Annotated in this window: 52 protein-coding genes (2 of these 52 only partly in view); 23 read left to right on the top strand and 29 right to left on the bottom strand. The window is 74.8% G+C overall.

The genetic code is table 11. The features are described 5' to 3' along the window. A protein-coding gene (locus tag E1O70_RS01520; protein ID WP_021482897.1) for a PspC domain-containing protein crosses the window boundary here: on the top strand, nucleotides 1–116 show its 3' portion. It extends 103 nt beyond the left edge of the window; the window shows 116 of its 219 coding nt (coding positions 104–219); the start codon falls outside the window, past its left edge; the stop codon is at nucleotides 114–116. A gap of 73 nt (nucleotides 117–189) precedes the next feature. Here the strand turns inward: E1O70_RS01520 and E1O70_RS01515 are convergent, their stop codons facing one another. The 3 genes from E1O70_RS01515 to E1O70_RS01505 all read right to left on the bottom strand — a co-directional run bounded on the left by E1O70_RS01515 (nucleotide 190) and on the right by E1O70_RS01505 (nucleotide 3,139). Further along, entirely contained in the window at nucleotides 190–1,038 is an 849-nt protein-coding gene (locus E1O70_RS01515; RefSeq protein ID WP_061269292.1) for an ABC transporter permease, read from the bottom strand. Beyond that, on the bottom strand, nucleotides 1,035–2,003 hold the full coding sequence (locus E1O70_RS01510) for an ABC transporter ATP-binding protein (protein WP_128957705.1): 969 nt from the start codon (nucleotides 2,001–2,003) through the stop codon (nucleotides 1,035–1,037). Before E1O70_RS01510 ends, E1O70_RS01515 begins: the two co-directional genes overlap by 4 nt. Before the next feature lie 155 nt (nucleotides 2,004–2,158). Further along, nucleotides 2,159–3,139 carry a hypothetical protein gene (locus tag E1O70_RS01505; protein WP_061269367.1) on the bottom strand — a complete coding sequence of 327 codons (981 nt, stop codon included), beginning with the start codon at nucleotides 3,137–3,139 and terminating at the stop codon, nucleotides 2,159–2,161. Between the two features lie 610 nt (nucleotides 3,140–3,749). On the opposite strand from E1O70_RS01505, the gene E1O70_RS01500 reads away from it, so the two are divergent. Then, the gene (locus E1O70_RS01500; RefSeq protein ID WP_061269369.1) at nucleotides 3,750–6,011 is read left to right on the top strand and encodes a YhgE/Pip domain-containing protein; all 2,262 of its coding nucleotides are present in this window, start codon (nucleotides 3,750–3,752) and stop codon (nucleotides 6,009–6,011) included. Nucleotides 6,012–6,145: 134 nt separating this feature from the next. On the opposite strand, the gene E1O70_RS01495 is transcribed toward E1O70_RS01500, so the two are convergent. From E1O70_RS01495 to E1O70_RS01485, 3 genes are all read right to left on the bottom strand, one after another. After that, nucleotides 6,146–6,826 (bottom strand): catalase family protein, encoded by a 681-nt coding sequence (locus tag E1O70_RS01495; protein ID WP_128957704.1) that lies wholly within the window; start codon nucleotides 6,824–6,826, stop codon nucleotides 6,146–6,148. Between the two features lie 70 nt (nucleotides 6,827–6,896). Beyond that, on the bottom strand, nucleotides 6,897–8,615 hold the full coding sequence (locus E1O70_RS01490) for a tetratricopeptide repeat protein (RefSeq protein ID WP_061269371.1): 1,719 nt from the start codon (nucleotides 8,613–8,615) through the stop codon (nucleotides 6,897–6,899). Nucleotides 8,616–8,634: 19 nt separating this feature from the next. Beyond that, nucleotides 8,635–10,092: an ATP-binding protein gene (locus tag E1O70_RS01485; RefSeq protein ID WP_061269372.1), complete on the bottom strand. Its 1,458-nt coding sequence runs from the start codon at nucleotides 10,090–10,092 to the stop codon at nucleotides 8,635–8,637. 160 nt (nucleotides 10,093–10,252) lie between these two features. On the opposite strand from E1O70_RS01485, the gene E1O70_RS20275 reads away from it, so the two are divergent. The 4 genes from E1O70_RS20275 to E1O70_RS01470 all read left to right on the top strand — a co-directional run bounded on the left by E1O70_RS20275 (nucleotide 10,253) and on the right by E1O70_RS01470 (nucleotide 13,283). Beyond that, nucleotides 10,253–10,705, top strand: a complete 453-nt coding sequence (locus tag E1O70_RS20275; RefSeq protein WP_061269373.1) for a hypothetical protein — start codon at nucleotides 10,253–10,255, stop codon at nucleotides 10,703–10,705. After that, nucleotides 10,702–11,058 carry a winged helix-turn-helix domain-containing protein gene (locus tag E1O70_RS20270; protein ID WP_061269378.1) on the top strand — a complete coding sequence of 119 codons (357 nt, stop codon included), beginning with the start codon at nucleotides 10,702–10,704 and terminating at the stop codon, nucleotides 11,056–11,058. The genes E1O70_RS20275 and E1O70_RS20270 overlap by 4 nt, the downstream gene beginning before the upstream one ends. Nucleotides 11,059–11,144: 86 nt before the next feature. Next, on the top strand, nucleotides 11,145–11,783 hold the full coding sequence (locus tag E1O70_RS01475; RefSeq protein ID WP_061269374.1) for a DNA-3-methyladenine glycosylase I: 639 nt from the start codon (nucleotides 11,145–11,147) through the stop codon (nucleotides 11,781–11,783). 57 nt (nucleotides 11,784–11,840) lie between these two features. Next, entirely contained in the window at nucleotides 11,841–13,283 is a 1,443-nt protein-coding gene (locus tag E1O70_RS01470) for an L-serine ammonia-lyase (RefSeq protein WP_061269379.1), read from the top strand. Between the two features lie 126 nt (nucleotides 13,284–13,409). On the opposite strand, the gene E1O70_RS01465 is transcribed toward E1O70_RS01470, so the two are convergent. Beyond that, a complete protein-coding gene (locus tag E1O70_RS01465) occupies nucleotides 13,410–13,952 on the bottom strand; it encodes a DapH/DapD/GlmU-related protein (protein ID WP_021483787.1) in 543 nt (180 codons plus the stop codon). Nucleotides 13,953–13,972: 20 nt separating this feature from the next. Further along, complete coding sequence (locus tag E1O70_RS01460) at nucleotides 13,973–15,277, bottom strand: glycosyltransferase (protein WP_061269375.1); 1,305 nt, start codon at nucleotides 15,275–15,277, stop codon at nucleotides 13,973–13,975. Between the two features lie 152 nt (nucleotides 15,278–15,429). Between E1O70_RS01460 and E1O70_RS01455 the strand changes: the two genes are divergently transcribed. The 3 genes from E1O70_RS01455 to E1O70_RS01445 are packed head-to-tail and all read left to right on the top strand — an operon-like array spanning nucleotide 15,430 to nucleotide 17,572. Beyond that, nucleotides 15,430–16,080, top strand: a complete 651-nt coding sequence (locus tag E1O70_RS01455; RefSeq protein ID WP_061269376.1) for a TetR family transcriptional regulator — start codon at nucleotides 15,430–15,432, stop codon at nucleotides 16,078–16,080. A 39-nt stretch (nucleotides 16,081–16,119) separates the two neighbouring features. Further along, a complete protein-coding gene (locus tag E1O70_RS01450; RefSeq protein WP_034654951.1) occupies nucleotides 16,120–16,719 on the top strand; it encodes a sulfite oxidase-like oxidoreductase in 600 nt (199 codons plus the stop codon). Next, nucleotides 16,712–17,572 carry a ferredoxin reductase gene (locus tag E1O70_RS01445; protein WP_061269377.1) on the top strand — a complete coding sequence of 287 codons (861 nt, stop codon included), beginning with the start codon at nucleotides 16,712–16,714 and terminating at the stop codon, nucleotides 17,570–17,572. Before E1O70_RS01450 ends, E1O70_RS01445 begins: the two co-directional genes overlap by 8 nt. A gap of 14 nt (nucleotides 17,573–17,586) precedes the next feature. Here E1O70_RS01445 and E1O70_RS19780 read toward each other — a convergent pair whose 3' ends face one another. Continuing rightward, complete coding sequence (locus tag E1O70_RS19780; protein ID WP_157464326.1) at nucleotides 17,587–17,760, bottom strand: hypothetical protein; 174 nt, start codon at nucleotides 17,758–17,760, stop codon at nucleotides 17,587–17,589. Nucleotides 17,761–18,411: 651 nt separating this feature from the next. Between E1O70_RS19780 and E1O70_RS01440 the strand changes: the two genes are divergently transcribed. Further along, nucleotides 18,412–21,801, top strand: coding sequence for a discoidin domain-containing protein (locus tag E1O70_RS01440; RefSeq protein WP_082774747.1), 3,390 nt, complete (start codon nucleotides 18,412–18,414; stop codon nucleotides 21,799–21,801). Between the two features lie 24 nt (nucleotides 21,802–21,825). Here the strand turns inward: E1O70_RS01440 and E1O70_RS01435 are convergent, their stop codons facing one another. Both E1O70_RS01435 and E1O70_RS01430 read right to left on the bottom strand, forming a co-directional pair. Beyond that, entirely contained in the window at nucleotides 21,826–22,425 is a 600-nt protein-coding gene (locus E1O70_RS01435) for a pyridoxamine 5'-phosphate oxidase family protein (RefSeq protein ID WP_061268946.1), read from the bottom strand. A 93-nt stretch (nucleotides 22,426–22,518) separates the two neighbouring features. Continuing rightward, nucleotides 22,519–22,977, bottom strand: coding sequence for a hypothetical protein (locus tag E1O70_RS01430; protein WP_061268947.1), 459 nt, complete (start codon nucleotides 22,975–22,977; stop codon nucleotides 22,519–22,521). A gap of 139 nt (nucleotides 22,978–23,116) precedes the next feature. Between E1O70_RS01430 and E1O70_RS01425 the strand changes: the two genes are divergently transcribed. Next, a complete protein-coding gene (locus E1O70_RS01425) occupies nucleotides 23,117–24,187 on the top strand; it encodes an App1 family protein (protein ID WP_061268948.1) in 1,071 nt (356 codons plus the stop codon). A gap of 88 nt (nucleotides 24,188–24,275) precedes the next feature. On the opposite strand, the gene E1O70_RS01420 is transcribed toward E1O70_RS01425, so the two are convergent. Beyond that, the gene (locus E1O70_RS01420) at nucleotides 24,276–25,481 is read right to left on the bottom strand and encodes a YeiH family protein (RefSeq protein ID WP_082774748.1); all 1,206 of its coding nucleotides are present in this window, start codon (nucleotides 25,479–25,481) and stop codon (nucleotides 24,276–24,278) included. After that, nucleotides 25,481–25,645, bottom strand: coding sequence for a hypothetical protein (locus E1O70_RS19775; RefSeq protein ID WP_021483057.1), 165 nt, complete (start codon nucleotides 25,643–25,645; stop codon nucleotides 25,481–25,483). Before E1O70_RS19775 ends, E1O70_RS01420 begins: the two co-directional genes overlap by 1 nt. Before the next feature lie 293 nt (nucleotides 25,646–25,938). Between E1O70_RS19775 and E1O70_RS01415 the strand changes: the two genes are divergently transcribed. Next, nucleotides 25,939–26,796, top strand: coding sequence for a hypothetical protein (locus E1O70_RS01415; RefSeq protein ID WP_061268949.1), 858 nt, complete (start codon nucleotides 25,939–25,941; stop codon nucleotides 26,794–26,796). Nucleotides 26,797–26,809: 13 nt separating this feature from the next. Here E1O70_RS01415 and E1O70_RS01410 read toward each other — a convergent pair whose 3' ends face one another. From E1O70_RS01410 to E1O70_RS01385, 6 genes are all read right to left on the bottom strand, one after another. Next, on the bottom strand, nucleotides 26,810–27,754 hold the full coding sequence (locus E1O70_RS01410) for an aldo/keto reductase (RefSeq protein ID WP_061268950.1): 945 nt from the start codon (nucleotides 27,752–27,754) through the stop codon (nucleotides 26,810–26,812). 33 nt (nucleotides 27,755–27,787) lie between these two features. Continuing rightward, entirely contained in the window at nucleotides 27,788–28,204 is a 417-nt protein-coding gene (locus E1O70_RS01405; protein ID WP_009864575.1) for a MerR family transcriptional regulator, read from the bottom strand. Nucleotides 28,205–28,283: 79 nt separating this feature from the next. Then, the gene (locus E1O70_RS01400; protein WP_174526031.1) at nucleotides 28,284–29,453 is read right to left on the bottom strand and encodes a hypothetical protein; all 1,170 of its coding nucleotides are present in this window, start codon (nucleotides 29,451–29,453) and stop codon (nucleotides 28,284–28,286) included. Nucleotides 29,454–29,576: 123 nt separating this feature from the next. Then, on the bottom strand, nucleotides 29,577–30,023 hold the full coding sequence (locus E1O70_RS01395) for a DoxX family protein (RefSeq protein WP_061268951.1): 447 nt from the start codon (nucleotides 30,021–30,023) through the stop codon (nucleotides 29,577–29,579). A gap of 36 nt (nucleotides 30,024–30,059) precedes the next feature. Further along, nucleotides 30,060–30,707, bottom strand: a complete 648-nt coding sequence (locus E1O70_RS01390; RefSeq protein ID WP_240696558.1) for a response regulator — start codon at nucleotides 30,705–30,707, stop codon at nucleotides 30,060–30,062. Between the two features lie 26 nt (nucleotides 30,708–30,733). Then, nucleotides 30,734–32,029: a sensor histidine kinase gene (locus E1O70_RS01385; RefSeq protein ID WP_061268953.1), complete on the bottom strand. Its 1,296-nt coding sequence runs from the start codon at nucleotides 32,027–32,029 to the stop codon at nucleotides 30,734–30,736. 106 nt (nucleotides 32,030–32,135) lie between these two features. On the opposite strand from E1O70_RS01385, the gene E1O70_RS01380 reads away from it, so the two are divergent. Continuing rightward, nucleotides 32,136–32,885, top strand: coding sequence for a ZIP family metal transporter (locus tag E1O70_RS01380; RefSeq protein WP_034654794.1), 750 nt, complete (start codon nucleotides 32,136–32,138; stop codon nucleotides 32,883–32,885). 6 nt (nucleotides 32,886–32,891) lie between these two features. Here E1O70_RS01380 and E1O70_RS01375 read toward each other — a convergent pair whose 3' ends face one another. The 3 genes from E1O70_RS01375 to E1O70_RS01365 form a co-directional block, all read right to left on the bottom strand. Then, nucleotides 32,892–33,536, bottom strand: a complete 645-nt coding sequence (locus E1O70_RS01375; RefSeq protein WP_061268954.1) for a lysophospholipid acyltransferase family protein — start codon at nucleotides 33,534–33,536, stop codon at nucleotides 32,892–32,894. Nucleotides 33,537–33,590: 54 nt separating this feature from the next. After that, nucleotides 33,591–35,084: an amino acid permease gene (locus E1O70_RS01370; RefSeq protein WP_082774749.1), complete on the bottom strand. Its 1,494-nt coding sequence runs from the start codon at nucleotides 35,082–35,084 to the stop codon at nucleotides 33,591–33,593. A gap of 143 nt (nucleotides 35,085–35,227) precedes the next feature. Next, nucleotides 35,228–36,862 (bottom strand): nucleobase:cation symporter-2 family protein, encoded by a 1,635-nt coding sequence (locus E1O70_RS01365; protein WP_082774750.1) that lies wholly within the window; start codon nucleotides 36,860–36,862, stop codon nucleotides 35,228–35,230. A gap of 221 nt (nucleotides 36,863–37,083) precedes the next feature. Here E1O70_RS01365 and E1O70_RS01360 point away from each other — a divergent pair, with 221 nt between their 5' ends. Next, nucleotides 37,084–37,578, top strand: a complete 495-nt coding sequence (locus E1O70_RS01360; RefSeq protein WP_061268955.1) for a GNAT family N-acetyltransferase — start codon at nucleotides 37,084–37,086, stop codon at nucleotides 37,576–37,578. 51 nt (nucleotides 37,579–37,629) lie between these two features. On the opposite strand, the gene E1O70_RS01355 is transcribed toward E1O70_RS01360, so the two are convergent. Next, nucleotides 37,630–39,006, bottom strand: coding sequence for an 8-oxoguanine deaminase (locus E1O70_RS01355; RefSeq protein WP_061268956.1), 1,377 nt, complete (start codon nucleotides 39,004–39,006; stop codon nucleotides 37,630–37,632). 141 nt (nucleotides 39,007–39,147) lie between these two features. On the opposite strand from E1O70_RS01355, the gene E1O70_RS01350 reads away from it, so the two are divergent. Next, entirely contained in the window at nucleotides 39,148–40,470 is a 1,323-nt protein-coding gene (locus E1O70_RS01350; protein WP_061268957.1) for a cation:proton antiporter, read from the top strand. 60 nt (nucleotides 40,471–40,530) lie between these two features. Here E1O70_RS01350 and E1O70_RS01345 read toward each other — a convergent pair whose 3' ends face one another. After that, nucleotides 40,531–41,838, bottom strand: a complete 1,308-nt coding sequence (locus E1O70_RS01345; RefSeq protein WP_061268958.1) for a glycoside hydrolase family 16 protein — start codon at nucleotides 41,836–41,838, stop codon at nucleotides 40,531–40,533. A 225-nt stretch (nucleotides 41,839–42,063) separates the two neighbouring features. Then, nucleotides 42,064–42,633: a TetR/AcrR family transcriptional regulator gene (locus E1O70_RS01340; RefSeq protein ID WP_061268959.1), complete on the bottom strand. Its 570-nt coding sequence runs from the start codon at nucleotides 42,631–42,633 to the stop codon at nucleotides 42,064–42,066. Nucleotides 42,634–42,743: 110 nt separating this feature from the next. Between E1O70_RS01340 and E1O70_RS01335 the strand changes: the two genes are divergently transcribed. Next, nucleotides 42,744–43,586, top strand: a complete 843-nt coding sequence (locus E1O70_RS01335; RefSeq protein WP_061268960.1) for an alpha/beta fold hydrolase — start codon at nucleotides 42,744–42,746, stop codon at nucleotides 43,584–43,586. Nucleotides 43,587–43,661: 75 nt separating this feature from the next. On the opposite strand, the gene E1O70_RS01330 is transcribed toward E1O70_RS01335, so the two are convergent. From E1O70_RS01330 to E1O70_RS01320, 3 genes are all read right to left on the bottom strand, one after another. Then, nucleotides 43,662–44,933, bottom strand: coding sequence for an NYN domain-containing protein (locus tag E1O70_RS01330; protein ID WP_061268961.1), 1,272 nt, complete (start codon nucleotides 44,931–44,933; stop codon nucleotides 43,662–43,664). Nucleotides 44,934–45,041: 108 nt separating this feature from the next. After that, entirely contained in the window at nucleotides 45,042–46,328 is a 1,287-nt protein-coding gene (locus E1O70_RS01325) for an MFS transporter (protein ID WP_043654445.1), read from the bottom strand. Beyond that, nucleotides 46,325–48,553, bottom strand: a complete 2,229-nt coding sequence (locus tag E1O70_RS01320) for a glycoside hydrolase family 3 protein (protein ID WP_051028128.1) — start codon at nucleotides 48,551–48,553, stop codon at nucleotides 46,325–46,327. The genes E1O70_RS01325 and E1O70_RS01320 overlap by 4 nt, the downstream gene beginning before the upstream one ends. A gap of 198 nt (nucleotides 48,554–48,751) precedes the next feature. On the opposite strand from E1O70_RS01320, the gene E1O70_RS01315 reads away from it, so the two are divergent. The 4 genes from E1O70_RS01315 to E1O70_RS01300 are packed head-to-tail and all read left to right on the top strand — an operon-like array spanning nucleotide 48,752 to nucleotide 51,921. Further along, the gene (locus tag E1O70_RS01315; protein WP_021482984.1) at nucleotides 48,752–49,375 is read left to right on the top strand and encodes a TetR/AcrR family transcriptional regulator; all 624 of its coding nucleotides are present in this window, start codon (nucleotides 48,752–48,754) and stop codon (nucleotides 49,373–49,375) included. 45 nt (nucleotides 49,376–49,420) lie between these two features. Then, the gene (locus tag E1O70_RS01310) at nucleotides 49,421–50,731 is read left to right on the top strand and encodes an MFS transporter (RefSeq protein WP_082774751.1); all 1,311 of its coding nucleotides are present in this window, start codon (nucleotides 49,421–49,423) and stop codon (nucleotides 50,729–50,731) included. Beyond that, the gene (locus tag E1O70_RS01305) at nucleotides 50,728–51,315 is read left to right on the top strand and encodes a sugar O-acetyltransferase (protein WP_061268962.1); all 588 of its coding nucleotides are present in this window, start codon (nucleotides 50,728–50,730) and stop codon (nucleotides 51,313–51,315) included. Before E1O70_RS01310 ends, E1O70_RS01305 begins: the two co-directional genes overlap by 4 nt. 3 nt (nucleotides 51,316–51,318) lie before the next feature. Next, nucleotides 51,319–51,921 carry a TetR/AcrR family transcriptional regulator gene (locus tag E1O70_RS01300; RefSeq protein ID WP_061268963.1) on the top strand — a complete coding sequence of 201 codons (603 nt, stop codon included), beginning with the start codon at nucleotides 51,319–51,321 and terminating at the stop codon, nucleotides 51,919–51,921. Here the strand turns inward: E1O70_RS01300 and E1O70_RS01295 are convergent. Next, a complete protein-coding gene (locus tag E1O70_RS01295) occupies nucleotides 51,881–52,462 on the bottom strand; it encodes a GNAT family N-acetyltransferase (protein WP_061268964.1) in 582 nt (193 codons plus the stop codon). The two genes, E1O70_RS01300 and E1O70_RS01295, sit on opposite strands and share 41 nt — an antisense overlap. Before the next feature lie 169 nt (nucleotides 52,463–52,631). Here E1O70_RS01295 and E1O70_RS01290 point away from each other — a divergent pair, with 169 nt between their 5' ends. The 3 genes in view from E1O70_RS01290 to E1O70_RS01280 are tightly spaced (at most 18 nt apart) and all read left to right on the top strand, a layout consistent with a single transcriptional unit that may run on beyond the window. Next, nucleotides 52,632–54,929, top strand: a complete 2,298-nt coding sequence (locus tag E1O70_RS01290) for a carbon starvation CstA family protein (protein ID WP_043654433.1) — start codon at nucleotides 52,632–52,634, stop codon at nucleotides 54,927–54,929. After that, nucleotides 54,926–55,192 (top strand): YbdD/YjiX family protein, encoded by a 267-nt coding sequence (locus E1O70_RS20265; protein WP_308821110.1) that lies wholly within the window; start codon nucleotides 54,926–54,928, stop codon nucleotides 55,190–55,192. The genes E1O70_RS01290 and E1O70_RS20265 overlap by 4 nt, the downstream gene beginning before the upstream one ends. Before the next feature lie 18 nt (nucleotides 55,193–55,210). Continuing rightward, nucleotides 55,211–55,563, top strand: the 5' portion of a protein-coding gene (locus E1O70_RS01280; RefSeq protein WP_061269078.1) for a hypothetical protein. 109 nt of this gene lie beyond the right edge of the window; the window shows 353 of its 462 coding nt (coding positions 1–353); the start codon lies at nucleotides 55,211–55,213; its stop codon lies off the right edge, out of view.

Genomic DNA, 55,563 nt, shown 5'->3' with positions numbered 1-55,563 from the left:
TCGGCTGGGACCCGACCGTCGTCCGCATCGTCGCCGCGGTCTCGATCCTGCTCCCCGGCCCCCAGGTCATCGCGTACCTGGTCCTGTGGGCCCTCATGCCGAACGACCGCGACTGACCCCGCCGACGCCGGTCAGACCTGACACCGCCCGACGCCGGTCAGGCCTGACACCGGTCAGCCGCGACGCCGGTCAGACGTCGCGACGCCGCAGGAGCAGGGCCGCCACGGCGAGCGGCACCACGGTCCAGACCCCCAGGGCGAGGGCCGCGGCACCGGGCGTCAGGACCTCGACCCGGCCGGCGTCCGCCGCGGTGACGGCCATCATGGCGGTGCCGAGGTTCATGGGAAGGAACCGGACGACGTCCTGGACCCCGTCGTGAGGCACGAACTCCGTGATCATCGGCACCACGAAGAGCAGCGTCGCGAGCGTGAAGATCGTGCCCGCCGGGTGCCGCAGGATCGCGCCGACCGCGACGGCCAGGACCGCGACGCACGTCAGGTAGCCCACGCACGCGAGGAGCACCCGCTGCACCACCCGGTCGCCGAGGTCGGGGACGAGGTCGTTGCCCGCCAGCAGAGGCGCGGTCACCAGGTAGGAGGCGGCGAGCCCGACGACGGCCACGACGAGCGACGCCCCCGCCACGACGACGACCTTGGCCCCGAACGCCGGGAGGCGCGCGGGGACCGCGCTGAAGGTCGACCGGATCATGCCCGTGGAGTACTCGGTGGTCATGCTCAGCGCACCCAGCACCGCGAGCGCGAGCTGCGCGAAGATGTACCCGAGCACGAGCGCCTGCACCGTCGAGACGCTGCCGAGCTCGCCCGCCTGCTCGGGCCGGTCAGCCGCGAAGTTCAGGGACGCGGCCATGACGACGCCGAACAGCATCATGACGACCACGGTCGAGCCCATCGTCCACCAGGTGGAGCGCACGGTGCGGAACTTGACCCACTCCGACCGCAGCACGTGGCCGAACGAGAGGCGGGCCGTCGTGCGGAGGGTCGTCGCGGGAGCCGGGGCGGAGAACGTGGCCGTGGTCATCGTCGGGCTCCTTCGAGAGCGGTGGGACGAACCGTGTCATCGGGGTCGGCCGCGGCGGCCGCGGGCTCGGTGCGGTACTCGACCGCGTCGGCGGTGAGCCGCATGTACGCCTCCTCGAGGGTGGACGTCACAGGCGTGAGCTCGTGCAGCACGATGCCCGACGCCGCGGCGAGCTCACCGATCCCCGCCGACTCGGCACCCTCCACCTCGAGCAGGCCGGGCTCGTCCGAGGTGACGGTCGCGCCGTCCTGCGCCAACAGCTCGGCCAGCCGCGTGGCGTGCGGGGTGCGGACCCGGACGCCGCGCCGGGTGCCGCCGTCGACGATGTCCTCGACGGCGGCGTCGGCCAGGATGCGGCCCTTGCCGATGACGACGATGTGGTCGGCGGTGAGGGCGACCTCGCTCATGAGGTGGCTCGACAGGAAGACGGTGCGGCCCTCGGAGGCGAGGTAGCGCGCGAGGTTGCGCACCCACAGCACGCCCTCGGGGTCCAGGCCGTTGACGGGCTCGTCCAGGATGAGGGTCTTGGGGTCGCCCAGCAGCGCGGACGCGATGCCCAGGCGCTGGCCCATGCCGAGGGAGAAGCCGCCCACGCGCTTCTTGGCGACCGGCTGCAGGCCGGTCATCTCGATGACCTCGTCCACGCGCTTGGTCGGGATGGCGTGGGTGGCGGCCATCGCGCGCAGGTGGTTGTAGGCCGAGCGGCCGGTGTGCACGGCCTTGGCGTCCAGCAGCGCGCCGACCTCGGTCAGCGGGGAGCGGTGCTGGGCGTAGGGGCGTCCGTTGACGGTGACGGTCCCGGCGGTGGGGCGGTCCAGGCCCATGATCATGCGCATGGTCGTGGACTTGCCCGCGCCGTTGGGGCCCAGGAAGCCGGTCACGGTCCCGGGACGCACGGTGAACGAGACGCCGTCCACCGCGGTCTTGGGCCCGTACCTCTTGGTCAGGCCGCGTGCTTCGATCATGCTCCCCCCTCGGGGTCGGTGACGATGACGCCACCGAACCTAGGGAGACCCGGGTGCCGGGCGATGCCCTCTCCTGGCCGATCTTCCGTCGGCACGTACACCGCTCGGGCGAAGCCCCGTCCGCCGTTCGACCGACCCCCGGCGGGAGAGACGCCTCAGTCGAGCTCGACGACGACGGCGCCGGAGGGGTCACGCAGCACGGTGCCCTCGACCCGCACGGTGACCTCCAGCGGGCCCTGCGGCCATCGAGCACTCACCGTGTACGGGGCGGACGCGCGCACCTCCTCGCCGGCCACGAGGGAGAGCGGCTCCGTCTGGGCCCAGACGGCGGACGCCACGTCCACCCCTGCGTACCCGCGGAAGATCCCGTCCGCGACGCTCTGCGGGCAGGCGTCGCCGGTGAGCCCGGCGGCGGTGCACGAGGCGAGTAGCTCGTCGATGCGCGCCTCGGCCTCGGTGGCCACCTCGGCGCGGAGCACCGGGTCGACGTGCAGCATCTGCGAGCGCAGCTCCGCTCCCGGAGGAAGCTGGATCGCGTCCGGGTCCACGGGGAACTCCACCGTGAACGGCTCGCTGTCGCCGCCGTCGGGATCGATCGTCGTGAGGTCCTGCGGCCCGGCGAGCTCGAGGTCGTAGATCCCGGGAAGCAGCCGCAGGGGTTCCGACGTCGCGAGGTCGAACGCGCCCGACCCCTCGACCACGATCTCCACCGGGACGCCCGGATGGACGACCGGAAGCCCGTGGTCGGACCAGAGCGCGACCCTCGGCTCCCCTCCGACGGTCTCCGTGCTGACCACCAGGGTGCGCGTCTCCTCCTCGCCGTCGAGCCGGTACTCGACGTCCACCGAGGACTCCGGGCCTGACCCGGTCACGGAGGTGACACGGGCCTCGACGGGCCGCACCGCCTCGGCGTAGACCGCGTCGTCGAGCGCGACCGGGCTGACCACCGACGGATCGCTCAGCAGCTCGCCCGCGCCCGTGGCGTCGCCGTCGACGAGGCGGTCGAAGAAGGTCGTGACCACCTGCTCCGCAGCCCTCTCCTCGGAGCTCTGGAACGAGCACCCCGCCACCGTCAGCGGGACGACCACGGTCGTGAGGCCGGCGGCCCACCGCGCCGCGCGTGACGACGCCCTCACCGGATCACCGCACCTGCTCGCGGACGGGCTCCGGAGCCGTCGACGGTGGTCCCGGGCTCGGCGTCGGTCTTCCGCGCCGTGCCCGGGCAGGACGACACGCCGGTCGGCGTACTGCGCTCCATGCTGTTCCTCTTCCCCTTCTGCCAGACCCGCTCCGCCCCGGTCCCAGCAGCCGTCCGGAGCGTCACCGTCGAGCCGCACCGGAGCCCGCGCGTCGGGCGCGTCGTCGAGCACCGCCCTACCTTCGCCGATGAGCGCCGAGATCGCCTCATGAGCGGCGCGGCTCCGACTCCGGACGGCAGCGCTCGGGCTCCTCTCCGGCGCCCCGGGCGGGCGGCCGTTGCTCCGAGCGACGATCTCGCGCACGGAGTACCTGATACTTCGGGCCCGTGACCGAATCGTGACGGCGAAAGTACCTAGTACTCGCTGTCCGTGGTGTCCGGGGCGTTGCTAGCGTCGCTGGGGATCTACCTGCTACTCCACGTCCCGCCAACGGTGGTGGGCGCACCGGCGCACTCCCGCGCCGAGCAGACCGGTACCCGCCTCTCCCGCACCTCTCCCCTCGTGCCGAACGCCCCGCGACGACGCCGGGCGTGAGGAAGGACGACAGATGACGCAGCACGCTCTCCGACCGTCGCGCACGCACACGGTCCTCACCTCCGTCGCGCTCGCCGTGCTCGCCCTCGCGGTCGCCGGCCTGGTCGCGTTCCTCCTCGTGTACAACGGCAAGGTCGCCGACGGCGCGACCCGCCTCGACGACGGCGCCGCCGAGCTCGACGCCGGCGCCGCGACCCTCGCCGACGGCACGACCGAGGCCCAGGCCGGCGCGCAGCGTCTCGCCGACGGTGCGGGCGACCTCGAGGCGGGTGCGAACGACCTCTCCGCCGGTGCGCGGAAGGCGTCCGACGGCGCCACCCAGCTCGCCACGGGCGGCGCCACCGCGCTGGACGGCGCGACCGAGCTCGCCGCCGGGGCGGACGAGCTCAACGCCGGGGCGGCACGCCTCGCCGCCGGGGCGGGCGACGCCGCGAGCGGCGCGGCCCGCCTCGCCGCGGGCAGCAAGGACCTCGACTCCGGGGCGGCACGCCTCGCCGCGGGGAACGCCCGTGCCGCCGACGGCGCGTCCCAGATCGCGTCGGGTGCGGGCACCCTGAAGGACGGCGCGGCCGAGCTCTTCGCCGGGAACGCGACGGCCGCGCAGGGTGCCGGGCTGCTCGCCGAGGGCACCTCGGCGCTCGCCAGCGGCGCGTCCGACCTCGCCGACGGCACGGCACGGCTCGCCGTCGGGGCGAGCACCGTCGCGGACGGCGCGTCGACGGTCACCACGGGCCTCACCGGCGCCGCGTCCGGCGCGCGCGATCTCGCGACCGGGGCGAGCAGCGTCTCGGCGGGCGCGTCGACCCTGCGCGACGGCGTCGCCGCCACCGCCCGGGGCGCGGGCTCGCTCGCACCGGGCGCGGCGACGGTCGCGGTGGGCGCCGAGCAGCTGTCCGCCGGAGCGAGCTCGTTGCAGGCCGGCACGGCGCTCCTTGCGCCGGGCGCGCAGCAGGTCGCGGCGGCGTCCGCCCAGCTCCGGGACGGCGCGACCGGACTCGCGGCAGGTCTGTCCACGGCTCGCGACGGCGCCGTCCGCCTGGCCGACGGGACGCGTTCGGTGGCCGAGGGTGCCGACCAGGTCCACGCGGGCGCGGACTCCCTCGCCGCACAGCTCCAGGGGCTGGCCGCGGCGACCGACGACCCGGCCCTCAAGGCGAAGCTCGACGCGCTCGCGGGTGCGGCGGGCTCGGTGCGCGACGGCGCGGCGCGGGTCGACGCCGGCGCAGGAGGGCTCGTCGCCGGCGCGTCCGCCCTGCGCGACGGGCTCGCGGGCGACTCCGGCGCCGCAGCGGGCGCGGCCCGGCTCGAGGCGGGTCTTCGGGACCTCAGCACCGGAGCCGCACGGGTGTCCACCGGCGCCCAGGAGGCGGACGCGGGCGCGACGCGGCTCGCGGAGGGCGCGGCCGGGCTCGCCACCGGCGCCGCCGCGGTCTCCGGCGGGGCACAGAGCCTCGCCGCCGGGACGGCGCAGCTCTCCGGAGGGGCCGACGCTCTCGCTGCTGGCGCGAGCACGGTCTCGGCCGGCAACGCCTCGCTCGCCGGGGCGACCCGCGCCCTCGCCGACGGCGCTGCGAAGGTGTCGGGCGGCGCGACGACCTTGGCCGCCGGGAACGCGGCGTCGGCAGACGGCGCCGCCCGTCTCGCCGCCGGGAACACCGACGCCGCCGACGCCTCGGCAGCGCTCGCCGAGGGCACGGCTCGCCTGGCCGACGGCGCCTCCCGGGTCGCCGGCGGCAACGCCCAACTCGCCACCAAGACCTCCGAGCTTGCCGCAGGCGCGTCGGAGCTCGCGTCCGGCGCCGCCGACCTCAAGGCCGGGACGGCGAGGGCCGCGACCGGCGCGAGCGACCTCTCCGCCGGCACGGTGCGGCTGCGCACGGGCGCGGGCGACCTGTTCGGCGGGACCACGCGGCTGGAGGACGGGACGCTGCGCCTGCAGAACGGGCTCACGACGCTCTCGACGGGCGCGACGACCCTCGCGGCGGGCAACGCGGCGCTGGCCGAGGGCTCCGCGACGCTGCATGCCGGCACGACGACCCTCGCCGACGGCGCGTCCGACCTGCACGACGGCAGCACCCGCATCGCCGACGGCGCGGCCACGCTCGCGGACGGCACGGGCACCCTCTCCGACGGCACGACGGAGCTCAAGGACAGCGTCGAGAACAGCCCCGTCGGACGGGTGTCGCTCGGCATGTCGGCGCTGGTCGGCGGGTCCGTGCTCGCGGGCGTCGCGGGCGTCGGGCTCGGGCTGCGCCGTCGGCTCGCGGCGGTCTGACGGACCGGCGCGCACGGCCGGGCGGCGTCCTTGCCGCCCGGCCCCCGGCTCGGGGGCGGCCTCACGTCGACGGTGCCGCCCTCGCGGGCGGCGGTCCCGGTGGACAGGACTCCGGGGTCGCCGCCCTTCTCTCGCTACCGGGCTGCCGGCCCGCCGGCGCGGCGCGCGGCCCGGTAGCCGCGAGCGCGCAGCGCGTCCTCCCAGCCGTACGTGCCGAGGTGGCGCGGCGCGTGACCGGTGGGGTCGAAACGGGCCTCGGGGTCGTCGCCGTCGTGCGCGGACCCCGCTTCGGGGCCGTGCAGCTCGACCGCGCCGAACCGGTGCCAGGCGCCGAGCGGGGTTGCCTCGAGCACTTCGAGCACCGGCGTCCCGGCGCCCCGCGCCGCGTCGTGGTCCGGCCGCAGGGCGAGCACGCGGGGACCGTGCGGCGACCGCAGCGGCAGGAGCGTCGACAGCCAGCCGCCCAGCAGCGCGCGGCGCGGCACGAGGAGGAAGCGCGTGAGCCGCCCCCTCCCCGAGGAGGCGAACAGGACGTCCTGGGGCGCGCCGTCGTCGGTCCAGCGCACGGCGATCCCGACGACGTCCGGGAGCCCGCGCGGGAGGCCTGCCCCGAGGGACACGCGCACCGTGACGGGCGTGCGGCCCTGCGGGACGCTCGCCGCGCCCGCCTCGTCCTCCGCGACGACGAGCGTGCCGCGGAGCAGCACGCCGCGCGCGTGCATCGGGCGGCCGTCGCGCACGCGCGCGACCGTGCCGGTCACGGCCGCGAGCGCCGCGCCGACAGGTCGAGAGAGCGTCTCCACGAGTCCTGCCACGCGGCCACGGTCGCACCGCCCCGGGTCACCCGCACGGCCGCGGGCATGTCACCCGCCGGGGTGCCGGGGATCAGGGGGTGTGCTGCTCCGTGGAGCCCGGCGCGTCGGGGACCTGAATGTCCGGGAGGTCCGGCACGTCGAACGTGGGGACGTCGATCGTCGGGACGTCCAGCTCGCCCATCCGCTCCTGGAGCTCCTCCTGGCGGACCCGGTTGTTCTCCTGGAGGCACGCGAGGCGCGCGGCGGGGCGCCCGGTGCACTCCTGCACGGCCGAGCCCGGGTCGCGCGGCGCGCGCTCCTCCTGGACGTAGCGGCCGTCGGCGTCGTGCTCGTCGGGGGCGACGGGCAGCGCGGCGAGCGCGGCCGCCTCGGCGAGCAGCAGCAGGACCGTGGCGAGGACGAGGACGGCGCCGCCCAGCCCCGCGCGGACCGCGGCGGCCGTGCTCACGGGCGGGCGCTCGTCGGACACCGCGCGCTGCCGGGCCGCGACGCGCCACGCGGCCCACATCCCGACGACGAGCGGCAGCACGTACGCCACCGCGGCGAGGGCCGCCACGGGCCGGGCGTCCTCGCGCGCGACCGCGCCCGGGCCGATGCTCCCGACGACGACCGCGACGATCCCGAGGACGACGGCACGGCGCACGACGGCGCCCCGCAGGCTCGCGCGCAGGGCCGCGATCCGCACGGCTCCCGCCGTCCCGGCCGGCAGGTACCCGAGCTCGCGCGCCTGCGTGAACATCGCCGCGTGCAGCACGGCCGAGGTCACGGTCGTCAGGGCGAGCACGACCCCGAGCCCGACGAGGAACCAGCGGACGGCGACGGCGTCGCGCACGAGGTAGAGCAGGGCGAGGCCCGCGAGGACGCCCGCCCACCCGACGGCGATCGCCACGACGGTGCCGCCGCGGAACGGCGTGCGGCGCAGGGTGCGGCGCAGCAGCCCGCGCGGGACCTGGAGGAGCACGGGCAGGACGCGCAGCGCGGTCACGCCCGTCCACAGCAGCACGACGACCCCCCAGACCGGCACGCTGCCCACGTGGGCGTCGCTCATCGCGAAGGCGACGACGAGCGCGACCGCCCCGACGAGCAGGACCGGCATCTCGACGAGCCGCAGCACCTGCTGCCACACGCTGAGGTGCAGCAGGTACCCGGCCTCGGCGTGCTCGGGGTTCATGGCGAGGACGCCGCTGTACCCCTGGGCGCTGCGGCTCGCGTCGAGCGCGAGGGCCGCGTCGAGGTAGAGGAGGTCCTCGTGCTCCGGCGCGACGGCGAGCCCCTGCCGCACCAGGGCGCGCGCCCGGTCGTCGTCCCCGAGGCGCGACCAGAGCCGGGCCGCCTGCGCGAGCCGGTCCGGGGCCTCGGGGGCGAGCTCGAGCGCCGAGGCGATGCGCTCGCGCGCGAGGCGTCGGTCGGCGCCGCGCACGCGCCCCGAGAGGAGGGCGTCGGCGAGCTGGAGGTGGTAGCGCGCGTCGTCGGGGTCGAGCTCGAGCGCGCGGCGTGCGGCGTCGCGCGCGCCGGGGACGTCACCGGTGTTCTGGCGCGCGACCGACAGCAGGTAGAGCGCGCCGTCGGCCGCGGGCTGGGCGGCGACCACCTGCTCCAGGAGGGGCAGCGCGTCGGCGGAGCGCTGGAGGTGCAGCCGCACCCACGCGGCGGCGAGGAGGAGCCGCGGGTCGTCGGGGACGGCCGCGAGCGCCTCGTCGACCTCGTCGAGCGCGCGCTCGGGCCGCCCCATCTGGACGAGCATCTCGACGCGCGCGCCGACGGCGCGCGGGTCGACGGTCGTGGTCACCGTGGGCTGCCTCGCCGTCTCAGAGCATGCGTCGCGCGCGCAGGTACGCGGCGAGCTCGTCGTAGCGGCCGTCGGCGTTCGCGAACGTCACGACGTTGCGCGCGGACTGGAGCCACGCCGTCGTGGACGGCCGCACGTCCGCGAGCGCCGACTCCATGTCGGCCATCGTGACGGGTCGCACCTGACCGGACGCGATCGAGTCCATCATCGCCTTCTCGGCCGCCGTGGCCGCCAGGTGCTCCAGGTCCGCACCGGAGAACCCCTCGGTGCGCCGCACGACGGCGCCCAGGTCGATCCCGGCGACGGGCCGCCCCGCGAGGTGGTGGCGCAGGATGGCCTCGCGCGCGGGCTCGTCGGGCGGCAGGACGAGCACGACGCGGTCGAACCGGCCCGGGCGCAGGAGCGCGGTGTCGACGTCCCACGGGTGGTTGGTCGCGCCGAGCACGAACAGACCGTCGTTGTCGGAGCCGATGCCGTCCATCTCCTGGAGGAGCTGGTTGACGACTGTCCGCATGCCCGACGAGCCGGAGTACTGCGCGCGCCTGCCGCCGATCGCGTCGACCTCGTCGAGGAACAGGACGGCCGGCGCGAGCTGCCGCGCCCGCTGGAACAGGGCGTGGAGGTTCTGCTCGCTCTCCCCGATGTACTTGTCGAGGATGTCCGCGAGCGTCACCGTGAGGAACCGCGCGCCGAGCTCGCCCGCGACCGCGCGCGCCATGTACGTCTTGCCGGTGCCGGGCGGCCCGTAGAGCAGCAGGCCGCCGCGCAGCGACTTGCCGAACGCCTGCGCGATGGCCTGGTGACGCATCGGCTCCAGGAACGCCTCGCGGATGCGCTTCTTCACCGGCTCCAGGCCGCCGACGTCGGCGAGCGTCACCGTCTCGCGCGAGACCTCGAGCAGGCCCGACCCGTCGTCGGGGGCGTCGTCGCGCGCGGGCACGAGGAACGGCTGCCCGCCGCCGGGTGCAGGGTCCGCGCCCTCCTGCACGGGCGTCGGGCCCGGGTCGGCGGGAGCGGGGGCGACGGCCGGTTCCTCGACGAAGGGCGGTGGGACGCGCACGTCGAGCTCGTCCTCCAGCCGGTCCCAGTCGATGCCCGACGCCGGGCTCCCCTGCCCGGCGGGAGCGCCCTGCCCGGGGTGGTCGGACGGCGCGGAATCGCCGGACAGCGCGGGGTCGCCGGACGGCGCGGGCTTGCCGGACAGCGCGGGGTCGCCGGACGGCGCGGGGTCGCCCGGCGCGTGCCCGGGCGCGGCGTCTCCCCGCCGCGACGCCGCCGCGGCGGACGCGGCCGCCTCCTGCACGAGCCGCAGCGCCTCGCCGTCGGCGGGGTCGATCCGGAGCCCGGCGCTGGCCTGCTCGAGCGCCTCGACGGGACGCCCCGCGGCGAGCAGGAGGCTCGCGTAGTGCACGCGCAGCGGCGCGCTCGCGGGCGCTGCCGCGACGGCGGCGGCGAGCGCGGCCAGGGCGTCGGACATGGGTGCTCCTCGGGGACGGAGGTCGGGACGACGGCGTCGTGCGGCCCGGGGCGGGGCACGGCCGGGACCAGTGTGCACGGGACCGGTGACGCGCACGATAGGGAGAGGTCCCCATGGAAACCACTTGCCCTGATGGAAAGTAGATGCTTCGATGGCATCCATGAGCACCGACGACACGACCTCCTTGGCGCCCCTCGACGCGGCAGCCGCTCTCGACCGTGCCGACCGCCTCGCCGGCGCCACCCGGGCGCGCGGGTGGCGGTGGGTCCGGCTCTACCTGACGGGGTGGGCCGTCGCGAGCGTCGGGCTGGTGCTCGCGATCGGGCTCGGCGGCCGCGTCGGCTTCGTCGTCGGCATGGCGGCCTGGGTCGCGATCGTCACCGTCGGCGCCACGTGGGCGGGGCGGCAGGGCGCCCTGGCCGTCGGCACGCGACGCCGGATCGCCGTCGGCGCCGTGTCCTGGGCCGTGGTCTACGGGGCCGTGCTCGTCGCCGGGCTGGTGGTGTGGCCCGGCTCCGTCGCGTACTGGGTGCCCGCGGCGCTCGTGAGCGCCGTCCCGCTGCTCGTCGCGGCGTGGCGGCCCGCCCCGCGGGACGCGGCGGTGACGGCGTGACGACGCACCGTCCCACCACGGGCGACGGCTCCGCAGTCGACCACCACCCGCGCCACACGCTCGACGAGGTGATCCACTCCCCCGTGCGCCTCTCCGTCGTCGCCGCGCTCTCGGGCGTCGAGAAGGCGGACTTCCGGACCCTGCGCGACACCATCGAGCTGTCCGACTCGACCCTGTCGAAGCAGCTCACGGTGCTCGAGGACGCCGGGTACGTCGAGATCAGCAAGGAGCGTGCCGGACGACGCACGCGCACCTGGGTGCGCCTCACGCCCGCCGGCGCCGCCGCCCTGCGCGCGCACCTCGACGCGCTGCGCGCGATCGCCGAGGTCGCGCTGCCCCCGGCCGACGCCTGACCACAGGCGCCTCGGCGCACGCGCCCGGACGCACGCCGTCCACAGGGACCTCGTGGGTGTCGGCGGGAGGCGGCAGAGTGGGGCGCATGACGACCGAGACCGACGCGTCCACCCCGCTCGCCGTGCCCGACGACGCGCCGCCCGCGCCGCGCCCCGGCGCCCGCTGCTTCGGCGACGGCGACCCGCTCTACGAGGAGTACCACGACACCGAGTGGGGGGTGCCGGTGCACGGGGACACCGCGCTGCTCGAGCGCCTGGTCCTCGAGGGCTTCCAGTCCGGCCTGTCCTGGATCACGGTGCTGCGCAAGCGACCGGCGTTCCGCGAGGTGTTCGCCGGGTTCGACCCCGCGGCCGTCGCGGCGTTCGACGAGACCGACGTCGAGCGGCTCCTGGCGGACGCCCGCATCATCCGCAACCGCCAGAAGATCACGGCGACGATCGACAACGCGCGGGCGCTCCTCGCGCTGCAGGCCGACGGCGGCTCGCTCGACGAGCTGGTGTGGTCGTTCGCGCCGCCCGCGCGCTCCGGCCGACCCGCCACGTGGGGCGACGTCCCGAGCACGAGCCCGGAGTCGGTCGCCCTGTCGAAGGCGCTCAAGAAGCACGGCTTCCGGTTCGTCGGGCCCACGACGGCGTACGCGGCCATGCAGGCGTGCGGCCTGGTGGACGACCACCTCGCGACCTGCCCGGTCGCCATGAGCCGTCCCGCGCCCACGCGCTCGTGACCGATTCGCTATAGCAAAATCCGCCCGCATCGTGGACGAGGTGCGACCATGGTGGGCATGAGCGCCTACGTCTCGGTCCTCGACCTGTTCTCCGTCGGCGTCGGCCCGTCGAGCTCGCACACCGTCGGGCCGATGCGCGCGGCGAAGGCGTTCGTCACGACCCTGGCCGCGGACTACACGCTCGGCAGTGTCGCCGGCCTGCGGGTCGTGCTGTGCGGCTCGCTCGGCGCGACGGGCGTCGGCCACGGGACGCCGGACGCCGTCGTCGCGGGCCTGCTCGGCCTCGACCCCGAGACGTGCGACCCGGCGCGCGTGCCCGGGTCGTGGGAGAAGCTCGGCGACGGCGCGCCCGTCACGCTCCTGGGCCGCCACCGCATCACCATGACGAGCGACGACGTGCGCCTCGCGCCGCTGACGCGCATGCCCGGTCACCCCAACGGGATGCGCTTCACCGCGCTCGGCGCCGACGGCGCGACGGTCGCCGAGGAGGCGTACTACTCCGTCGGCGGCGGGTTCGTCCTCACCGCGGCCGAGCTCGAGGCAGCCGCCGCGAACGAGGCCGCCCAGGTCGGGGCCGAGCTCGCGGGCGAGGCGATCGACCCGCGGACCGAGCCGGCCGGTGTGCCGTTCCCGTTCGCCAACGCGGCCGAGCTCCTCGCGGTGTGCGAGCGCGAGCGGACGTCCATCGCCGCGGTCGCCTGGGCCAACGAGACCGCGCTGCGCCCGGTGGCCGACGTCGAGGCGGGCGTCGACCGCATCTGGGACACGATGAGCGCGTGCGTCGACGCCGGGCTGGAGCGCGACGGTGTCCTGCCCGGCCGGCTCAAGGTCCGGCGTCGGGCGCGTGCGCAGCGCGAGCGCCTCGAGCTGGCCGACGAGCGCGGCGCCGACACGACGATCGAGTGGCTCCAGGCCTTCGCGATGGCCGTCAACGAGGAGAACGCCGACGGGCGGCGCGTCGTGACCGCCCCGACGAACGGCGCGGCCGGGATCATCCCGGCCGTCGGGCGGCACTTCCTGCGCACGCACCCGGACGTCGCCGCCGACCCGGCGCGCCGCCGTCGGGCGATGCGCACGTACCTGCTCACCGCCGCCGCCATCGGCGCGCTGTACAAGCGCAACGCGTCCATCTCCGGCGCGGAGGCCGGGTGCCAGGGCGAGGTCGGGTCGGCCTGCTCCATGGCTGCCGGTGCCATCTGTGCGGTGCTCGGCGGCACGCCCGCCCAGGTCGAGAACGCGGCCGAGATCGCGATGGAGCACAACCTCGGCCTGACGTGCGACCCGGTCGGGGGACTCGTCCAGGTCCCGTGCATCGAGCGCAACGCCATCGCCGCGTGCACCGCCGTCTCCGCCGCGCGCCTCGCGCTCCAGGGCGACGGCTCGCACGTCGTCTCGCTGGACACCGTCATCGAGACCATGCGCCAGACGGGCGTCGACATGTCGACCAAGTACAAGGAGACCTCGACGGGTGGCCTCGCGGTCAACGTCGTCGAGTGCTGAGCCGGAGCGCAGCGGAGCAAGCGCAGGCTCCAGCACGACCGAGGACACGAGTGCTGAGCCAGAGCGCAGCGGAGCAAGCGCAGGCTCCAGCACGACCGAGAGAACCAGTGCTGAGCCGGCGGACCCTCACCAGGTGCGGCGGACGTCCGCCCGGGGCCCGGTCACGAGGCTGCGTGGCGGCACGTCGTCGGTGACGACGGCACCCGCGGCGACGACGGCGTCGCGACCGATGGTCACGCCGGGCAGGATGGTCGCGCCCGCGCCGATCCACACGTTCTCGTGGACGTCGATCGGGCCGCCGGTGAGCCAGACCTTGCGGTCGTCGGTGTCGACGGGGTGCCCGACGGTGATGAACGTGACCCGCGGTGCGACCAGCACGCGGTCGGCGAGCCGGATGCCGGCGTAGTCGAGGAACGTGCAGTTCTGGTTGACGAAGACCCGCTCACCGAGGTCGAGGTGCAGACCGTGGTCGGTGAAGAACGGCGGGTAGATCGTCGTGCGCGGGGGCAGCGGCCGCCCGAGGATCTGCTCGAGGAGCCGGGCCTTGCCGTCCTCGTCGTCGAACGGGAGCACGTTGAGCCGCGAGGTGAGCGCGGTCGCCTCCAGCACGCGCTCGGACATGGCGCGGAACTCGGGGCCGTGGATGCGCATGAGCAGGTCGCTGGGCATCCCCCGATCCTCCTCCTCCGTCAGCGTGCGGCACGGGGCGCGGCGCGCCGGGCGACGACCTCCTCCACGACCGCGACGACGCCGTCCTCCCCCGGCGCGGCGGCGATGCGCTCGCCGAGGCGCGCGGCGGCCCGGGTGTACGACGGGTCGTCGAGCAGGCGGCGCACCGCGCGTCGCACCTGGGCGGGTCGCGGCGTGCTGGTCCGCAGCCGCACGCCCGTCCCGGTCCACGCGACGCGGGCCGCCACCTCCGCCTTGTCCTCCGTCTTCCCGGCGACGACGACGGGCACGCCGTGCCGCAGCGCGTGGTGCACGCCCCCGTAGCCGCCGTTCGTCACGAGGACCGACGTGCGCGGGAGCAGCGCGTCGTACGGGAGGTACTCGGCCGCGCGCGCGTTCGGGGGCAGCGCGCCGAGCGTCTCGACGGGCCGCCCGCCGGTGGCGGCGACGACGAGCACGTCCTCGTCCGCGAGCGCGCGCAGGGTCGGGACGAGGAGCTGGTGCGGGTCCTCGTTCGCGACGGTGCCCTGGGTGACGTGGACGACGGGACGACGCGTGCCGAGGTCGTCCCACCAGGCGGGGAGGTCGCCGTGCGCGGCGACGGGCCGCGGCGGGCCGACGAACCGGACGGGCGTGACGACGTCGGGCCGCGGGTACTCGAGCTCGGGGACGGTGAGCTGCACGACGGCGTCCGCGTCGGCGGGCCAGCCCAGGAAGAACGTGTCGCTCGGGGTGGCGCCGGTCGCGCGCACCATGTCCTGCGCGGCGCGCTGCGGCGCGGCGAACGCGACGCCCTCGACGAACCGGTGCAGCGCCCGGTTGCGCAGCACCCCGAGCGGCCCGCGCGCGGGCAGCACGCCGAGGCCGAAGGGCGCGGTGAGGTCGCTCTTCAGCCCGAGCGGGAAGATGCCCAGCGCGAGCACGGGGGGACGCCGGTCGGCCGGGGTGGCGACGAGCGCCATCGCGCCGAGGAACAGGGGCTCGACGAGCACGACGTCGGCCGAGCGTGCGGCGAGGGCGTCGACGACGGCGCGGTGCTGCGCGGCACCCGGTCGGACGAAGATCTCGAGCATGTCGTGCCGGATCGCGTCGAGACCGGTGCGCCCCGCGCGGCCCGGGAAGGCGGCCGCGAGGTCGCGGTCGTCGAAGTCGGCGGCGGCGGGCAGCGGCACGTGCTCGGCGCCGGCCGCCTCCACGGCCGCGGCGAAGCGCGCGCCGGTGAGGAACCGGACCTCGTGGCCGTGCGCGACGAGCGCACGCGTGACCGCGAGCAGCGGGGTGACGTGGGCGTGCACGGGGGTGGAGCAGAGCAGGACGGTGGCCATCGGTGTGCCTCTCTCGGGCGGCGCGGGGACGCGTCGGTCGGACGGGAAGGCGCGGGACCGGGCCGTCCGCGCGAGGACGCCGTGGGGGAGGCGGCGTGTGAGAAGATCGGTAACCGTCAGGAGTATTCATCACCCTGGAGGGGTAGTCAATAGTGGTCCCCCGCGCCTACACGTCCGACCTCCGCACCGAGCAGGCGGCGCGCACCCGCGAGCGCGTCGTGCGCGCGGCGGCCGCGGAGCTCGCCGAGCGCGGTTACGAGCGCACGACCCTCGCCCGCGTCGCCGAGCGCGCGGGCGTGTCCCTCGAGACCGTCAAGGCGCACGGGCCCAAGCGCGCCCTGCTCCTCGCGGCCTTCGAGGTGACGTTCGCGGGGTCGGAGGGCCAGGAGTCGCTCGCCGCCCGGCCCGAGGGCCAGGCCGTCGCCGGGACCACCGACCCCGAGGACTTCCTCGACGGGCTCGTCGCGCTCGTGGCGGCGGCGAACGAGCGCGTCGCGGCCCTGTGGTCGGCGTTCACGTCGGCGGCACGCTCCGACGAGGCCGTCGCCGCCGAGCTCGCGGCGCTCCTCGACCGCCGCCGCGCGGACCTGCGCGCGAGCGTCGACGTGCTCGCCGACCACGGGTTCCGGCTGCGCGCGCCGCGGGACGAGGCCGCCGAGTCCCTGTCCTACCTCCTCGCGCCGGACGGCTGGACGCACTTCGCGGCCGGTGCGGGCTGGACGTGCGAGCGGTACCGCGCGTGGCTGCGCGACGCCGTCGTGCGCCTCGTCGCCGCACCGCCGCCGGGCGACGCGGACGCCTGACCCCTGGCGCGGCCTGGCGGGCCGCGCCTACCGTGAGCCATGAGCACCCTCACCCCCGGCTTCCAGGGCCGGCCCCGCCCGCAGGGCGTGGCGCTCCCGCCGGGCCAGTACGTCGAGACCGGGTTCCCCGTGCTCTCGGCAGGGCCCACACCGCGCGTCGACACCGCGACCTGGCGCTTCGACGTCACCACCGAGACCGGCGCGACCCGCTCCTGGTCGTGGGCCGAGCTCCTGGCGCTCCCCCAGGACGAGCCGACCGTCGACATCCACTGCGTCACCCGCTGGTCGAAGTTCGGCACGTCCTGGCGCGGCGTCTCGCTCGACACGCTCCTCGGCGAGGTCGAGTCCACGGCCGACTTCGCGATGGTCGGCTGCTACGGCGGCTACACGACGAACCTCCCGGTCGCCGAGCTGCTCGGTGGCAAGGCGTGGGTCGTGCACACCTTCGACGGCGCCCCGCTGCACCCCGTGCACGGCGGCCCCGCGCGGCTCCTCGTGCCGCACCTGTACTTCTGGAAGTCGGCGAAGTGGGTCAACAGCATCACGCTCATGCCCATGGACCGGCAGGGCTTCTGGGAGCGGCTCGGCTACCACGACCTCGGCGACCCGTGGCGCGAGCAGAGGTACCAGGGTGACTGAGGCGCCCGTCCGCCTCGGCGCGCGGTACGCGACGCCGTCGCGCTGGCAGGTCGCGACGCTCGTCGACGCGTGGGCGGAGAGCCCGTCCGCGCGGACGCTCGTCCTCGAGGTCCCCGCGTGGCCCGGCCACCTCGCCGGCCAGCACGTCGACCTGCGCCTCACCGCGCCCGACGGCTACACCGCCGAGCGCAGCTACTCGATCGGCAGCGCCGCGACGCGCACCCCTCTGCCCGACGACGACCCCTCCCCGGGCGGTCCGCCCGCCGTCCCGCAGGACGGCACGGTGCCCGACGGCGGCGCCCCCGCGCGCGTCGAGGTCACCGTCCAGCGGGTCCCCGGTGGCGAGGTCTCGACGTACCTCACCGACGTGTTCGCGGTGGGCGACGCGATCGAGCTGCGTGGGCCGGTCGGCGGGTGGTTCGTCTGGTCGCCGGAGCGCGACGCCGGGACGCCCGTGCTGCTCGCGGCCGGCGGGTCGGGCCTCGTGCCGCTCATGGCGATGCTCCGCACCCGGAGCGACGCCGGCGACCGCACGCCGTTCCGGCTCGTGTACTCGGTTCGCCGCCCCGAGGACATGCTGTACGTCGACGACCTCGACCGCCTCGCCGCCGCGCACGACGGGCTCGACGTCCACGTCGTCCACACCCGGTCGACCCCGCTCGGCTCGATGCGCGGGCCCGGTCGCCTCGAGCGGCGCGAGCTCGCCGCGTGGGGCTGGCCGCCCGAGATCGAGCCCGCGTGCTTCGTGTGCGGGCCGACGGGCTTCGTCGAGGCCGTCGCGCGACAGCTCGTGGCGCTCGGCCACGACCCGGCGCGGATCAAGACCGAGCGCTTCGGGCCCGCGGTCGACTGACCGCGGCGCAGGAGTCAGAGCGGAGGCGCCGGCGGCCCGCCCGCGGGCCCACGCGCCGCGCGCTCCGCGAGCACGCTGCGGAGCAGCATGATCGTCAGCACCAGCGCCCAGATGACCAGCACCGCGATCGTCACGAGCACGAGGACGTAGAGCAGGCTGAGGAACCCCAGGCCTGTGGACAGCATCATGCGCGGACCCTACCGGTGCGCAAGGGTCGCACCCCGCCGACACAGGTCGGAGAGAAGGCGGCGAGGCCGAGGTCCACGAGCCCTGCCTCGAGTCGCTCGCGGCCGGGTACGGCGCCGGGGCGCTCGAGGCCGACCTCGGGTCGGACGCCGGCCTCGAGCCGCTGGACCGGCGGGTCGCGCACCACACGGGCGTGCTGATCGAGGAGGCCGCCGTCGAGCGCGGAGGAGGACGGCACCGTCACGGCGGCCGCGACCCGCGCCACCGACCCCTGCTCCCGGGCGCCCGGGCCCCGTTCGTCGCGGTGAACCCTGCACGCGCGAGGGGCACCGTGTTTCGCCGAGGGAAAAGCGGGGCCCCTCGCGACGGCGGCTGCTCCTGCGACGAACCAGGCGCATCGGGTGCTTGCGACATCTCTTGACGCGCCCTTCACCCGCCAGTAGCGTTCTTGCGTGTTGACGCAAGAAATCAACACTCCGTTGTGCGGTGCGGCACAGCGGGTCCGCAATTCTCGAAGGTACTGACCCGAGCCATCCGGCCACGGCCGGACGTGCGCCGTGGCCCGTCCTCCGACCCGGCCGTCCGGTCCGGTGCGGGGTCGCGCTCGGCGCGGCCTGACGCCCGTCGACGACGACGGGAGATCGAGGACACCGATGAGACATCGACCCAGCACGTCGAACCGCACACCTGCCCGCGCACCGCAGCGCCGGCCCCGGCCCCGGCTCCGGCTCGTCGCCGCGACGGCGGCGGCGACCGCCCTGCTCGTCCCGCTCGGCCTGACGACCACCGCGACGGCGGCGCCCACGGTGCTGTCCACGGGGAAGGCGACGGCCGCGAGCAGCAACACCTCGCCGTACCTGTCCGGCAACCTCACCGACGGCAACCAGAGCACGTACTGGGAGTCGACAAACAACACGTTCCCGCAGTGGGCGCAGGTCGACCTCGGCACGACCGCCACGGTCGAGGACCTCGTGCTCAAGCTGCCCACGGGCTGGGGGGCGCGCAGCCAGACCCTCAGCGTGCAGTCGAGCACGGACGGCTCGAGCTTCACGACCCTCACGGCGAGCCAGGCGTACACGTTCGCCCCGGGGTCCGGGAACACCGTGACGATCGACGTGCCGGACACGCCTGCCCGCTACGTGCGCGTGCAGATCACGGCGAACACCGGCTGGCCTGCCGGGCAGCTCTCGGAGCTCGAGGTGCGCGGCACCGCCGGCGGCACGGACCCGGGGCCCGGGAACCCCCAGCCGCCCGCCGGCACCAACCTCGCCCTGAACAAGCCGATCGAGGCGTCGTCGACGGAGTGGCAGTTCGTGGCGAAGAACGCGAACGACGACAGCACGTCGACCTACTGGGAAGGCGCGGGCGGCGAGTACCCGAGCACGCTCAGCGTGTCCCTCGACTCCGCGACACAGCTCACGAACGTCGTCGTCAAGCTCCCGCCGGCGTCCGCCTGGGGCCCGCGCACCCAGACCTTCGAGGTCCAGGGTCGCGCGACCGCGACCGGCGCGTGGCAGACGCTCAAGCCGTCGGCGGGCTACGCGTTCTCCCCGACGTCCGGGAACACGGTGACGGTGCCCGTCACCGGCACGGCCAAGGACGTGCGCCTCCGGTTCACCGGGAACTCCGGCTCCGGCAACGGCCAGGTCGCCGAGCTGCAGGTGTTCGGCACTCCCGCACCCAACCCCGACCTCGTCGTCACGAGCGTCACCGCGACCCCCGCGTCACCGCTCGAGTCGCAGGCGATCACGCTGTCGGCCGTCGTCAAGAACATCGGCACCCAGGCATCCGCCGCGACCGACGTCGCGTTCACGCTCAACGGCCAGACGGTCGCCACGAAGCCGGTCGGCGGCCTCGCCGCCGGCGCCCAGGCGACCGTCACCGCCGACGTCGGCGCGCGCCCCGCAGGCAGCTACACGATCGGCGCGGTCGCCGACGCGGGCGGCACGGTCCCGGAGCAGGACGAGAGCAACAACGCCTACGCGAACCCCACCCCGCTCGTCGTCACGGCCGTCCCGAGCTCTGACCTCGTCCCGACGCTCACGTGGGCGCCGACCAACCCGTCGGCGGGCAGCACGGTGACGTTCTCCGCGACGATCGCCAACCAGGGCAACGTCGCGACCTCCGCGGCGGCGCACGGCCTCACCGTGACCGTGACGAACAAGGCCACGGGCGCCGTCGTGCGCACCCTCACCGGCTCCGTGAGCGGCGCGATCGCCGCGGGCGCGAGCAGCGCCAGCGTCGACCTCGGCACGTGGACCGCCGCGAACGGCAGCTACGACGTCAAGGTCGTCGCCGCGCCGGACTCCACCGAGGTCGCCGCGAAGCAGGCCAACAACACCGCGACCCGCGCGCTGTTCGTGGGACGCGGCGCCAACCTCCCGTTCGACACGTACGAGGCCGAGGACGGCGTCACGGGTGACGGCGCGAGCGTGCTCGCTCCCAACCGCGTCGTCGGCGACCTCGCAGGCGAGGCGTCCGGCCGTCGCGCGGTGACGCTCAACCAGACCGGCGCCTACGTCGAGTGGACCACCAAGGCTCCGACGAACACGCTCCTCACCCGCTTCTCCATCCCGGACTCGGCGGGCGGCGGCGGCACGAACGCGACGCTGGCGATCTACGTGGACGGCCAGTTCCTCAAGAACATCGACCTGACGTCGCGCTACGCGTGGCTCTACGGCAACGAGACCAACCCGGGCAACCAGCCGAGCCAGGGCGCGCCGCGCCACATCTACGACGAGGCGAGCACGCTGCTCGGCACCACGGTCCCCGCGGGCTCGAAGATCCGCCTGCAGAAGACCGCGCAGAACACGTCGCAGTACGCGATCGACTTCGTCGACCTCGAGCTCGCGACGCCGCGAGCCAACCCGAACCCCGCGCAGTACACGCAGCCCGCGGGCTTCACGCACCAGGACGTCCAGGCCGCGCTCGACAAGGTCCGCATGGACACGACGGGCACGCTCAAGGGCGTCTACCTGCCCGCGGGCGACTACCAGACGGCGAGCAAGTTCCAGGTGTACGGCAAGGGGGTCGACGTCGTCGGCGCCGGGCCGTGGTTCACGCGGTTCTTCGCGCCGCAGGGCCAGGAGAACACGGACGTCGGCTTCCGTGCCGAGGCGAGCGCCAACGGCTCGTCTTTCCGCGACTTCGCCTACTTCGGCAACTACACGTCGCGCATCGACGGGCCGGGCAAGGTGTTCGACTTCGCCAACGTGAAGAACATGACGATCGACAACATCTGGGTCGAGCACATGATCTGCATGTTCTGGGCCTCGAACATGGACGACTCGGAGGTCAAGAACTCCCGCATCCGGAACACGTTCGCCGACGCGATCAACATGACCAACGGCAGCGCGAACAACCACGTGCACAACAACCAGGCGCGCGGCACGGGCGACGACTCGTTCGCGCTCTTCGCGGCCACCGACAACGGCGGCAGCGGGCAGCGCGGCAACGTGTTCGAGAACCTCACCTCGACCAACACGTGGCGCGCCGCCGGGCTCGCGGTCTACGGCGGCCAGGACAACACGTTCCGCAACATCTACATCGCGGACACCCTGGTCTACTCGGGCGTCACGATCAGCTCGCTCGACTTCGGGTACCCGATGGAGGGCTTTGGCCCGGCGCCCACCGTGTTCGACGGGATCACCGTCGTCCGCTCCGGCGGGCACTTCTGGGGCAACCAGGTGTTCGGGGCCGTCTGGATGTTCTCGGCGTCCAAGGCGTTCGGGAACATCCAGGTGAACAACCTCGACGTCGTCGACCCGACGTACTCCGGGATCATGTTCCAGACGAACTACGTCGGCGGGCAGCCGCAGAACACCTTCCAGAACCCGACGTTCACCAACGTCACGATTACCGGGGCGAAGAAGAGCGGCGACGCCTACGACGCCAAGTCCGGCTACGGCATCTGGGCCAACCCGATGCCGGAGGCGGGCCAGGGGCCGGCCGTCGGCACCGCGACGTTCACCAACCTCACGTTCTCGGGCAACTACCGGGACATCGAGAACACGACGTCCACCTTCACCATCACGCGCAACTGACCCCGCCCGACGCCGCAGCCCGCCTCACGGGGCGGGCTGCGGCGCGCGCGGCGACCCCGGGCCCGGCTCCGGACCGTCCTGGCCGAACCGCCACCGCATCGCCGCGTGCTCGGACGTGCGCTCGTACGCGAACACGACCTCGGGCCGCACGGCGAAGACGAGCGCCGGGTCGCCGTCGTGGAGGAACACGCCGTCCCCGACGTCGAACGTCCAGTCGTCGCCGTACTTGCAGCGCCACCGCTCGGCGAGGCGGCGCAGCGCCGCGTCGTCGGTGACGCGCGCGGCGGTGCCCTCGACGACGACGTCGAGCGCGTCCTCGTAGGCGTTCGTCCCGGTCGTGAGGACGACGCGCGCGTTCTCGGCCAGGTTGCGGGCCTTGCGCTCGTCGGGCCCGGTGGTCACGTGGAGGCGGCCGTCGGCGACGACCGTCATGAGCGGCGTGACGTGCGGGCGCCCGTCAGGGCGCACGGTCGAGATCCACGAGATCTCGGCCCGTTCGAGCGCGCCGCGCACCGTCTCCCACGGGACGGGGCGCGCGCCGGGAGAGCTGAAACCGGGGACGAGCGTGCCCTCGGGTGCGTCGGGGGCGTCGGGTCGCGCGGCCGGCTGGTCGGTGGTGGTCATGGCGGTCCTCTCGTCGGTCCTGCCCCTGGGACCGACGAGCGCGCCCGGACTCATCGGTCGTGCGGACCGCGGTCCTGCGCCGACGGCGGGACGTCACCGCACGTCGTCGGGGCCGGCCTCGTGCCCGGGGCGGCCCGCCGTGCGCCGGTCCTGCTTCATCCGGGCCTCGAACAGGTGCCGTGCGCCGCCCGCGAGCCCGTCGCGCGCGGCGCGCTCGTGCTCGCGGAACGCCGACCAGTAGCCGTCGTCGTACTCCTCGACGAGCTGGAACGTCCAGCGGCCGGGGACGACGTTGCGGCCCACGAGGTCCGTCTCGATGCGGTCCGCGACCTCGGTGTGCCCCGCGGCGCGCAGCTTCTCGACCGCGTCGCCGAGGGCGAGGTCCGCCTCACCGGTGAGCTGGTGGAACGTGTAGAGGTGCCCGCGCGCGCGTTCCGTCGTCTCGAGCGCCTCGCTCAGGGCACCGAGCGCCTCGACGGTCGCGTCGCTCACGCCGTCCGGCACGGGACGGCCGGGCAGGTCCGCAGGGTTCCGGGAGGTCTCGTCGCTCACGCGGCCACGCTAGGCACGGCCCGCCGGGCCCGCACGCGCTCGCCGGCGACGACCGCCGCCCCGAGCGACACCCCGCGCGCGTGGGCAGGCTGTGACAGGGTTGACCCGCCACCCCCGACCGAGGACAGCGCCGCGAGCCATGCCACAGACCGCACCCGTACCGACCGTCCCGAGCGAGCCCACCCCGAGCCAGCGCCCCCACCGGGCCGCGCGGCTCGAGGACCGGTGGCGCGCCGTCGTCTCCCGCTTCCAGAAGGCCCGCGGGTGGCGCCCGCGCGTCGAGCCGTTCGCCGGCTACGGGAGCCCGCGCCGCGTGCGCGTGCTGGGCCGGGTGCTGCTCGCGAGCCCCGCGTTCGACCCGGCGCTGCACGAGCGCGAGTCCGCGGACCGCCGCGGCTGGCGCTACTTCTTCACCGCCCCGGCCCCGCGCGAGGAGGTCCGCGTGCGGGTGGGCGGCACGACGGTCGACCTCGTGTCCGACCGCGGCGGCTACCTCGACCGGGTGATCGACGTCGACCTCGCGCCGGGCTGGCACGACGTCTCGTTCCGCACCTCGGCGGGCGCGACGGCGACCGGCCGGGTGTTCGTCGTGGCCGACGGGCGCCGGCTCGGCGTCGTCTCGGACATCGACGACACCGCGATGGTGACCGCCGTCCCGCGCCCGTTCATCGCGGCGTGGAACACGTTCGTGCGGCACTCGAGCGCCCGCGTGCCGGTGCCGGGCATGGCGGCGCTGTACCGCGGCATCGCGACGTCGCGGCCCGGCACCCCGTTCGTCTACGTGTCGACGGGCGCGTGGAACACCGCCGCCAACCTGCGGCGCTTCCTCCAGCGCCACGGCTTCCCGCCCGGCCCGCTGCTGCTCACCGACTGGGGCCCCACCAACACGGGCTGGTTCCGCAGCGGCCCGGAGCACAAGGACACGTCGCTCGACCGGCTGTTCCGCGAGCTGCCCGACGTCGACTGGCTGCTGATCGGCGACGACGGCCAGCACGACCCCGACATCTACGCGCGCGCCGCGCGGCGCCACCCGGGCCACGTCGCGGCCGTCGCGATCCGCGAGCTGACGCCCGCGCAGCAGGTCCTCGCGCACGGCTCGCCGCTGCCCGCGCCGGGCAGCCTGCCGGGCGACGTCGGGGGCGTCCCGACGGCGCACGGGCCCGACGGCGACGCGCTCACCCGCTCGCTCGCCCGGGTCCTGCGCCGCTGACCGCCCGGCCCCGCTCGGGGCCCCGCGCCACGAGACAGAGGCACGGTCCGAGGACCACGCCTCTACCTCGCGCGTCAGGACTGGCGTGTCAGACCTCCAGGTTCGCGAACAGCACGCTCGCGAGGGCGAGCCCCACCACGAGGTTGAACACCGTCGCGGACCCGAACACGACGAGCGGCTTCCAGCCCGCCTCGCGCACGGCCGTGACCTTGAACTCCAGGCCGATCGAGACGAACGCGACGATGAAGAACACGGTGCTCAGCGACTTGAGGACCGCGATCTGGTCCGCCGACGCGTCGGCGCCCACGGCGCCGACGTACACCGTGGCGGCGACGGACGCGGCAAGGAAGCCGAGCACGAACTTCGGGAACCGCGTCCACAGCTCGCGCACGCGCGGGGCCGAGGCTCCCGGCGTCCGCTCGACCTTGAACGCGAAGTACGCGGTGAGGGCGACGGCGACGACGCCGATGAGCGCGTTCTGGGTCGCCTTGACGATGGCCGCGACCTGGAGCGCCTCGTCCCCCGCGAGGGCGCCCGCCGCGGTGACGGCCGCCGTCGTGTCGATGTTGCCCCCGATCCAGGCGCCCGCGACGGCCGGGCTGAGGCCGAGCGACTCGGCCAGCGCCGGGAGGACGAAGATCGACGGGAGCGCGAAGAGGATGACGACGCTCGCCGTGTACGCGAGCTGCTCCTTCTTCGCCTGCACCGCACCGGCCGCGCTGATCGCGGCGCTCACCCCGCAGATCGACACCGCGGACGCGAGCAGCGCCCGGAGCCGGTCCTCGATACCGAGGCGTCCGCCGAGCCACCACGTGAACCCGAACACGAGCGTGATGAGCAGGAACGCCTGGGCGATCGCCGGGCCCGCCGCGGACACGATGAGCGCCAGGTTCACCGTCGCGCCGAGCAGGACGAGCCCGGTCTTGATGAAGAGCTCGGTGCGGAACGCAGCGGAGAGCCGGTCGCGGAGCCCGAGCGCGGTGAGCACGAGGTTGCCGAGCAGGCCGAGCGCGATCGCGTACACCGGGTACTCGACCGCCTTGGCGATGCCCGCCAGCGACGTGCCCGCGAGCCAGTCGGGCACGTGCTGCTCCAGGTAGCGGACCGACCACGCGAGGCCGAGGAGGACGACGACCCCGGCGACGACGTAGCCCGCCCCGGGGTTGCGCCCGTCCTGGACGACGGACTCCTCCAGGCTCGTGCCCGACGTCGGGCCGCGCCCCTCGGGGTCCGTCGCCGGGTCGGTGGTCGGCGTGGTGCTCGTCGCCGCGGGCGGCGGGGTGGGGGCGCTCATCACGGCACCAGCCCTTCGGGGATCAGCCCGAGGAGGCCGAGGGCCACGATCAGGAGGCCGACGCCGGTCGCGAGCCAGTCCTCGGAGAGGTGGACGCGGCGGACGGTCTCGACGGTGACGGGTGGTTCGACGCGCGCGGCGCCGGGGGTCTCGTGCTCGCTCATGGTGGTCCTGTCGCAGGGAGTCGGGAGGTCGGCGGTCCGGGCAGGGGCGACGGACGGCCGCGCGACGACCGCGAGAGCGCGGCCTACCTCGCGACGTGTCGGGGTCCGTCGCCCCGTCGACACAGCACGCCGGGGCGCGGGGCGCGCCCGGCGGGAGGTCGGGTGCCGGTCATGGCGACATGGTCCTCGGGCCGGGCGGTCGACCGGAAGCGGGTTCTCGCATCTCGGGCGGACGTGACCCAACGTGACGCGTCCGGGGTGCCGTCCCCCGCGCGTGGTGGTTGCCTGGGGACATGACCACGCCGAACGACCCGTTCCCCACGCCTGACCCCGAGCCCGCGCCGACGCGCCGAACGTGGCCGTGGATCGTCGTCACGGTCGTGGCGGTGCTGGTGATCGCGCTCGTCGTGTGGCTGGTCAACCGCCCGACGGACGACGCGCCCGCCGTCGAGACGCCCGCGCCGTCGACGAGCGCTCCCGCGAGCCCGTCCCCCACCGACGCGGCGTCGCCCACCGACGGCGCCTCGACCCCCGCCGCGGAGGGGTGCCCCGCCACCGGCGACGGCGTCCCCGCCGGGGCGGGCACGCACGAGATCGTCGACGTCGACGGCGACGGCCGCCCGGACACCGCGTGGCTGACCGGCGGCGCGGACCGCACGTTCGGCATCACGACGGCGTCCGGCGCCACGTTCTCCGCACCCGTCGAGTCGGCGAGCCCGCAGCCGGCGAGCGCGATCGTCCAGCTCGTCGCGGCGGGCGACGGGACCGCGCCGATCGCGCTCGTCGACACCGGGCGCGAGGTCCTGCTGCTCTCGGCCGCCGACTGCGCCCTGACGCCGACGCAGAACGCCCAGGACGAGCCCTACACGTTCGACAAGGGCTTCACGGGCTTCGGCACGGGCGTCGGCTGCACCGAGGTCGACGGCACGCTGCGCCTCGCGGGCCTGAACGCCGTGCCCGACGACGGCTCCACCTTCACGGTGTCGCGCACCTTCGTCGACCTCGACACGGGCGCGAAGGTCGCGACGAACGGCGAGGAGGAGACGGTCGCACAGGGCGCCGCCGCCGACGACCCGGTGGTCACGACGGCGCAGGAGACGAGCTGCGGCGACCTCGTGGCCGGCCAGGACGGCCCCGCCGAGCCGCAGTAGCCCCGCCGAGGGGTCAGCGGGCGTCGGCAAAGCGGTCCAGCTGGCTCGGGGACAGCGCGACGTCGCGCGCGGCCATCGCCTCGTCGACCTGCTCGACCCTGCTCGCCCCGACGATGGGCGAGATCCCCTGGCTCATGAGCCAGGCCAGGACGACCTGGTTCGGCGTCGCGCCGGTCTCCCGGGCGACCTCGTCGAGCACGCGGAGCACGCGCTCGGTCCCGGGGTGGGCGTAGCCCGCGGAGAACGGACGGTCCGCACGGGAGTACCCGCCCATCATCAGGGGCGTGTAGCACCACAGGTCGAGCCCTTCCGTGCGCGCGTGGTCGAGGTCGTCCGGGGACAGGAGCTTGTGGCCCGCCTCCGGGACCGTCGTGCCCGGGCGGGGCTGCACGAGGGAGTGTCGGAGCTGCAGCGCCGACCACGCGGCCACGCCCTGCCGACGCGCGAGGTCACGCGCCTGCTGCACCCGCCACGACGCGTGGTTGGCCGCGCCGATCCGGGTGGCACGCCCCTCGGCCACCGCCTCCCCGAACGCGGCGACGGTCTCGCCGAGGTCGACCGTCCGGTCCTCCGCGTGCGCCCACAGCAGGTCGACGTGGTCGACGCCGAGGCGCTCGAGGCTCCCGTCGAGCCCGGCCCGGACGGCGGACGCGGAGAGCCCCTCCGCGCTCTCGGGCCACGCGTGCGCGACGAGCGGGTCCTGACGGACCTTGGTCGCGAGCCCGACGGCCGAGCGCGCCCCCGGGTTCGCCCGCAGCCACGCGCCGAGCACGCGCTCGCTGGCGCCGCCCAGCCCGCTCGGGTCGGTCCAGAAGGCGTAGCAGTTGGCGGTGTCGAGCCAGTGGCCGCCGGCCTCGACGAAGCGGTCGAGCAGCCGGAACGCGGTGGTCTGCTCCACGCGCGTGCCGTGGTCCATGGTCCCGAGGACGATCTGGGGGGCGTTCTGCTGTGCGGTCATGCCCCGATGCTCGATGCTGGAGCGCGCTCCAGGTCAAGCGGTGCTCGACGGCGGACCCGGCTCCCCCTCGACGCCCGGGCCCGGGGCCTCTCCCGCCTGCTCGCGGTAGTACGCGATCTTCTCGTCGAGCACGCCGAGCGCGAGGTCGATCCGCGCCCTGCGCTCGTGCAGCTCCCGACGATGGCCCTGGAGGAACGCGACGCGGTCCGCGGGGCTCCCCTCGCGGCGGAGGAGCGACGTGAACTCGCGCAGCTCGGAGATCCCCAGCCCTGCGTCCCGGAGGCACGTCACCAGCCCGATCCAGAACAGGTCGTCCCCGTCGTAGGCCCGGTGCCCGCCGGCCGTGCGGGCGATCGGCCCGATGAGCCCCTCCCGCTCGTAGTAGCGGAGCGTGTCGAGGCTGACGCCTGCTCGGGCGGCGGCGGCCTGCGGCGTGAGCGTGTCGGACATGAGGAGCCTCTCTCTGCACGATCGGTACCCGCTCCTGATTCTGGGTCCTGGTGCGCGCTCCGGGCCAACGCCGCCTGGCTCACCCGCGCCCGCACACCCGGCACGCGCCACGGCGTCGGAGCCAGTAGGCGTAGGTCGCCGCGCCGAGCGCGAGCGACCAGACCGGCCACAGGAGCGTCGGCCCGACGGCGCCCCACGAGTCCGCGGTCAGGGCCAGCTGGCTCTCGCCGAACCCGAGGACGATGAGCGAGAGCCCCGCGGGGAGCACCGCGATCGCGACGACCGTCGCGGGGACCACCGCGAGCCCCACCGGCACGCGGCGGCCTGCGAGCCCGACCGTCCAGCGCGGGAAGACCTCGCCCCAGCGCTGGAACAGGCCGAGCGTGAGCACCGCGCCGACGAGCGCGAAGCCGCCCAGGCCGAGCGCCGCGACCCAGCCGTCGTCCCCGGCGAGCTGCGCGACGTCGTCGGGCGAGAAGCCGAGCGGGATGCCGAGCACCCAGGCGATGCGCGTGACCGCGTAGAAGGTGGGGATCGCGGCGGCGACGAGCGCGGCGGTCCGGCCCCAGCGCGCCGCGGCGGCGGGCGTGGTCCACGCCGGGTCGTGGCCGTCGTGGCGGCGCCCGCAGGACGCGCACGCCCCGGCCCCGCGGCGCACGAACCGCCACGTCGAGGCGACGAGCAGGGCACCGCCGCCGAGGAGCGCGAGCTGCGTGAGCGGGCCGGCGCCGAGGAAGTCCTCGAACGCGGCGCGGATCAGGGGGTCGAACGGCGCCATGACGAGCGTGACCGGCAGGTACCCGAGCCGGGCGAGGATCGACGCGTCGGTGAGGGCGAGCACCCCGACCGAGACGACCGCGGTCGCCGCGACGGTCAGCGCGCGGTCGGCCCGGGCGACGGGACCGCGCCGGGCCCCGAGCCACGCGCGCAGCGCGGTGGCCGCGCCGACGAGCGCGAGGACCGCGACCCACGGCGTGAGGGTCGCGCCCGGAACCCTGCTCAGGGCGCCGAACGACAGGTCGTTCGCGGCACCGACGGCGAGCGTGCCGCCGGTCAGGGTGACGACGAGCGCGACGACGCCGCCGAGGGTCCACCACGCCGCTGCGGCGGGGGCGACCCAGCGGCCACGGGACGGCCGCCCGGGACGGGCGGGTGGTCCGCCGCGGGTGGACGGTCGGTGGTCGTCGGCCGACGGCGCGGGTGCGGGCGTGCGGTCGGACAGGGGCGGGTGCGGTGTCGAGGTGGTCATGCCTCGACGCTCCCGGACCCCGCCCGCCAGCGGATCCCCCGGCACGGCGAGCCCGCTCCCCCGCGCGGGTGACCGCGCTCCGGCGCGACCGGTCCGGCAGCGACCGGCCGGCGCGTCAGGGGATCAGTCGCGCGGGCTCGCCCGACGCAGCGCCCGGAGGGCGCCCGTGGACCAGAGCGCCCACGCCACGAGCACGGGCTGGAAGAACAGGCGCCCGAACCGCTTGGCGTCGGTGTCGAGGCCGAACCCGTCCTGGTGCTCGAGCCACTGCCCGACGTTCCCCGGGAAGATCACCACGAAGAACGCGGCGGCGACGAGCCCGACGGCGACGCGCCACCGGGACAGCACGACGAGCGACCCGCCGAGCGCGATCTCGACGGCGCCCGACGCGAGCACCGTCACGTCGTCGTCCACGGGGAACCAGGACGGGACCTGCGCCTGGAACTCCTCGCGCGCGACCGTGAGGTGGCTGATCCCGGCCCCGACCAGGGCGAGCCCCAGCGCGACGCGCGCGACCGTCGCGACGGGCGGCACGGGCGGGGCGGGGCGGGTGAGCACGGAGAGGTCCATGGCGCGATCGTCGCACCGGGGCGGTCGGCGCGCGCGTCAGCCCGCCCGCACGAACCCCGACTCGTACGCGCGCACCACGGCCTGCGTGCGGTCCCGGACGCCGAGCTTGGCGAGGACGTTGCCCACGTGCGTGCGCACGGTCTCGACGCCGAGGTAGAGCTCGGCCGCGATCTCTGCGTTCGACAGCCCCTGCGCGACCAGCCGCAGCACCTCCCCCTCCCGCTCGGTCAGGCGCGCGCCGCGCAGCGCGTCGCCCGTGGGCGGGTGCGCCGTCGCGAGGCGTCGCACGGCGTCGGGGAAGAGCAGCGACTCGCCGCGCGCGACGACGCGCACCGCCTGCGCGACCTCCTCCGGGCGAGCGCGCTTGAGCAGGAAGCCGTGCGCCCCGGCCCGGAGCGCGTCGAGCACGTGGTCGTCGTTCTCGAAGGTCGTGAGCACGAGCACGCGCGGAGCGCCGTCGCGCGCGAGCAGCGCCCGCGTCGCCGCGATCCCGTCGACGCGCGGCATCCGCACGTCCATGAGCACGACGTCGGGCCGCGACCGCGCGACGACGCCCGGCACCTCCGCGCCGTCCCCCGCCTCGCCGACGACCTCCAGGTCCGGCTCCGCGTCGAGGATGACGCGCAGCCCCGCGCGCACGAGCGGCTCGTCGTCGACGAGCACCACGCGGACCGTCCCCGTCACGGGACCGCTCCTGCCGGGGCCCGCGCTCATCGCGACGACCCCGCGCGCGGGAACGTCGCGCGCACGACCCAGGCGCCGCCGTCGGGCGCGGGACCGGCCGCGACCTCCCCGCGCAGCAGGTGGGCCCGTTCGCGCATGCCCGCGAGGCCGCGGTGCTCGCGCGCGCCGCCGTCGGGTGCCCGACGCCGTGTCCCCGCCCCGAGCGGGTTGCGCACCTCGACGACCAGCGCGTCACCGGGACCGGGCGCCACCTCGACGGCGACGGGCTCGCCGGGCGCGTGGCGCAGCGCGTTGGTCAGCGCCTCCTGCACGACCCGGTACGCCTCCTGCGACACGGCGCGCGGGACGTCGGGCAGCGCGGCGCCGTCCCGCGCGAGCCGCACGTCGGCGCCCGTGCCGCGCGCGTCGTCGAGCAGTGCGTCGAGGTCGGCGAGGGTGCGGGCCGGGGCGCGGGGCGGCGCCCCCGGGACGTCCGCGCGCAGGAGGCCGAGCACGTGGTCGAGGTCCGCCATCGCGCTGCGGCCCGTCTCCTCGATCGCGGCGAGCGCACGGCGCGCCGCGGGCGGGTCGGAGTCCAGCAGGCGTGCCGCCGCGGCCGCCTGGAGCGTCGTGACGGTCAGCGCGTGGCCGACCGAGTCGTGCAGCTCGCGCGCGAGCCGGCCCCGCTCGGCCGCACGGTCTGCGGCCGCCTCGAGCTCCGCGATCTGCTCCGTCTGGTCCGGGCCGAGCAGCGGGAGGGCCGCCTGGCGCAGCACGGCGCGCGCGAGCGCCACGACGTACGGGACGGCGAGCAGCACGAGCACCGCGGTGAGCAGCCACGTCCACGCGGGCAGCGCCTCCCACGGTCGCCAGTCGGCGAGCAGCACCGGCTCGACGCCCGTCGCGGACAGCACGAGCTGCGTCGCGACCGGGACCCCGAACAGCACCACGACCACGACCGCCGCCCCGAGGGCCAGGTGCAGCGCGTACCAGGCCGCGGCCCGCCAGCGCGTCGCCGCCCCCGGCGGGGCGGCGCCGGCTGCGGGGAGCGGCACGTCGACGTCGAGGAACGTCCGCGCCGCCGCGATCTCGAGCGTCCGCACGGGCGCGAGGAACGGGGGCGCGCTCGCGAGGACCGCCGTCACGAGCGCCAGGACGACCGTCGCGACGCGCGGCGTCTGGAGGGACGCGAACATCTGCACGAACCCCGCGACGAGTGCCGCGTACGCCCCGGCGACGACGCCGCCGACCACGAGGAGCACCCCGGCGCGCACGGTGGCCGTGCTGCGCAGCGGGGCGAGCACCCGTCCCCACCCTCGCGGCGGGCGCGCGTCGGTCGTCATGGCCCCCAGTCTCACCGCGCCGCCCGCGCGGCACATCCCCTCGACGGGGGAACCGCGGCGTGCGCGACGCCGCGCGCCCCGGCACGCCCGCTGGTCCAATGGGAGCGTGATCGGGTTCTGGTGGGGCCTCGTCGGGGCGTCGTCGCTGCTCCTCGGGGCCGCGCTCGTCTTCTGGCGCCCGCCGGGCCAGCGGCTCGTCGGGCTCGTCATGGCGTTCGGCTCGGGCGTGCTCATCAGCGCGGTCGCCTACGACCTCGTGGAGGACGCGTCGACCCGCGCGAGCGGGCTCGTCCTGCTCGCGGGTCTCGCGGGCGGGGCGCTGACGTTCTTCGTCGGCGACCGGATCATCGACCGGATGGGCGGCGAGGGCCGCAAGCGCTCCACGGGCGTGCAGAAGGAGTCGGTCCAGGCCGCGGGCGGGACCGGCGGCGCGGCGATCGCGCTCGGCACCGTGCTCGACGGCATCCCCGAGTCCGTGGTGCTCGGCGCGACGCTCATCGGGGGCGGCGGGGTGAGCGTCGCGATGCTCGCCGCCGTCTTCGTGTCCAACCTGCCCGAGGCGATGTCGGCGACGGCGGGGCTGCTCAAGGCCGGCACGAAGCCGTCGCGGCTGTGGGTGCTGTGGGGGTCGACGACGCTCGTCTCGGCGCTCGCGGCCGGGATCGGCTACCTCGCGCTCGACGGCGCGTCGCCCGCCGTCGTGGCGGTCACCCAGGCGTTCGCCGCGGGGGCGCTGCTCACCATGCTCGTCGACACGATGATCCCCGAGGCGACGGAGTTCGGCGGCCCGGTCACCGGCCTCGTCACCGTGCTCGGGTTCGCGACGGCGTTCGGCCTGAGCTCGATCGGCGGCTGACCGCCGTCAGGCCGCGAGGTCCTGGCCGCTCATGCGGTGGATCGACGCCATGACCTCGTCCGTGAGCTCGCGGCGCGCCTGCGCCGGCTTGGTCCCGGCCGTGATCTGGCGCTGCGGGTCGATGGGCTTGCCGAAGTGCACCTCGACGCGGTGCAGGCGCGGGATCCGCTTGCCGACCGGCTGGACCTTGTCCGTGCCGCGCACGGCGACGGGGACGACGGGCGCGTGCCCGGCGAGCGCGAGCCACGCGACGCCCGTGCGGCCCGGGTGCAGCTTGCCGTCGCGCGAGCGCGTGCCCTCGGGGTAGATCCCGAACGCGCCGCCGCGCTGGAGCACCTCGAGCGCGTCCTCGAGCGAGCGCTGCCCGGCGCGCGGGTCGTCGCGCTGGACGGGGATCATGCCGATCGTCGTGAAGAACCACCGCGACAGGCGGCCCTTGATCCCGCGGCCCGTGAAGTACTCGGCCTTGGCGAGGAACGTCACGTGCCGCGGCGCGACGATCGGGATGAGCAGCGAGTCGATGAACGACAGGTGGTTGCTCGCGAGGATCACCGCACCGTGGCGCGGGATGTTGTTGCGACCTGTCACCTGGGGCCGCAGCAGCACGTAGGCGAGCAGCGACAGGATGAGCCTCAGGACGCGATAGGTCATCCGTTCATTGTGCACCGTCCGGGGCGCACGTCCGTGCACGCCGTGGGCGACGGCTCACCCGTCGGCGCGCGCCCCCGCCGCCGCACCGCGCCGCGCCCGGCCCCGCCGGGTGACGAGGTACACCGCGAGGATCACGACCACGAGCCCCGCGGTGGACACGAGCTGGGCGCGCGCGGCGGCGTCGGTCAGCATGAGGACGGCGAGCGCCGCGAGACCCACGAGCACCGCCCACGTGAGCCACGGGAAGCCCCACATACGCAGGGTCATCGGCTCGCCCGACGCGCGGGCCTGCGCCTCGATCCGCCGACGGAGCCGCAGCTGCGAGACGGCGACGAGGACCCACACGACGAGCAGCGCGGCGCCCACGGCGTTGAGCAGGATGCCCAGCAGCGCCTCCGGCAGGAGCCAGTTCAGCCCGACCGCGACGAGCGCGAAGAACACGGAGACCAGCACCGACACCCAGGGGACGTCGCGCCGCGACACGCGCCGCAGCGCGCGCGGGCCGTCGCCGCGCCCGGCCAGCGAGTAGGCCATGCGCGACGTGCCGTACACGTTCGCGTTGAACGCCGAGAGCAGCGCGACCACGACGACGACCTCCATGACGCGCGCCGCGCCCGGCAGCCCGGCGAGGTCGAGCACCGCGACGAACGGGCTCTCGGCGAGCAGCGGCGAGTCCCACGGGAGCACGAGCACCATGATCGCGACCGAGCCCAGGTAGAACACGAGGATCCGCCACACGATGCTGCGCGTCGCGCGCGCGACGGCGGTGCGCGGCTCGCGCGCCTCGGCCGCGGCGATCGTGACGATCTCGATGCCGCCGAACGCGAAGACGACGACGAGCAGCCCCGCCGCGATGCCGCCCCACCCCTCCGGGGCGAAGCCGCCCTGGCCGAGCAGGTTCGACGTGCCGACGGGCTCCGTCCCGGGCAGCAGGCCGAGCACGAGCAGCACGCCGACGACGAGGAACCCGACGATCGCCGCGACCTTGACGAACGCGAACCAGAACTCGAGCTCGCCGAACTGCCGCACGCCCCACAGGTTGATCACCGCGAACACGACGACCACGGCGAGCGCGACGCCCCACTGCGGCACGTCGGGGTACCAGCCGGTGACGATGCGCGCGGCCCCGGTGATCTCGGCGCCGAGCACCATGACGAGCATGAACCAGTACAGCCAGCCGAGCAGGAACCCGGCCCACGGCCCGAGCGCCTCCTCCGCGTAGACGGAGAACGACCCGCTCGCGGGGCGCGCGCTCGCCATCTCGGCGAGCATCCGCATGACGAGGATGACGACGACGCCCGCGATCGCGTACGACACGAGCACGGCCGGGCCGGCGGTGGCGATCCCGACGCCGGAGCCGAGGAACAGCCCGGCGCCGATCGCGGAGCCGAGGCCCATCATCGTCAGGTGCCGCGTGCGCAGCCCGCTGCCCAGGTGGTCGGCGCTCGGGTCCGCGCCGCTGTCGACGGTCGCGTCGCCGGTCGGCCCGGTCGTGGACGGTGCCCCGCTCGCGGACGGTGCCGGGCGTTCGGGCGTGGGGGTGCTCATGGTGCGGTCCTGCGGTCGGGGTCGGGACGCCGTGCTCGACGCCGACCCACGACGCTACACGGCCCGGGCGCGACGACGCCCCGCACCCGGCGTGAGGGACGCGTGGAGTGCGGGGCGGCGTCGGGCACGACGCTGTGCCGTCGCTACGGGGTCGCGGTCCGCGGGAGCGGGGCGACGGCGTGCTGGCGCGGCGCGGCGGTGCCGTCGCCCGGTGCGGCCGGGTCGTCGGCGCGGTCGCCCGCTCCGGCGGTCGTACCGACCTGCCGTCCGTCGCCGTCCGACGCCGGGGCGTCGGGTGCCGGCGCCGCGGCGTCGACGGCGACCGGCCGGCGCGTCGAGCCGTTGAGGACGCCGTCGTCCTGGAGGTCCTCCAGGTCCTCGTCGTCCACGGCGTTCGCACCGTGCTCCGCCCCGGCGGCGAACACCGACGGGTCGGGCGGCGTGCCGAACTTCAGGTGGTTGAAGAGCAGGTTGAGCAGGATCGCCATGACCGCGGCCGAGCTGATGCCCGAGTGGAAGATGATCCCGAACCACGTGGGGAACTGGTCGTAGAAGTCGGGCTTGGCGATGGGGATCATGCCGAACGAGATCGACGCCGCCACGATGATGAGGTTCATCGGGCGCGAGTAGTCGACCTTGGCGAGCGTGCGGATGCCCGACGCCGCGACCGAGCCGAACAGGACGACGCCCGCACCGCCGAGGACCGGCGTCGGCACCGCGGCGACGACGCGGCCAAGGACCGGCAGCAGGCCGAGGATCACGAGGATCGCGCCTCCCGCCCCCACGACGAACCGCGACTTCACGCCCGTGATGGCCACGAGGCCGACGTTCTGCGCGAACGCCGACTGCGTGAAGGACCCGAAGAACGGCGACACGATGGACGACGCCATGTCGGCCCGGAGGCCGTCCGCGATGCGCTTGCGGTTCACCTTGGTGCCGACGATCTCGCCGACGGCGATGATGTCGGCCGTCGTCTCGGTGAGGGTCACGAGGATGACGATGAGCATGGAGATGATCGCGGCGATCTCGAACGTCGGCGCCCCGAAGCCGAGGAACGACGGGAACGCGGCGACGGGACCGTCGCCGACGCCGGAGAAGTCGGCCTTGCCGAGCGCGAGGGCGATGAGCGTCCCGACGACGATCGCGATGAGGATCGACAGGCGCGAGATCGTGCCGCTGCCGACCTTGGACAGCAGGATGACGATCGCGAACGTCAGCGCGGCGAGGCCGATGTTGCTCACCGAGCCGTAGTCGGGCGCGCTCGCGTTGCCGCCCATCGCCCAGTTGGCCGCGACGGGCATGAGCGTGAGCCCGATCGTCGTGATGACGACGCCCGTCACCACCGGCGGGAAGAACCGGATGATCTGCGCGAAGAACGGGGTGATGAGCAGGCCGATCACGGAGGCGACGAGCACCGCGCCCAGGACGCCCGGGATCCCTCCCCCGCCGTTGACGATCGCGACCATCGTGGACACGCCCGCGAAGGACACGCCCTGGACCAGCGGCAGCTGGGACCCGAAGAAGGGGATGCCCACCGTCTGCAGGATCGTCGCGAGGCCGCCGATGAAGAGGGACGCCGCGACGAGCATCCCGATCTCGGCGCCGGTCAGGCCCGCGGCGCTCCCCACGATGAGCGGGGGGGCGATGATGCCGCCGTACATCGTGAGCACGTGCTGGAACCCGTACCCGAACGTCGACCCGATGGGCAGCCGCTCGTCCTCGGGGCGTACCGGGCGCCGTTCGGCGCCGTCCGTGGCCCTCGTGGCTCGCGCATTCATAGCGGACCTCCTCGTCAGCTATCGTTCCGCTTGGCGGAAAACAACTTCCACTATTCGAACGCCTCGTGTGACCTGTGTCAAGTCCCTGCCGCAACTCGTGCGTGGCCAGCGGGGACGGTCGCGACCGCCCGACGTTGCCCGTCCGCCGCCGCCCGTGACGTCGCCCGTGCGACGCGGCAAAGCGCTGGCACCGCGCCGCGCGTCCTCCCTACGCTCCACCGGTGACCACGACCCTGCGGCCCTACCGCCCCGCCGACCTCGACGCGGTCGTCGCGCTGTCGCTGCGCGCGTGGGAGAGCGCGTTCGCCTCCTGGCGCGAGATTCTCGGGGAGCGCCTCTACGACCTCGCCTACCCCGACTGGCGCCGCAGCCAGGCGGCGGAGGTGCGGGGCGCGTGCGAGAAGCACCCCGCGACGACGGTCGTCGCGGAGCGCGACGGCCGGGTCGTCGGGTTCGCCACCACGGTGCTCGGCGAGCCCGCGCCGGAGGGCGCGCGCACCGCCGACCTGGAGATCATCGCCGTCGACCCCGACGTGCAGGGCGACGGCATCGGCCGCCGGCTCGTGGACGCTGCCCTCGCGCTCATGCGCGACGCCGGATGCGCCTACGCCAACGTCTGGACCGGCGGCGACCCGGGCCACGGGGCAGCGCGCGCCCTGTACGAGTCGAGCGGCTTCACCGCGCTGCCCGTCGTCCACTACTACCGCGAGCTCTGAGCCGGCGGGGGCGCCCGGGCGTCGGCCCGGCCCGTCCCCGCCGGCCGCGGCTCACCCCGCGACGAGGCGCCGGGCCGCCGCCGAGTGCTCGGCCGCGAGGGCGCCGAGGTCGAGCCCGGGGATCGCGCCGTCGACGACGCGCCACGCGCCGCCCACCATGACGCGGTCCGCGCGGTCGGCGCCGCACAGCAGGAGCGCGGCGACCGGGTCGTGCGCGCCGGAGAAGCGCAGCTCGTCGAGCCGCCACAGCGCGAGGTCGGCCTGCTTGCCGACCGCGAGCACGCCGACGTCGTCCCGCCCCAGCACGCGCGCCGACCCGCGCGTGCCCCAGCCGAGCGCGCGGGTCACGGGGATGTCCGCGCCGTACCGGAGGCGCTGGAGGTAGAGCGCCTGGCGCGCCTCGAGGATCATCGTCGAGGCGTCGTTCGACGCCGAGCCGTCGACCCCGAGCCCGACGGGCGCGCCCGCGTCCTCCAGCTCCACGGCCCGGGCGATGCCCGACGCGAGGCGCATGTTCGACGTCGGGCAGTGCGCGACGCCGGTCCCCGCCGCCCCGAGGCGGCGCACCTCGTCGTCGTCGAGGTGGATGCCGTGGCCGAGCCAGGCGCGGTCCGTGAGCCAGCCGACGGACTCCAGGTAGTCGACCGTGCGCATCCCGAAGCGCTCGCGGCAGAAGTCCTCCTCGTCGATCGTCTCGGCGAGGTGCGTGTGCAGGCGGACGTCGAGCTCCTCCGCGAGCGCCGCGCTCTCGCGCATCGCGTCGGTCGTCACCGAGAACGGCGAGCAGGGCGCGAACGCGATCTGCACCTGCGCCCCGGCACCCCGCTCGTGGTACGTGTCCACGAGCCGCCGCGAGTCCGCGAGGATCGTGTCGAGGTCCTGGACGACCGACTGCGGCGGCAGGCCGCCGTCGTCCTGGCCGAGCGTCATGGAGCCGCGCGTGAGGGTCGCGCGCATCCCGAGCCGTCGGACGGCGGCGACCTGGAGGTCGATCGCGTCGTCGAGACCGGCGGGGAAGACGTAGTGGTGGTCGGCCGCCGTCGTGCAGCCGGAGAGCAGGAGCTCGGCGAGGGCGACGGTCGTCGCGAGCTCGTGGTCGCGCGGCGTGAGGCGCGCCCAGACCGGGTAGAGGCGCTGCAGCCAGGGGAAGAGCGGGGCGTCGGCGACCGGCCCCCAGGCCCGCGTGAGCGTCTGATAGAAGTGGTGGTGCGTGTTGATCAGGCCCGGCGTGAGCACGTGCTGCGACGCGTCGAACGTCTCGTCGACGGGAGCGGACGGCTGCGCGCCGGCCGCGACGAGCTCGACGATCACCCCGCCCTCGACGACGAGGCCGCCGCGCGCGTCCGGGGCGTCCGGGGAGTCGTCGGCGGTGAACACGCCGAGCGGGTCGCGGACCCACGTCCTGGTCGCTGCGTCGGTGCTGGTCATGGTGCCTCCTGGTGGCTCGTCGCTCACCGGGGCGCGGCTCCGGCGCCACGGTGCGCCGGCTCAGTGGTCCTGTCTGCCGATCCAGGTGCCGCGCGTCACGCGGCCCGGCCGACGCTAGGCCGGGCCGCGACCGCCGTCAAGATGCGCCCGCCGCTTCCCGCGCGCGACCTCGGCCGCTGCGCCATCCTGGTGCTCGCCGCCGCCGACCACCGGGAGCCGTCCGTGAACGTCTACGCCCCGCTCGTGCCGGTGTTCGTCGTCGCCCTGCTGGCGCCGCTGCTCACGGGCCTCATGCCCGTGCAGTCGCGCGTCCCGCAGGTCGTCGTGCTGCTGCTGGGCGGCATCCTCGTCGGGCCGTCCGCGCTCGACCTCGCCACGCCCGACGACGTCACGCTCCTCTCGGACCTCGGCATGGGCTTCCTCTTCCTGCTGGCCGGGTACGAGCTCGAGCCGAGCCTCCTGCGCGAGCGCGTCGGACGGCGGGCCGGAGCGGCGTGGCTGACGTCGCTCGTCGTCGGCGCCGTGCTCGTCCTCGCGATCGTCGGTCACGACTCGCCGCACGCCGTCGCGGCGGGGGCGATCGCGCTGACAACGACGGCGCTCGGCGTGGTGCTCCCCATCCTGCGCGACGGCGGTCAGCTCGGCTCGCGGCTGGGCCGGGCGGTGCTCGTGGTCGGCGCGGTGGGCGAGCTCGGACCGATCGTCGCCATGGCCGTGCTGCTCGGGACGCGCGAGAGCGGGGTCGCGGCGATCCTGCTCGTCCTGTTCGCGGTCGTCGCGGTCGCGCTGTCCGCGCTACCCGGCCGGCTGGGGCGCCTCAAGGCCCTCGGCGGCGACCGCCTCTTCAGCGCGGCGGAGCACGGGACCGGCCAGAGCACGCTGCGCCTCACGGTGCTGCTGCTCGTCGTGCTGCTCGCGCTCGCCGCGGGGCTCGGGTTCGACGCGGTGCTGGGCGCGTTCGTCGGCGGCATGGTGCTGCGGCGCTGGGCGCCCGGCGACGTCGAGGCGCTGGAGAAGAAGCTCGACGCGGTCGCGTGGGGCGTGTTCGTGCCGGTGTTCTTCGTGAGCTCCGGCATGGGCCTGGACATCGACTCCATCGTCGCGTCCCCGCTGCTGCCGCTGACGTTCTTCGCGCTCATGGTGGTCGTGCGGGGCGGCCCGGTGCTCCTGTGGTTCCGGCGCGAGCTGCCGTCGGTCGAGCGCGTCCAGACCGCGCTCTACGCGGCGACCGCGCTGCCGCTGCTCGTCGCGCTCACGGAGATCGCCGTCGAGCAGGGCGCCATGACGTCGCAGGTCGGGGCGGCGCTCGTCGGCGCGGGCGTGCTGTCGGTGATCGTGCTGCCGATGGTCGCGAGCCGGCTCGGCCCGCGCGAGCCGGGCGGCCGCCCATCCGGACCGGGCGAGCAGGGCGAGCCGGGCCCGCGCGTCGACCCGCCCGACGACGCGGCGACCGCGCGCGGGTGACGCACCCCGGGGTGCCCCTCCCGCGCGGCCGGTCGCCGCGGTCGCCGGATCAGCCGGCCGTCACACCGTCCACTGCTGCGCGGTCGTGCCGTTGCAGGTCCAGGTCTGCAGCCGCTGGCCGTCGTGCAGGGGCGCGCCGCCCGTGACGTCGAGGCAGAGCCCGGACTGCGGGTTGCGGAGTGCCTTGCTCCCCGCGTCGTACGCCCACTTCTGCGCACCCGTCCCGTTGCACGTCCACACCTGCACGGCGGCGCCGCGCGTCGTCGCGCCGTCGCGCACGTCGAGGCACTTGCCGAGCGCACGGACGGTCCCGTCGGAGCCGCGCGTCCAGGTCTGCGCGGCGTTGCCGCTGCACGTGACGATCTGCACCTGGTTGCCGTCGGTCGGGTCCGCCCACGGGACGTCGACGCACATGCCGTTCGCGGCGCGCACCGCGCCGGTCCCCGTGGGCAGGCCGGTGCCGGGGTTCCCCGGGTTCGACGAGCCCGAGCCGTTGTCGTAGACGCGCACGTAGTCGACCTTCATCTGCTGCGGGAGCTGGGTCGTGCCGTCGGGGTAGCCGGGCCACTGCCCGCCGACCGCGACGTTGAGGATGAGGAAGAACGGCTGGTCGAACACCCAGGCGTTCGCGCCGACGCTCGCGCGCGTGACGCGGTGGAACTGCTGGCCGTCGACGAACCACGTGATCTCCCCCGGCTTCCAGTCGACCGCGAACGTGTGGAACGTGTCCGCGAAAGACCAGCCCTGCGGGTGCTGGTACATGCCCGTGATGCCGGAGCCGCCGGAGTACCCCGGGCCGTGCACCGTGCCGTGCACGCGGTGCGGCTCGAACCCGACGTTCTCCATGATGTCGATCTCGCCCGACGACGGCCACGGCGTCCCGGGGAAGCTCCCGCCGAGCATCCAGAACGCCGGCCAGATCCCCTGGCCGCGCGGGATCTGGATGCGCGCCTCGATGCGCCCGTACTGCGGCTGGTACTTGCCCTGGGTCGTCATGCGGGCCGACGTGTACGACCCGTCGCCCTCGCGACGCGCGGTGATGACGAGGTTGCCCTGGCCGTCGAGCGCGGAGTTGGCGCGCGAGGCCGTGTAGTTCTGCAGCTCGGCGTTGCCCCACCCGTGCGCACCGGTCTCGTGGTTCCAGACGGCGGGGTTCGGCGCCGAGCCCGCCGCGCCGTCGAACTCGTCGGACCACAGGAGGTCACCGGGCGCGGCGGCGGCCGACGTCGCGGGCACGGTGACGGTGAGCGCCGCGGCGGCAGCCGTGAGCGCGGCGACGAGCGCGCCCGCGAGGCGCCGCCGGGCGCGGGGTCGGGGCCCGGCCGGGGTGCGGGGCGGTGTCAGGGAGCGGTGACGTGCGAGGTCCATCGTTCCTCCTGGTCCGGCGGCGGTGCCGCCTGCGTCTCGCCACGGTGCGCGACGTGCTCTCGGCGCGACTCTGCACCGGGGCGGGGGCCGTTCCTCGGCCCTCCGTCGCGAACCTACGGCGGCGGGATCATGCCGAGCAAGCGCTCTCTCGGCGTGTCGTGGGATCGCTCCCATATTCTCGACCCCTCCCGGTGCCCGGAGCCCGGGCCCGACCACCCAGGCACGTCAGGCCGTCGCGGGGACCGCCGCGTCGAGGATCGCCTCGGCCGCCCGGCGCGCCTGGCGCGCGACGTCGAGGTCCTGCGTGATGGCCGCCGTCGTCTGCGCGCCCTCGGCGAGCAGCACGACCTGGAGCGCGACGTCGTCGGGCAGGCCCGCCTCGCGCACGACGTCGCGCGCGTACCGCTGGAACGACTCCTTGTGCTCGCGCACCGCGGCGGCGACCCCGGGCGACGTCGCGCCGAGCTCGCCGAACGAGTTGATGAACGCGCACCCGCGGAAGCCGTCCTCGCGGAACCACGCGTCGAGGAAGTCGAACACCGCGAGGAGGCGGTCGCGGGGCGTGGCCGCTCCCGCGGCGGCCTGCGCGATCCCCTCGTCCCACCGGCGCGTGCGCTGGCGCAGCACGGCCACGACGAGGTCGTCCTTGGACGGGAAGAGCGAGTAGATGCGCTTGAGCGACACCCCGGCCTCGGCGCGGACGGCGTCCATCCCGACGGACTGCACGCCCTGGGCGTAGAACAGCCGGTCGGCCGCGGCCACCACGGCCGCACGGGCGCTCGTGTCGTCGAGCATCGCTCATCTCCTGTTCACGTCGTACCGCTTGCGCGGAGAACCATCGTTCTCTAGTGTAGCGACTCACGGGAGAACGACCGTTCTCCCGACGCCGCGAAGGGAGCACGACCATGGGGTACATCACCGTCGGGCAGGAGAACTCCACCGACATCGAGCTCTACTACGAGGACCAGGGCACCGGCCAGCCGGTCGTCCTCATCCACGGCTACCCGCTCGACGGCCACAGCTGGGAGCTGCAGAAGCGCGAGCTGCTCGACGCCGGCCACCGCGTCATCACCTACGACCGCCGCGGGTTCGGCGCGTCGAGCAAGGTCGGCAGCGGCTACGACTACGACACGTTCGCAGCCGACCTCGACACCGTCCTCGAGACGCTCGACCTGCGCGACGTGATCCTCGTCGGCTTCTCTATGGGCACCGGCGAGCTCGCCCGCTACGTGAAGAACCACGGGCACGAGCGCGTCGCCAAGCTCGCGTTCCTCGCCTCGCTCGAGCCCTTCCTCGTCCAGCGCGACGACAACCCGGAGGGCGTCCCGCAGTCCGTGTTCGACGGCATCGTCGAGGCCGCGCGCTCCGACCGCTACGCCTGGTACACGCAGTTCTACAAGGACTTCTACAACCTCGACGAGAACCTCGGGACCCGCATCAGCGAGGACGCCGTGCACGCGAGCTGGATCACCGCGATCGGGTCCGCGCCCGTCGCCGCGTACGCGGTCGTGCCGACCTGGATCGAGGACTTCCGGGCCGACGTCGAGGCCGTCCGCGCGGCCGGCAAGCCGACGCTGATCCTGCACGGCACGAAGGACAACATCCTGCCGATCGACGCGACCGGGCGCCGCTTCCGCCAGCTCGTGCCGGACGCCGAGTACGTCGAGGTCGAGGGCGCTCCCCACGGCTTGCTCGTCACGCACGCGGCCGAGGTCAACGAGGCGCTGCTCGCCTTCGTCGGTCGCTGACCGCGACGCGGGAGCGGGCGCCGCGACCGGGCCCCGGGGTGGTCCCCGGCGCCCGGCGCCACGGCCGAGTGAGCGTCAGGCGACCGTCACGCGGTAGTCGTCGGCGTCGTCGTCCCAGGCGAGGTCGACGGCGCCGGCGGCCTGCGCCGCCTTGCAGAACTGCAGGAACCCGCGGTAGCCGAGCGCCTTCTCGCTGAAGTCGGGGCGCTTCTTGCGGATCGCGTTCTTCAGCCCGGACAGGACCGTCGAGCCGCCCTCCTCGCGGACCACGTCGCGCACGAGCGCGAACGCCTGGTCCGTGTCGCCCTGCGCGGGCAGCGACACCTCCGGGTCGCCCGTCGCGGGGCCGGGCGCGAGCTCCACGAAGCTCCGGTCGGCGAGGAACCGCAGGAACTCGCCGAAGTTGCGGAACCCGTAGTCCGCCTCGCTGAACGTCGGGTCCTTGCGCAGCAGCGTGCGCTTGAGCACCGACGCGGTGACCGGACCGCTCGTGGACGCCTCGAGGTCGGCCAGCGTCTGCGCGACGCGCACCTCCATCGGGACGTCCTCGCCCGACGGCGCGTCGTCGTCGGCCTCCGGAGTCGTCGCGACGAGCGCGGGCTCGTCGGTCGGCTGCTCGACGGGCGTCGTCTCGCCGTCGACCTCGGCGTTCTCGGTCACGACGGGCTCGCCCCGGCGCGACGAGCGCCCGACGGCCTCGCCCAGCTCCGCGAGCGCCGCCGCGGCCGGGGTCTCGACCTCCGGCTCGGCGATCTCGGTCGCCTTGCGGCGCCCGGACGTGCGACCCCCGGTGCGCTTCGCCTTCGCGCCGCCCGACGGCGCCCCGGCGCGCCCGCCGCGGACCGAGCGGGGCTCCGGCTCGTCGGGGACGTCGACACCCTCGAGCCGGTCGTAGAAGAGGAACTCGTCGCACGCGGGCGGCAGGAGGCGGGACGTCGACTTCTCGACGCCCACGCCGATCACGCGCTTGTTCAGCTCGCGCAGCTTGTGGACGAGCGGGGAGAAGTCGCTGTCCCCCGTGCACATGACGAACGTCGAGATGTAGTCGCGCTCGAACGCCATCTCGATCGCGTCGACGACCATCTTGATGTCGGCGGCGTTCTTGCGGGACGCCCCCATGCGCTGGGGCATCTCGATGAGCTCGACCTGGTGCCGCGTGAGCGAGCGACGGTCCTCGTCGAAGTACGACCAGTCCGCGTACGCCCGCCGCACGACGACGCGCCCGCGCACGGCGAGCGCGTCGGCGATCGGGCCGAAGTCGAACGTCATGCCGCCCAGGTGCTCGCGCGCCCCGAGCGCGAGGTTCTCGTAGTCGATGAAGACGGCCAGGCGCTCCTCGGTGTCCATGTCCGCCAGCCTAGGCGCAGACCACGCCGCCGCGCCCTCGAGCGCCGGCGTCGTGCGTCACGGGCCTGCGCACGTGACGCACGACGCCGGCCGGAAGAGCTCCTCCGTTCAGCGGACGGACCGGATGAGCAGGATGAGGACCGCACCGACGAGGGCCAGCACAGCCGCGACGGGGAACATCGCGTGGTAGCCCAGCGCCGTGATCGCGGCAGCCGCGAGGACCGGTCCGAGGATCTGCCCACCCGTGTTGGCGAGGTTGAGGATGCCCAGGTCCTTCGCGGCCGTCTCCGGATTGGGCAGCACCTCGACGTTGAGCGCCTGGTCGACGGCGTTGAAGGCGCCCATGCCGATGCCGGCGACGAGCCCGTAGACGAGCATCGTCCAGGGCTCGGCGGACACGAACGGCACGAACGCGCCGATCGCGACGAGCACGGCCGCCACGACCACAGGCAGCCGCCGTCGCCGCAGGCGGTCCGAGACCGGGCCCGCCACGGCCGACATCACGAGCGCCGTGATCATGAGGAACAGGGACACCAGCGAGACGTACCGCGAGGTCTCGTCCTCGCCGAGGCGCATGTAGTCCGTGAGGATGTAGAGCTGGTAGCCGGAGATCGCGAACGTCGCGGCGATGATGAGGAACTTCCCGAACAGCGCGAGGTAGTAGTCGCGCGCACCGCGCCGCGGGAACGAGAAGTTGTCCAGCAGCATCCGCTTGTCGAGACGGCGCCGGGCCATGCCCAGGCTCGAGCCCTCGCGCATGAGCAGGGCGGCGACCGGGCCCGAGAGCAGGGTCAGGGCGGCCAGGACCGTGAAACCGCCGGTGAGCGAGCCGAGGAACTGCGCGCCCACGATCTGCCCGCCGTAGAGGCCCGCGGAGTACCCGAGGGCGTAGACGGACGAGATCGTGCCGCGGTGACGCGGGGCGACACGGTCGGAGATCACGGCGATGAGCGGCGCGACGATCGCGTTGAGGAAGAATTGGTAGACGCACCACGCGACGACCAGCAGCCCGACGCTGCGCACCGAGCCCACGACGAGCAGCATCGCCGCGGACGCGACCGACCCGACGACGATCCACGGCGTGCGCCGCCCCCAGCGCGAGCGTGTGAGGTCGGAGAGCGCGCCGAACAGGATGTTCGCGATCGTGGCAACCACCATCGCGCTCGTGGCGAGGAGCGCGACGACCGCCTCCTTGTTCGCCGGAGCGATCTCTGCGACGCGCGCGGGGAGCAGGACGGCGTTGACGCCCAGGTAGGGGCCGAGCCACAGCACCACGCCCAGCGCGAGGGCGACGCCGACGCGCAGCGGCCGGCGCGGCTGCTGACCGTCCTCGACGGTGCCGGACCACTCGCTGACGACCTCGGGCGCGACGGCGCCGGGTCCGGTCGCGGTCACAGCTCGGCCTCCGCCCGTGCCGCGCCCGCGTCGCCCCAGCACGAGGCCGCCTCGAGCACGACCGGCCCCGCCGCGACGACGACCCCTCGGGTGCGCTCGTCCCAGCGCCCGAAGGGCGTGAGGTCGAGCGCCACCGGGACCGTGACGCTCGACCCCGCCGGGACGTCCACCACGGCGAAGCCCAGCAGCTCGCGCTCGCCCGCACGGTCACCGTCGGCCCGCGAGCCGTACACCTGGACGACGTGGCGACCGTCGCGGTCGCCCGTGTTGCGCACGGTCGCGCGCACCTCGGCGTGGCCCGCGGCGCGGTCGACCGTGCCGACGTCGATCCGCGTCACCTCGTACGTCGTGTACGCCAGCCCGTGGCCCAGGGGGAAGAGGGCGTCGACGCCGTCGCGCTGCAGCAGCCGCTGCCCGTACCAGCGGTCGTACGTGATCGCGGTCGCGTCGATGTCGAGGGGCGGCAGGTGGTCCGCGGACGCCGGGATCGGGTAGGGCAGACGCCCGGACGGGTTGTGAGCGCCGAGCAGCACGTCGGCGAGCGCGTTGCCGCCCTCCATGCCGGCGTACCAGCCGAGCAGGACGGCCGGGACGTCGTCGACCCATTCCTCCATGAGAACCGCGCCGGCGCTGACCACGACGACGACGGTGCGCGGGTTGGCCGCCGCGACCGCACGGATGGTCTCGACGTCCTCGGGCCGCAGGTGCAGGTCGCGGCGGTCGCCGCCCGCGGTCCCGCTGCCCACGACGCTCAACCCCTGGCCCATCGCGGCCATGACGGCGTCGCGGTCGGCGCGCTGGGCGTCGTCCACCGGGTCCGGGTAGAGGCGCAGGAGGTCCTCGCGCGTCGCGACGGAGCCGTCGACGAACTCGCCCTCGTCGGCGGCGGTGTACCCGACGACGACGACGGCCGCGTCGGCACCGCGGGCCGCTTCCGCAGCCGCCGGGGCACCCCGCTGCGGGTCCGCCGTGACGATCTCGGCCCCGGGGATCGCGGCGCGCAGGCCCTCGACCGCGGTGACGACGTACGGGGCCCGGACGTCGGACGACCCGTGGTCACCGGTGTTGGCGACATCCGCGAGACGGCCGACGACGGCCAGGCGACGCAGGGCGGCCGGGTCGAGCGGGAGCGCGGGCGCGCCGGACGCCTCGTCGTTCTTGAGGAGCACGACGGCGCGCCGCGCCGCCTCGCGCGCCAGGTCGACGTGCTCGGCGCTCACGACGGTGCCGCGAGGCTCGTCGGCGTCGCGCCCGGCGTGGTGGCGCAGCTGCGTCGCGAGGATGCGCACGCCCGCGCGCTCGACGTCCGCCCAGGTGGCACGGCCGTCCTCGAGGGCATCACGCAGCCATGCACCACGCTGCTGGCGGAACGGCGCCTCGACGTCGAGCCCGGCGGCGAGCGCCTTCGCCCCGTCGCGCATGCCCCAGATGAAGTCCGTGACGACGGTGCCCTCGAAGCCCCAGTCCTCGCGCAGGACCGTGGTGAGGGTGTACGGGTTCTGACCGCCCCACTCGCCGTTCACCGAGTTGTAGGAGCTCATGACGGCCGCTACGCCCGCGTCCGACACCTGCTTGAAGTGCGGGAGGTAGACCTCGTGGAGGGTGGCCTCGTCGACGGTGACGTCGACCGAGAAGCGCGCGTTCTCCATCGAGTTGAGCGCGTAGTGCTTCATGCACGCCATCGCGTGGTGCTGCACGCCGCGCGTGAGCGCAGCCCCGAGCGCGCCGAGCAGCAGGGGCTGGTCGGAGTACGTCTCCTGCGAGCGGCCCCACGCCGGGTGGCGCGGCAGGTTGATGCACACGCCACCGAAGAAGTTGCCGCCCTGCTCGCGGATCTCCGCGCCGATCGCGCGCCCCACTCGCTCCTCGAGCTCGACGTCCCACGTGGCGCCGCGCGCCATGGAGACCGGAAACGCCGTCGAACGGCCGACGACGCACCCGCGTGGTCCGTCGACGAACCGGATCCCCGGGATGCCGAGCCGGTCCACGGCGCCCATCACGTAGGGGAAGACGTTGTAGCCGTCCTCCACGAACGAGCGCATCCCCTTCCAGAACTCGAGGTCGCCGTCGAGGAGCCAGAGCCGCTCGTCGTCGGTGAGCCGGTCGTACAGGCCCGTGGCCTGCGCGACGGGGTCTGCGCCTGCGCGCACCTCGTCGGTCGCGAGGCCGAAGGCCCCGGTGTCGGTCGGGACGGTCGTCGTCCCGGCGGCGTCGTCGCTCGTCATCCTGCACACCTCGTCCGTGAGTCGTGAGTGGTACTGAGTACCTAGTAGGTGTTCAGTAAGATAGGTCGTGGTAGCCGCCCGAGCAAGGGGCCCTTCGTCCCGGGCCGCGCTCCTGCCCGCCGGAGCGGGGACTGGCACGCGCCTGACCAGCCGCGACGCCCCGGCGTAGAGTGGCGAACGACGACCCGACGAGGAGCGATGACCACAGCCCCCTGGAGCGCACGACCCCGCACGCGCATGGCCGCGGCAGACCGCCGCGCACAGATCCTGGCATCCGCGAGCCGGCTCATCGCCGAGCGCGGGTTCTGGGGCCTCACCCTGCGCGACGTGGCGCTCGACTGCGGCATCACCGAGGCCGGGGTCCTGCACCACGCGGGGTCGAAGGACGGCCTGCTGGTCGCGGTGCTCGAGCACCGCGACGCGGTCGACATGGCCGCGCTCGCCGAACGCCTCGCAGTCCCCGTGACCGCCATCGACGACGATCCGCTCCCCGTCGGGCTCCGCGATCTGTGCGCCGCGCTCGTCGCCCGCAACGCCACCCAACCGGAGATCGTGCGCCTGTACACGGTGCTCCAGGGGGAGTCCCTCGACGAGTCGCACCCGGCCTACACCTACTTCCAGCAGCGCGAAGAATGGGTCATGGACCTGTTCTCCCGGGCGGCCCGAACCGACGGCCTCCTGGGGGCGGCCGTCGTCACGACGGCCCGCGAGACGCTCGCCGCCATGGACGGCCTGCAGCTGCGCTGGCTGCGCTCCCCCGCGACCGTGGACCTGGTCACCGAATGGGACGCCTTCGCTGACAGGCTGCTGACCGGGCGCTGACCCGGGATATGTACGACCGTACGCACGATGTGTACGATCGTCCGCATGTCGTCTCCCACCCTCGCGCGCCCGGCGCCGGACGTCCGGCGCGCGCGGGTCGCCGTCGCAGCGCTGTTCCTCACGAACGGCGCGCTGTTCGCGAACCTCGTGCCGCGCTACCCCGAGATCAAGGCCGGGCTCGATCTGGGCAACGCGACGTACGGGCTCGCCGTCGCGGCGTTCCCCGCGGGGGCCATCACCGCCGGGCTCGCCGCCGCGGCGCTCGTCCGCCGGTTCGGGTCGGCGCGCGTCGCCGTCGCCGGCACCGTGCTCACCGCGGCCGGGCTGCTGCTCGCGGGCCTGGCGCCCGCCCTGCCGCTGCTCGTCGTCGCGCTGTTCGCGGCGGGGGCGATGGACGCGTTCACCGACGTCGCGCAGAACGCGCACGGCCTGCGCGTGCAGCGCCGGTACGGCCGCTCCATCATCAACGGCTTCCACGCGCTGTGGTCGGTCGGCGCCGTCGTGGGCGGCGGCATGGCGGCCGCCGCCATCGCGCTCGGCCTGCCCCTCGGCGTCCACCTCGCGATCACGGGCGCGCTCTTCGCGGTGGTCGCGCTCGTCGCGCTGCGCTGGTGCCTGCCCGGGCTCGACGGCGAGGCGCCTGACGCCGTCGCGGCGGAGGCCGCCGCGACCCCCGCCGGTGCCCCGGCAGGCGCGGAACCCGCAGGGGCCGGCGCAACACTCGCGCGCACGTCCCGGGGCCGCACGGCCGCCGTCCTCGCTGCGCTCGTGCTCGTCGCCGTCGCGGGCACCCTCGTCGAGGACGCGGGCAGCACGTGGGCCGCGGTCTACCTGTCCGGGTCGCTCGGCGCCCCCGCGACGCTCGCCGCCGCCGGCTTCGTCGCGCTCGTCGGCGCCCAGTTCGTCGGGCGCCTCGTCGGAGACCGCCTCGTGGACCGCTTCGGCCAGCGCGCCGTCGCCCGGACCGGGGGTGCGCTCGTCGCGCTCGGCACGGGCCTCGCGCTCGCGTTCCCCTCCGTGCCAGGCACGATCGCCGGGTTCGCCGCCGCCGGGTTCGGCGTCGCGACCCTCGTCCCGGCCGCGATGCAGCAGGCGGACGAGCTCCCCGGGCTGCGCGCGGGCACGGGCCTCACGCTCGTCTCGTGGCTCATGCGGCTCGGGTTCCTCCTGTCGCCGCCGATCGTCGGGCTCGTCGCCGACGCCACGAGCCTGCGGACCGGCCTGCTCGTGCTCCCGCTCGCGGGCGTCGTCGTCGTGCTGCTCGCCGGCGTCCTCGCACCGCGCCGCGCCACCACCTCGCCGCACCACCCCGCCCCGCACGGCAGCACCCTCGAGTCCCAGGAGACCAGCGCATGACCACCGACTACTTCGCCGGCGACGACCGCACCAGCTACGAGCGCATGGCCGCGGGCGACCTGTACGTCGCCGACGACCCGGAGATCGCGCGCGGCGTCCAGCGCGGCCTGCGCCTCGTCGACGCCTACCACCGGGCGGTGCTCGACGGCGACGACGACGGCGCCCGCGCGATCCTCACCGACCTGCTCGGCTCGCTCGGCGAGGGCGCGTCGGTGAAGCCCCCGCTCGCGGTGGACTTCGGCAGCAACGTGCACCTCGGCGACCGGACGTTCGTCAACTCCGGGCTCACCGCGCTCGACGTCGCGGCGATCACCATCGGCGACGACTGTCTCCTCGGGCCGAACGTCCAGCTCCTCACCCCCACGCACCCCGTCGACCCCCAGCCGCGGCGCGACAAGCTCGAGGCCGCCGAGCCCATCACGCTCGGCGACAACGTGTGGCTCGGCGGCGGCGTCATCGTGTGCCCGGGCGTGACGATCGGCGACAACACCGTCGTGGGCGCGGGGTCCGTCGTCACGCGCGACCTGCCCGCGAACGTCGTGGCCGTCGGCAACCCGGCGCGCGTGATCCGCGAGAACATCTGACCCGTGACCGAGACCCCCACGCCTCCCGGCCCGACGGGCCGCGCGCGCCGCCACGACCCGGAGCGCCGCGACCGCATCATCGACGCGTGCCTCGACGTGATCGCGGAGCACGGGGTCGAAGGGACCTCGCACCGGCGCGTCGCGGCGGCGGCCGACGTCCCGCTCGGCTCCATGACGTACCACTTCGCCGGGATGGACGACCTGCTGCGCGAGGCGTTCGGCCGGTTCACGCGCGAGGCCGCCGCGCAGTTCGAGCGCCGCATGGGCGACGCGCGCACGCCCGAGGAGGCCGTCCAGGCCGTCACGACGCTCATCACGCACGACGTCTTCGCGACGCAGCGCGACCTCGTGCTCTCGCACGAGCTCTACACGCTCGCGGCGCGGGACCCGGCCTACCGGACGCTCACCAACGACTGGATGCGTCGCAGCCGCGCCGCGCTGGGCCGCCACTTCGACCCCGCGACGTGCCGCGTGCTCGACGCGTTCATCGAAGGCATGACGATCCACCGCGCGCTCGACACCGAGCCGCACGACGACGTCGACGTCCTCGGTGCGGTCCGCCGCCTCACGCGGGTCGGGCCGCCCGCACCCCCTCCGCCGCGGTGACGTCGAACAGCTCGCACGTCACGCCGTAGTAGGCGTCGGTCCTGCCGCGGGGGGTCATGCCGATCCGTCGGCACACCGCTTGGGACGCCGCGTTGTCGGGGTGCGTCACGGCGACGACCCGGTCGAGGCCCCGCGCGAACGCGTGCGCGAGGACGGCCGAGGCCGCCTCCGACGCGTACCCGCGGCCCCACGCGGCGGGGTGGAAGTGCCACCCGATCTCCGTGTCGCCGGACGGCTGCAGCGGGTCGCCCGTGCCCGACGCCGGGATCGACTTGAGCAGGATGGTCCCCACGGGCGCGCCGTCGGGCAGACCGGCACCGTCGTCCTCGCGCGGGACGACCGCCCAGACGCCGTGCGTGCCGTCGTCGACCTCGGCCCACGCGGCGACGCGCGCGAGCGCCTCGTCCCGGTGCTCCAGGACGCGCGGCGTCGTCCCGACGTACCGCATCACGTCCCAGCGGGAGTAGATGTCGAGGACGGCGTCGGCGTCGTCGGGCTGCCAGGGGCGGAGGGTCAGTCGGGGCGTCGTCAGCGTCTGCACCGCCCCAGGCTACGAGGCGCGCGCAACCTTCTTCCCGCGCCGTTCGTCGCACACCGACCACCGTTCGTCGCACACCTCGACCGCCCGCCGCCGTGACGTGGATCACGGTCCGCCGCGGTTCCTAGCCTTCCGTGGTCGGACCGCAACGACGCGACCCTGGAGAGGCTCGATGACGACAGACACCCGCGCGGCGCGGAACGCCGCGGACGACGACCCGGAGATCGTGCCGGACCCGTCCCTGCCCCCCACCGCGGTGCCCGAGGAGCTTCCCGGGGCACAGACGCGCACCCGCTGGACGCCGCAGAAGATCGCCCTGTGGGCCGCGATCTCCCTGCTCGGCGGCATCGCGTGGGTCATGCTCGCGGTCGTCCGCGGCGAGACCGTGAACGCGATCTGGTTCGTGTTCGCCGCCGTGTGCACGTACCTCATCGGGTACCGCTTCTACTCCAAGGTCATCGAGCGCTACATCACGCGCCCCGACGACCGCCGCGCCACGCCCGCCGAGGCCCGCGAGGACGGCAAGGACTACGTCCCGACCGACCGGCACGTGCTGTTCGGCCACCACTTCGCCGCGATCGCCGGCGCGGGCCCGCTCGTCGGCCCGGTGCTCGCCGCCCAGATGGGCTACCTGCCCGGCACGATCTGGATCATCGTCGGCGTCGTGCTCGCCGGCGCGGTGCAGGACTACCTCGTCCTGTTCTTCTCCATGCGCCGCGGCGGGCGGACCATCGGCCAGATGGCGCGTCAGGAGCTCGGCCGCGTGGGCGGCACCGCCGCGATCGTCGCGTCGCTGCTCATCATGATCATCATCGTCGCGATCCTCGCGCTCGTCGTCGTCAACGCGCTCGGCGAGAGCCCGTGGGGCGTGTTCTCCGTGTCGATGACGATCCCCATCGCGCTGTTCATGGGCGTGTACCTGCGGTACATCCGGCCCGGGAAGATCACCGAGGTCTCGGTCATCGGCTTCGTGCTGCTGCTCGCCGCGATCGTCGGCGGCGGCTGGATCGCGGACACCGCGTGGGGCGCCGAGCTCTTCCACCTCGACCGCACGACGATCGCGGTCGGCGTCATCGTGTACGGCTTCGTCGCCGCCGTCCTGCCCGTGTGGCTCCTGCTCGCGCCCCGCGACTACCTCTCGACGTTCATGAAGGTCGGCGTCATCGTCGTCCTCGCGGTCGCGGTGATCGTCGTGCGGCCCGAGATCACGGTGCCCGCGATCAGCGAGTTCGCGAGCGGCGAGACGGGCCCGGTCGTGTCCGGGGCGTTGTTCCCGTTCCTCTTCGTCACCATCGCGTGCGGCGCGCTGTCCGGCTTCCACGCGCTCATCGCGTCGGGCACGACGCCGAAGCTCGTCGAGAAGGAGCGCCAGACGCGCTTCATCGGCTACGGCGGCATGCTCATGGAGTCGTTCGTCGCGATCATGGCGCTCGTCGCCGCGATCTCCATCGACCGCGGCATCTACTTCGCGATGAACTCGTCCGCCGCCGCCACGGGCGGCACGGTCGAGGGCGCGGTCGCGTTCGTCAACGGGCTCGGCCTCATGGGCGTCAACCTCACGCCGGACATGCTCACGTCGACCGCGGAGGCCGTCGGGGAGCCGTCGATCGTGTCCCGCACGGGCGGCGCCCCGACGCTCGCGCTCGGCCTCGCGCACATCATGCAGCAGCTCGTGGGCGGCACCGCGATGATGGGCTTCTGGTACCACTTCGCCATCATGTTCGAGGCGCTGTTCATCCTCACCGCCGTCGACGCCGGCACGCGCGTCGCGCGGTTCATGCTCCAGGACACCCTCGGCAACGTGTCGCCGAAGTTCCGCGACGTCACGTGGCGGCCAGGCGTGTGGTTGTGCACCGCGATCATGGTCGCCGGGTGGGGCAGCATCCTCTACCTCGGCGTCACCGACCCGCTCGGCGGGATCAACACGTTCTTCCCGCTGTTCGGCATCGCGAACCAGCTCCTCGCGGCCATCGCGCTCGCCGTCGTGCTGGCGATCGTCGCCAAGCGCGGGCGCAGCTACCAGCGCTGGCTGTGGATCGTCGCGGCGCCGCTCGCGTTCACCGCGGTCATCACCATCTGGGCGTCGATCGAGAAGATCTTCTCCCCCGTCCCCGCGGTCGGGTACTGGGCCAACCACAACGCGTTCAAGGACGCGCTCGCCGCCGGCGAGACGTCGTTCGGCACCGCCGGCTCGGTCGAGGCGATGGAGGCGGTCGTCCGCAACACGTTCGTCCAGGGCACGCTCTCGATCGTGTTCGTCGTCCTCGCGATCGTCGTCATCGTCGCGTCGGTCCTCGTGACCGCGAAGGCGCTGCGCGACGGCGGCGGCGCCAACCACGAGGACCCGCCCGTCGCGTCGCGCCGGTTCGCCCCGGCCGACCTGTTCGCGACGAAGGCCGAGAAGGCGATCCAGAAGGAGTGGGCGGCGCTGCCGCCCGAGAAGCGCCCTGCCGCGACGGGGCACCGGTGACGGTGCGGCAGGGGACGCAGGGTCCCGCCACGACGGTCCGTGCGACCGTCGTGGCGGGGCTCCGCACCGCGGCGGCCCGCGTGCACGACGGCGCGGCCCACGTCCGCTGGTACGTGCGGCAGGTGATGGGCGACGACGCGTACGCGACCTACGCCGCGCACCAGCGCGCGGTGCACCCGGGTGGCGTCGTCATGACCGAGCGCGAGTTCTGGCGCATGCGGCACGCCGAGCAGGACGCCAACCCGGGGTCGCGCTGCTGCTGACGGCCTAGGCTCGGCGCCGTGCTCCGCGTCCCCCTCGACCTGCTCCTGCCGCGGGTCTCCGTCGCCGACGTCCGGCAGCGCGCCGCGGAGCTGCCCCGCCGCGGGCAGGAGGTCCGGGTCCGCGTGCGCGACGACGTGCTCGTCGCCCGCCGCTGGGCCCCCGGCGCGCACGCGAGCGGGCACAGCGTGCTGCGCGCCCGGCTCACCGAGGAGCCCGACGGCGTCCGCGTGCGCGGGACGGTCGCCCCGAGCGGGCTGGACCTCGTGCTGGTGGCGATCTGGCTCGCCGCGGCCGCCGGGATCGCGACGCTCGGCGCCGTCTACCGGAACGGGGTCGCGTGGCTCGTCGCGCTCCTCCCCCTCGCCTTCGG

It is taken from the genome of Cellulosimicrobium funkei (genome assembly GCF_004519295.1).
Classification (GTDB): domain Bacteria; phylum Actinomycetota; class Actinomycetes; order Actinomycetales; family Cellulomonadaceae; genus Cellulosimicrobium; species Cellulosimicrobium funkei.
Note: the sequence above shows the minus strand (reverse complement) of the source record. Positions and strands in the feature narration are given on the sequence as shown.

What these genes read in the sequence shown, in the direction of transcription:
- E1O70_RS01515 (WP_061269292.1), bottom strand. Translation starts at nt 1,038, where the DNA reads ATGACCACGGCCACGTTCTCCGCCCCGGCTCCCGCGACGACCCTCCGC.
- E1O70_RS01510 (WP_128957705.1), bottom strand. Translation starts at nt 2,003, where the DNA reads ATGATCGAAGCACGCGGCCTGACCAAGAGGTACGGGCCCAAGACCGCG.
- E1O70_RS01500 (WP_061269369.1), top strand. Translation starts at nt 3,750, where the DNA reads ATGACGCAGCACGCTCTCCGACCGTCGCGCACGCACACGGTCCTCACC.
- E1O70_RS01485 (WP_061269372.1), bottom strand. Translation starts at nt 10,092, where the DNA reads ATGTCCGACGCCCTGGCCGCGCTCGCCGCCGCCGTCGCGGCAGCGCCC.
- E1O70_RS20275 (WP_061269373.1), top strand. Translation starts at nt 10,253, where the DNA reads ATGAGCACCGACGACACGACCTCCTTGGCGCCCCTCGACGCGGCAGCC.
- E1O70_RS01475 (WP_061269374.1), top strand. Translation starts at nt 11,145, where the DNA reads ATGACGACCGAGACCGACGCGTCCACCCCGCTCGCCGTGCCCGACGAC.
- E1O70_RS01470 (WP_061269379.1), top strand. Translation starts at nt 11,841, where the DNA reads ATGAGCGCCTACGTCTCGGTCCTCGACCTGTTCTCCGTCGGCGTCGGC.
- E1O70_RS01465 (WP_021483787.1), bottom strand. Translation starts at nt 13,952, where the DNA reads ATGCCCAGCGACCTGCTCATGCGCATCCACGGCCCCGAGTTCCGCGCC.
- E1O70_RS01460 (WP_061269375.1), bottom strand. Translation starts at nt 15,277, where the DNA reads ATGGCCACCGTCCTGCTCTGCTCCACCCCCGTGCACGCCCACGTCACC.
- E1O70_RS01450 (WP_034654951.1), top strand. Translation starts at nt 16,120, where the DNA reads ATGAGCACCCTCACCCCCGGCTTCCAGGGCCGGCCCCGCCCGCAGGGC.
- E1O70_RS19780 (WP_157464326.1), bottom strand. Translation starts at nt 17,760, where the DNA reads ATGATGCTGTCCACAGGCCTGGGGTTCCTCAGCCTGCTCTACGTCCTC.
- E1O70_RS01440 (WP_082774747.1), top strand. Translation starts at nt 18,412, where the DNA reads ATGAGACATCGACCCAGCACGTCGAACCGCACACCTGCCCGCGCACCG.
- E1O70_RS01435 (WP_061268946.1), bottom strand. Translation starts at nt 22,425, where the DNA reads ATGACCACCACCGACCAGCCGGCCGCGCGACCCGACGCCCCCGACGCA.
- E1O70_RS01425 (WP_061268948.1), top strand. Translation starts at nt 23,117, where the DNA reads ATGCCACAGACCGCACCCGTACCGACCGTCCCGAGCGAGCCCACCCCG.
- E1O70_RS01420 (WP_082774748.1), bottom strand. Translation starts at nt 25,481, where the DNA reads ATGAGCGCCCCCACCCCGCCGCCCGCGGCGACGAGCACCACGCCGACC.
- E1O70_RS19775 (WP_021483057.1), bottom strand. Translation starts at nt 25,645, where the DNA reads ATGAGCGAGCACGAGACCCCCGGCGCCGCGCGCGTCGAACCACCCGTC.
- E1O70_RS01415 (WP_061268949.1), top strand. Translation starts at nt 25,939, where the DNA reads ATGACCACGCCGAACGACCCGTTCCCCACGCCTGACCCCGAGCCCGCG.
- E1O70_RS01410 (WP_061268950.1), bottom strand. Translation starts at nt 27,754, where the DNA reads ATGACCGCACAGCAGAACGCCCCCCAGATCGTCCTCGGGACCATGGAC.
- E1O70_RS01405 (WP_009864575.1), bottom strand. Translation starts at nt 28,204, where the DNA reads ATGTCCGACACGCTCACGCCGCAGGCCGCCGCCGCCCGAGCAGGCGTC.
- E1O70_RS01400 (WP_174526031.1), bottom strand. Translation starts at nt 29,453, where the DNA reads ATGACCACCTCGACACCGCACCCGCCCCTGTCCGACCGCACGCCCGCA.
- E1O70_RS01395 (WP_061268951.1), bottom strand. Translation starts at nt 30,023, where the DNA reads ATGGACCTCTCCGTGCTCACCCGCCCCGCCCCGCCCGTGCCGCCCGTC.
- E1O70_RS01385 (WP_061268953.1), bottom strand. Translation starts at nt 32,029, where the DNA reads ATGACGACCGACGCGCGCCCGCCGCGAGGGTGGGGACGGGTGCTCGCC.
- E1O70_RS01375 (WP_061268954.1), bottom strand. Translation starts at nt 33,536, where the DNA reads ATGACCTATCGCGTCCTGAGGCTCATCCTGTCGCTGCTCGCCTACGTG.
- E1O70_RS01370 (WP_082774749.1), bottom strand. Translation starts at nt 35,084, where the DNA reads ATGAGCACCCCCACGCCCGAACGCCCGGCACCGTCCGCGAGCGGGGCA.
- E1O70_RS01365 (WP_082774750.1), bottom strand. Translation starts at nt 36,862, where the DNA reads ATGAATGCGCGAGCCACGAGGGCCACGGACGGCGCCGAACGGCGCCCG.
- E1O70_RS01355 (WP_061268956.1), bottom strand. Translation starts at nt 39,006, where the DNA reads ATGACCAGCACCGACGCAGCGACCAGGACGTGGGTCCGCGACCCGCTC.
- E1O70_RS01350 (WP_061268957.1), top strand. Translation starts at nt 39,148, where the DNA reads ATGCGCCCGCCGCTTCCCGCGCGCGACCTCGGCCGCTGCGCCATCCTG.
- E1O70_RS01345 (WP_061268958.1), bottom strand. Translation starts at nt 41,838, where the DNA reads ATGGACCTCGCACGTCACCGCTCCCTGACACCGCCCCGCACCCCGGCC.
- E1O70_RS01340 (WP_061268959.1), bottom strand. Translation starts at nt 42,633, where the DNA reads ATGCTCGACGACACGAGCGCCCGTGCGGCCGTGGTGGCCGCGGCCGAC.
- E1O70_RS01335 (WP_061268960.1), top strand. Translation starts at nt 42,744, where the DNA reads ATGGGGTACATCACCGTCGGGCAGGAGAACTCCACCGACATCGAGCTC.
- E1O70_RS01330 (WP_061268961.1), bottom strand. Translation starts at nt 44,933, where the DNA reads ATGGACACCGAGGAGCGCCTGGCCGTCTTCATCGACTACGAGAACCTC.
- E1O70_RS01320 (WP_051028128.1), bottom strand. Translation starts at nt 48,553, where the DNA reads ATGACGAGCGACGACGCCGCCGGGACGACGACCGTCCCGACCGACACC.
- E1O70_RS01315 (WP_021482984.1), top strand. Translation starts at nt 48,752, where the DNA reads ATGACCACAGCCCCCTGGAGCGCACGACCCCGCACGCGCATGGCCGCG.
- E1O70_RS01310 (WP_082774751.1), top strand. Translation starts at nt 49,421, where the DNA reads ATGTCGTCTCCCACCCTCGCGCGCCCGGCGCCGGACGTCCGGCGCGCG.
- E1O70_RS01305 (WP_061268962.1), top strand. Translation starts at nt 50,728, where the DNA reads ATGACCACCGACTACTTCGCCGGCGACGACCGCACCAGCTACGAGCGC.
- E1O70_RS01290 (WP_043654433.1), top strand. Translation starts at nt 52,632, where the DNA reads ATGACGACAGACACCCGCGCGGCGCGGAACGCCGCGGACGACGACCCG.